Genomic DNA, 53,639 nt, shown 5'->3' on the forward strand with positions numbered 1-53,639 from the left:
ACAGCACAGCCCACTCGGCATCCGAAAGCTCATGACGACGCACCATGGCGGACATGATCCCTCATCACTTGATCAGCTTTGAAGACGACCCCTAGCGCGGCGCGCGAAGGCGGTCGTGGATCCCGCGCAGCCAGGGTTCGCGGACGGCGGGCATTCGGGCCAGGCGGCCGGCCGTGAGCCGGTACTGCGGTTCGAACAGCCCGTACGGCCGCAGCGGCAGCGGGTCGTCCCGTCGGGCCCGGGCCCGGGGCGAGACCCGGGCCGGCCAGTGCGAGCCTGCGAGCCGACGGCCCGGTGGGCGGCAAACGTCGACCGCGGCGGGGATCAGGGCCGTGTTGCGGGTGTCGCCCGGAGCCATCAGCACGGCGCCGGGCGGCCCGGAGGGTACGTACGGCTGGTGGGCGGCGGCCCCCTCCGGGCCCACCGTCTCCCACGGCCAGCCGGAGGGCTCCGGGTCGACGGCGAACGTTCTCGCCTCCATCAGCACCGGCATGAACCGCGCGCCCTCGGCCCCTGGTGGGCGTGCGCCGGCAGGGCCACCTCCCGCAGCGGACCGGTCAGCTCCACTCCGCACCGCGCGCACACGAACACCGCCACCGGCCCCCCGCCCGGGAGTATCGCCGCGGCCACGCGGCCGGTCGACCGGTTTTCCGGGAGCCTCCGCAGGCTGCGCGGTCTAGCCTGGAAGGGCGCGTACCGGTGGGGGCCTTTCGAGCGGGAGAGGTGGCCATGACGGTGGTCTCGGCGGTGGTGTTCGGAACCGGCTGGCGGCCCGGGCTGCCGGGTGGGGCCGAGCTGCTGCGCGAGTGTGCCGCCCGGGGCTGGACGGTGGTGCTGACCGGGCCCGGGATGGCCGGGGTGCCCGCCCTGACCGTGGCCGAGCCGGGGGCAGAGCCGGTGCGTGCGGCGCTGGCGCTGGTGGACGGCGCGCCCTCGCACGCCGTGGCCGTCGCCGGGAGTGTGCGCGAGGTGCTGGCGGCGAGGCGGGCGGGGGTGCCCTGCCTGGCCCTGGAGGCCGGCGGGGAGGCCGGTCCCGAGCTGCGGGCGGCGGGTGCGGCCGAGGTCCACCACGACGCCGTCGCCCTGCTGCGAGTCCTGGACGACAGCCTGCTCGCCCGCCCCCGGGCCTTCGGCCCCGAGGGCGCCGCAACAGGCGCGGCCCGGAACGGTTAGCCCCGGCCCGTACCGGGCAACCGCCGGGTACGAGCACGTCACCGGAAGTGTCGGAGGTGGCCGAGATGGACGGACCCGCGTTGAGCGGATGGGAACGGCGGCTGCTCGAGGAGATCGAGTCCGATCTGCGCCAGGACACGCGCCTGGACCGGAAGTTGAGCACCATGGGGGCCAAGCGGCCGAGCCGTGTGCGCAAGGCGCTGCGCGGCGTCGGGCGCCGGCTGACCGCCGGCGTGGTCCTGACGGCCCTGGTGACGACCGCGATCTGCCTCAGCATCGGCGTACGCACGCCGACCACCGCCGTGCTGACCGCCCTGGGCGTGGTCTGGGCGGCCTCCGTGACGGCCGCGGTGGTCGCCTCGGAGCTGCTGCGCCGCCGCCGCAGGGCCGAGGCTACGGACCCGAGGGACTGGCCGCAGCCCCGCGAGAACCGTGAACGGCGTGAGAACCGAGAACACCGCGAGAACCGTGAACGCCGGGACCGCCGCGAGCGCCGGCCGTGGGACCGACCGGAGGCGTGAGGCCATGAGCACCGACCTGTGGGAGCACCGCCCCGGTGCCCACCCCGCCGCCGACCCGAGCCTGGTCGGCTACGAGGTCCTGGCGATCGACGGCCCCCTGGGCCGCGTCGAGCAGGACACCGGCGACCATCTGCTGGTCGACGCCGCCCCCTGGGTGCCCGGCGCCCGGGTGCCGGTGCCGTTCGGCCTGGTCGCCCGCGTCGACCACCTGGAGCGCTCCGTCCGCCTGGACTGCACGCGCGCCCACCTGAGCGCCGTCCCGCCCCCCGCCGTCGACCTCACCACCCCGCACCCGCGCTGAGCCGTCATGCCCTGGCCGGCCACCACCCTCACGGGCCGTACGATCGCGTTCCTGGTCGCGCCGTACGGGGCCGAACAGGCCGAACTCACCTCCCCCTGGCAGGCCGTCGCCGAAGCCGGCGGCACCCCGCGCCTGCTCTCCACCGCACCCGGCCGCGCGCTCGCCGTCCGCCACCGCGAGCCGGGCGACACCTTCGCCGTCGACGCGACCGTCGCCGAGGCGGACCCGGCCGACTACGACGGCCTGGTCCTGCCCGGCGGCGTGGCAAGCCCCGACCACCTGCGCCTGGACGACCGGGCCGTCGCCTTCGTCCACGCCTTCTGCGCCTCCGGTCGCCCGGTCGCCGCGATCTGCCACGCCGCCTGGACCCTCATCGAGGCCGAAGCCGTCCGCGGCCGCACCCTCACCTCCTGGCCCAGCCTGCGCACCGACCTGCTCAACGCGGGCGCCCACTGGGTCGACGAGGAGGTCCACGTGTGCCGCGACGGCCCGGGTGTGCTGGTCACCAGCCGCAAGCCCGGCGACCTGCCGGTCTTCGAGGACGCCTTCGTGACGGAGTTCTCCCACGCGGCGTCGAAGCGCCGCTGACCGTCAGTCCCCGCGTGCTCGGTCCCCGCGCAGGCTCAGTCTCCACGCAGGCGGAGGAAGGTGGCGGTGGGCGGGCGGCCGGTGAGGAGGAGTTCGGCGCGCAGGGGGGTGGTGAGGGGGTGGAGGGTGCCGTGGTCGGGGTCGGGGGTGGGCGGGCCGAGGTGGGGGCGGGCGGCTTCGGCGACCTCGCGGGACTGGACGGGGGTGAGGCGGGGGGTGCTCAACAGGACGCGGCCGTCGTCGAGTTCGAGGAGGAGGGCGTGCGGACGGCGCCCCGGGCCGGTGAGGGCGCGCACCGTCGCGTCCACGGTGTCGGTGCGGCGGTACTTGACCCAGGCGTGGCCGCCGCCGCGCGGGCGGTAGGGGGAGCCGGAGGCCTTGCAGACCAGGCCCTCCACGCCGGTGGGGGCGAGCCGTTCCATCCACTCCAGGGCCTCCGCCCGGTCGGTGGTGGCCAGGACGGGCTGGATGGGCGGCGGCACGTCCGCGAGGGCGGCGAGCAGCAGGCGGCGCCGGTCGGTGAGCGGCAGGCGCCGTACGTCGCGGCCGGGCAGGGCGAGCAGGTCGAAGGCGATCAGGCCGAGGGCGACCTCGGGGGAGGCGGTGCGGGCCCGGCGGGTGTGCAGCAGCTCGCCGAAGGCGAAGCGGCCGCCGCGCCAGGCGACCAGTTCGGCGTCCAGGACGAGGCCCTCGGGCAGGCGGGCCACGGCGGCGGCGATCGGCGGGAACTCGGCGGCGAGGTCGCGGCCGCTGCGGGACTGGAGGACGGCGGGCTGCTCGCCCCGGGCGAAGGCGACGCAGCGGAACCCGTCGAGCTTGAGCTCGTACTGCACGCCGCCCCCGCCCAGCCCGTCCGCCGGGGGCACGGCGGGTACGGCGGCGGGCCGCATCACCTCGACGGGCGGGCGCAGCACCTGGGCCACGACGGGCGCGGGTGTGGGCGCGGGCGTGGATGTGGCCGCGGGCGAGCCCGGCAGGGGCCGGGCCTGCTCCGGGTCGAGCAGCGGCGCCAGAAGGTCGCCGAGCGTCGCCAGCCGGCCCGGCACCTCCGCCAGGGTGAACACCAGCTCGGCCGCGCTCACCGCCGACTCCAGCTCCTCCCAGGACAGCGGGGTGGAGACCGTCGGCAGCGGCCGGGCCCGCAGGGTGTACGGGGCGGCGGTGGTCTTCTTGGCGTTGTTCTGCGACCAGTCCACCAGCACCCGCCCCCGGCGCTGCGCCTTCGCCATCGTGTGCACCACCAGCTCCGGGCGCTCGGCCTCCAGCGCGGCGGCCAGCGCCTTGGCGTAGGCGGAGACCCGGGCGCTGGGCGTGGGCACCAGCGGGGCGAGCAGGTGCAGGCCCTTGGAGCCGGAGGTCTTCACCCGCGCCGCCAGGCCGTCCGCCGCCAGCCGCTCGCGCAGCAGCAGCGCCACCTCACGGCAGGCGAGCACGTCCGCGCCCTCGCCCGGGTCGAGGTCGAGGACCAGCCGGTCGGCGAGGCCCGGCGCGTCGGCGTGCCACTGCGGCACGTGCAGCTCCAGGCAGCCCAGGTTGGCCGCCCACAGCAGCGCCGCGCCGCCGTCCAGCACCACCTGGCGCAGCTCGCCGCCGCTGCTGGGCACCTCGACGGTGCGCACCCAGTCCGGGGTGCCGGCGGGCGGGTTCTTGGCGATGAACACCTCCGCCTCGACCCCGTCCGGGCACCGCAGGAAGGAGACGGGGCGGTCCCGCAGGTGCGGCAGCAGGGCGGAGTGCACGGCGGCGTAGTAGCGCAGCACGTCGCCCTTCAGGGTGCCGGTGCGCGGGTAGTACACCTTGTCGAGGTGGGAGAGGGCGAGGGTGTGCCCGTCCACGCTGAGCTGGGGCATCGGAAGCCTCCCTGCCGCCAAGTCTCCCGCCAGCACCCCGGGCCGACCAGCGCGGTACGGGCCGGGCCGGCACCCCCGTGACCGGCCCGGCCCGGCCGTCGTGTGCCCTCAGGCCGTGGGCCGGGGTGCGCCCGGGTAGGTGCCGAAGGACCAGCGGTTGCCCTCCGGGTCCTCGGCGGCGAAATCCCGCGAGCCGTAGTCCGTCTCGGTGAGGCCCATGGTGATCGTGGCCCCGGCGGCCACGGCCCGGTCGTGGACGGCGTCGGGCCGCGCCGTGACCACGTAGGCGGTGAACCCGCCCGGACGGCCCGGCCACGCGGGGGCGCCCTCGGGCGCCTCGCGCTCCGAGCCGAGCATCACGCCGCCGCCCTCGGGCCAGGCGAGTTCGGCGTGGACGACGAGCTCGCCCTCGGTGTAGCAGACGACCTCCTCGAATCCGAAGGCGTCCACGAGGAAGCGGATCAGCCCCTTGGCGTCGCGGGCACGCAGGGCGGGCCACACCTGCGGGGCGGGGGTCTTCGGTTCGGTGCTCATGGCGGTCTCCTCACGGTGTCGGGTGCTCTACGCCTCCCACTGTGGGCCCGCCCCGCCCTCCCCGCCTTGGACGTTTCGGAACTCCCCGCTCCCGTGCGTTTCCGCCGCCAGCCAGGCGCTCGGCGCCGCCCCGGCCAGCGAGCGGAACTCCCGCGCCAGGTGCGCCTGGTCGAAGTACCCGCAGTCGGCGGCCAGTTCGGCCAGCAGCGGCGGCGGGGAGCCGGACGCCAGCAGCCGCCGGGCCCGGTCGAAGCGGATGACCCGCGCGGCGGCCTTCGGCGTCAGCCCGGTCTCCCGCCGGAAGCGCTCCAGCAGGTGCCGGGCACTCCACCCCGTCTCCCGCGCCAGCTCCGACACCGGCACCGACCCCCCACTGCGCCGCAGCTCACCCCAGGCCCACACCACCTCCGCCGGCACCCGCCCCGACGGCCGGGCGGCACGCAGCAGCGCCCCGTCCAGCAACGCGAACCGTTCCGCCCACCCGGACGCCTCCCGCAGCCCCTCCTGCAACCGCGCCGCGAGCCGCCCCAGCACCTCCTCCGCCGGCACGTCGATCCCCGCCAACTCCCCGGCAGGCACCCCGAACAGCGCCCGCGCGGCCAACGGATGCACCGCGATCTGCACCCCGGACTGCGCCCCCTGATGCGTGATCGTCGCCGGCGCGGTGTGCAGCCCCCCGACCAGCGTCTCGTACGCACCACCCACCTGCGCCGGATCGGGGTGCCCCGCGACCACCAACGGCTCGTCGAGCGTGAGGATGAACGTCATGTACGGCGAAGGCAGCCCCGCATGCACAGCCGGAGCCACCCCCCGCTGCCGATACCCGCTGTACCACGCCACATACGGCCGCACCCCACCCCCCGGCCGCCCCCGAACCCCCTCGTCGACAACCGCAGTCTCTACGCCCACCCCACCAGTATCCGCCGCCCCGGTCTCACCCTCGCCGCCGCCGGCCCGTCGTCCACCACGCGAAACTGCATGTCAACGCCGAGAAGGCGGCTTCCCTCGCTGTCGTTCATCAGCTGAATCCTTTCCTCTTAGGGGTGATGTGACGGCTGTCTCGAAAAGTGGATGATCCTTTTCCGGGGGGTGGGACGAGGAGCAGAATCGGGGGTATGGGAAAGCAGTACGAACGGATCGAAGGCAGGCTGCGGGAGTTCATCGAGCGGCAGCCCGTGTACTTCGTGGCGACGGCGCCGCTGGCGGCGGACGGGCATGTGAACGTCTCGCCGAAGGGGCGGTCGGGGACGCTGGTGGTGATCGATGAACTCACGCTGGCGTACCTGGACTTCGGTGGGTCGACGGCTGAGACGATCGCCCATCTGCGGGAGAACGGGCGGATCACGCTGATGTGGTGTGCGTTCGAGGGGCCGCCGACCGTGGTGCGGGTGCACGGGCGGGGGGAGCCGGTGTTTCGGGACGATCCGCGGTTCGCGGGGTTGTTGGGGCGGTTCGATCCGGCCGTGGACGGGTCGGGGTTGCGGGCGATCGTGCTGGTCGAGGCCCAGCGGGTCAGTGACTCCTGCGGGTTCGCGGTGCCGCTGATGGATTACCAGGGGGACCGGGACCTGCACGCGCAGTACTTCGACCGCAAGGACGAGGCGGAGTTCAACGCCTACTGCGAGGGCAAGCCGTACATCGGGGCCAGCATCGACGGGCTGCCGGCGATCCCGTTGCCGTTGCCGCCCCGTCCGTAAGCTGATGGTGTGCCTATCGACCAACATCTGTTCATAGCCTTCCTGTTGACCACCTCGGTCGCGATGATCAGCCCTGGTCCCGACATGCTGTTCGTGCTCGGCTGCGGGATGCGCGGCGGCCCGAAGGCCGGGCTGCTGGCCACCGCGGGCGTCGCCACCAGTGAGGCGGTGCACGTGGCGGTGGCGGCGGGCGGGCTGGCGGCGTTCTTCACCGCCGTGCCGGTCGCCTTCACGGCCATGCGCATCGTCGGCGGCGCCTATCTGGTGTACCTGGGGGTGCAGTTGATCCGGCACCGCAAGGACGCCGCCGCCGAGGAACCGCCCACGCCGGGGGAGGGCGGGCTCTCCGGCCGCCGCGCGTACCTGCGGGGTTTGCTGACGAACCTGCTCAATCCCAAGATGGTGACCTTCACGATTGCTTTCCTGCCGCAGTTCGTCCGGCCCGAACTGGGCAGTGTGGGGCTGCAGTTCGCGGTGCTCGGTGCGGCGCTGATCGTGCTGGAGTTCCTGGTGGACGGCACCGTGGGCGTGCTCGCCGGGCGGATAGGCGCCTGGCTGCGCCGTCGCCGTTCGACCCGCCGGCGGGTGGACGCCGCGACCGGCGGGCTCTTCATCGGCCTGGGGGTGCGGCTCGCCGTGGAGGGGTGAGAGGACTGGTCTGGACCTCTCGGGTGAAACCCCTGGTGCGGGTGGTGCGTGGGCGGCTAGGTTGGGCGCCTGTGACGGATGATGACTGACCGACCCGGGGGCGGGCTCTGGTCGCGCCCGTACCGGGCGGCCACGGTGGGGTTCGCCTCGGTGATGTTCCTGATCGGGTTCGCGGCCTTCGCCGTGGTGCCGACGCTGCCGGTCGCCGCGGGTGAGCTGGACGCCGTGCCGATGTACCCGCTGGTCGCGGGGGCGTTCGTCGCCGCGAGTCTCTTCGGCGGGGTGCTGGGCGGCAGTTGGGCGGACCGGGCGGGTCCGCGCCGGCCGCTGGTGGTGGGGGTGCTGCTCGGGGTGGCGACGCTGGTGGTGTCCGGCACCAGCACCACGGTCTGGCAACTGGCCGCCGGGCGGTTCCTGGACGGCGTGGCCGCGGGGATGACGGCGGTGGCGATCAACACCGCGATCGCGCACACCTATCCGGGGCGGCTGAAGGCACACGCGCTGTCGCTGATGGCCACCTGCTGGATCGTCCCCTCCCTGGCGGGGCCGCCGCTGGCCGGGCTGGTCACGGCCTGGTGGTCCTGGCGGGCGGTGTTCCTGGGCCTGGCCGCCGTCACGGCGGTGCCGATCCTGGCCGTGCTGCCCCTGGTACGCGGAGCCAGCGGAGCCAACGGAGCCAACGGAGCCAACGGAGCCAACGGAGTCACCGGAGTCACCGGAGCCACCGGAGCCAACGGAGTCACCGGCGCCCGGGAGGAGGGCGCGGGCCGCCCGTCCCTGGCGGTCGCGGCGGCGGTCAGCGGCGGTGCGGCCCTCGCCCAGTTCGCCGTCTCCGGCGCCGGCTCGGACCTGGACGCGGCCCACCTGGCCGCCGCGGCGGCGGGCTTCGGACTGCTGCTGGCGTTCGCGCCCCGGCTGCTGCCGCGGGGCACCTGGCGGGCGGCGCGTGGACTGCCCGCGACGGCGCTGCTACGGGTGCTGGCCTCGGGGACGTACTTCACGCTGGAGGTCTTCGTCCCCCTGCTGCTGGACACCGTGCGCGGGGTGCCCGCCGCCGTGACGGGCCTGGCGTTCAGCGGAGCGGCCGTGGCCTGGGCGGGCGCCGGCTGGGTGCAGGGGCATCTGCTGGAGCACCGGCCCCGGCACCGGGTGGCGGCGGGCGGGATGGCGGTGGTCGTCCTGGCGGCCGTTCTCGCCGTGGCGGGCAGCCTGCCCGGGGTGCCGCCGGTGGTGGCGGGGGCCTCGATGGTGGTCGCGGCGGTCGGCATGGGGGTGGCGGCGCCGAGCGTGACCCTGCTGTCGATCGCGCACAGCCCGCCCGAGCGGCAGGGCCGTACCGGCGGGGAGATGCTCACCGCCCAGAACCTGGGGCAGGTGGCGGTGATGGGGGCGGCCTCCGCGCTGTTCGGCCTCTGCCCGCCGGGCGGCGGGACCACCGGCGCCTACGCGGCGGTGTTCGCGCTGCTGGTCGTTCCGGCCGCCCTGGCCGTCGCCCTCGCGGGACGGGCGCGGGCATAGGGCCCGGAACGACGAAGCCGCCGCACCCCGGGCGGGGTGCGGCGGCTGTCGTGTGCGGGCGGCCTTACTTGCTCAGGCCGGCCTTGACGGAGCAGATCGGCCAGGCGCCGGGGCCCTGGGCGGCGAGGACCTTCTCGCCGATGGAGATCTGCTGGTCCTTGGTGGCCTGGTTGGCCTGCGCGGCGTACGCGGTGCCACCGAAGGCGGCCCAGGTGCTGGAGGTGAACTGCAGGCCGCCGTAGAAGCCGTTGCCGGAGTTGATGGCCCAGTTACCGGTGGCCTCACAGGCCGCGACCTTGTCCCAGACGGTGGCCGGGGCGGCGGAGGCGCTGGTCGCCGTGACGAGGCCGGCCACGGGCAGGGCGGTGAGCGCCCCGGCCATCAGAGCCATCCGGACGCGGTTGCGGCGCTTCGGGGTGGCAGTGGTGGTGGCAGCGGCGGTCTCGTTACGGAAAGTCATGAAGTTCCTCTCGAAGGGGGGCGGCGAGCGTACGGAACCAGGCCCTCGGAAGGCCGTCGGTTTCGGGGGACGTCGCTCGGTGCAACGGGTTCGAAGGTACGGGGGCTCTTGTGGCGGTTTCAAGGATTCGGAGGTTTGAGCACGTCAGAGGGGTGTTACCGGGCGTAAGGATCAAGGAAATGAGGTGATTTGGTCCGATTTCCACCCATTTCCAAGATCAAATCGCCCGCCCAAGTGGCGCCCGTCACCGCAGAGCCGCTGTGAGGCCGCCCACACGGTCGACAGTGCGTGACCATCCGCCCGCCCCCGGTGCGGAAAGCGGCACCCCGATCGGCGCCCGGGGTGGCCCGCACCACAGCCCTCACCCGGAGTACCCGCTGCGTGCACCCCTGGTGGCGGGACATAGCCTCGACGCCATGAGCAACGAGAGCAACGAGAGCGACGCGGCCGAGGCGGCCGCCGCCCCAGAAGGCTTCGAACTCGGCACCGACGGCCCCAAGGTGATCGTGGCCGGCCTCGACGGCTCCGAGTCCTCCTGGCGTGCCACCGCCTACGCCGCCGGACTCGCCCGCCGCCAGGGCGCCCTCCTCGCCGTCGTCTACATCCAGCCCGTCCTCGGCGCGGCCACCGCCCTCGCCGGCGCCGTCGTCGAGGAGACCACCCAGGAGATCGCCGACGAGCTCCTCGCCGCACTGCGCGAGGCGGAGGAGCACGTCCGCGAGGTGTGGCGCGTCGAGTGGCAGTTCCTGACCATGCGCGGCGACCCCTATACGGGCCTCGCCAAGCTCGCCGACGAGCTGCGCGCCGACGCCGTGATCGTCGGCGTCTCCGAGCAGGCCGGGCACAAGGTCATCGGTTCGGTGGCCGTGCGCCTGGTGAAGGCCGGCCGCTGGCCCGTCACCGTCGTGCCGTAGGACGCGCAGCGGGCGGGGCGGGGCGGGGCGGGGCGGGGCGGTGAGCGGGGTAGTGGGCGTGGCGGTCAGCGGAGCCGTGACCCAGGCCGTCACCCAGGCCGTCACCCGTGCGGTAGGTCGTGCGGCAAGCAGCCGGGGAGCCCGGTGGTGAAGCGGGGCCCGGGCGGCCGGTAGGGTGCGTGGACATGACGGACACGCCGGGCGCGCCGGGAACGCGTCCCACCGGGCCGGCCCACCCCACCGGCAGCGACCTGCACCTGGACCTCTCCGCCGGCGGAGGCCGCCGCGCAGCCCTCATGACCGCCCTGCGCGAGGCCATCCGCAGCGGCCGCCTCGCCCCCGGCACCCGGCTGCCGCCCTACCGCACCCTCGCCGCCGACCTCGGCCTCGCCCGCAACACCGCCGCCGAGGCGTACGCCGAACTCGTCGCCGAAGGCTGGCTCACCGCCCGCCAGGGCTCCGGCACCACCGTCGCCGAACGCGCCGCCCCCACGCCCGCCGCCCGGCCCCGGCGCCCCACCAAACGCCCCGGCCCCCTCCACGACCTGCGCCAGGGCCGGCCCGACGCCGCCGCCTTCCCCCGCACCGCCTGGCTCGCCGCCGCCCGCCGCGCCCTCACCACGGCGCCCAGCGAAGCCTTCGGCCCCGGCGACCCCCAGGGCCGGCGCGAACTGCGCGCCGTCCTCGCCGACTACCTCGCCCGCTCCCGCGGCGTGCGCACGGACCCCGACCGGATCGTCGTCTGCTCCGGCTTCGCCCACGCCCTGCGCCTGCTCTTCGACGGCGCCGACCCCGTCCTCCCGCCCGGGAGCAACGGCCCGCTGGCCGTCGAGGCGTACGGGCTCGGCTTCCACCGCGGGCTGCTCGCCGCCGCGGGCGTCGCCACCCGGCCGCTGCCCATCGACGAAAACGGCGCCCGCGTCGCGGAGTTGGAACACCAACCGGACGTCCGCACGGCGCTGCTCACCCCCGCCCACCAGTTCCCCACCGGCGGGCCGCTGCACGCCGCCCGCCGCGCCGCCGTCATCGACTGGGCGCGCGGGCGCGGCGGGCTCGTCCTGGAGGACGACTACGACGGTGAGTTCCGCTACGACCGGCAGCCGGTCGGCGCCGTCCAGGGCCTGGACCCCGAGCGGGTCGTCTACCTCGGCAGCGTCAGCAAGAGCCTGAGCCCCGCGCTGCGCCTGGGCTGGATGGTCCTGCCCGACCACCTGGTCGACCGGGCCCTCGCGGCGAAGGGCGAACGGGAGGGCTGGGCCAGCGCGTTGGACCAGCTCACCCTCGCCGACTTCATCGACTCCGGCGGCTACGACCGGCACGTGCGCCGGATGCGCCGCAGCTACCGGGAGCGCCGCGACCGGCTGGTGGCCGCGCTCGAGGTGAACGCACCGCACGTGGAGGTGACCGGCGTAGCGGCCGGGCTGCACGCGGTGCTGCGGCTGGAGGCGGGCACCGAGCGCTCCGTCCTCAAGGCCGCCGCGTACCACGGGCTCGCCGTCGAGGGCCTCGCCGACTACCGGCACCCGGCGGCCGACCCGGCCGCGACCCCGCCGACGGAGGGACTCGTCGTGGGCTACGCCACCCCGCCCGAGCACGCCTACGCCTCGGCGCTGGCCGCCCTCTGCGCGATCCTCCCGCCGCCCGCCTCCTGAGCGTCGTCCCCCGTACACCCGGCGGCAAGGGCACAGGGTAGGGCCCCGGGGCCGTCGGCGGGGGCGGAACGGGGCGACAGGGTACGCCGCGTCCGCTGCGGACTCATCCGTCCGTACGGGATCGGCCCGCGCCCGGCAACGTTCCGGCCACCGAGCCCCTAAGGTCAGTGGTCATGTGCAGGACATCAGGAGCGCCCGCCGCCCGCCTGCACGCCGTGGACTCCCGTCAGGTGCCGGCCACCCCCGTACCGGCGCCTGACGGGACGCGCGGCACCCTCCCCGCCGGTGCGGCGGGTTGACGGACACATCGCGGCCTCGCCGGGGGCATACTTCCCGAGATTCACCCTATCGGGGGGTACTGGGCCGCCGTACGGGCGGTGCCGGGCCCTGGTGATCTAGGGTTCCCGAGGGGTCGCCGGGAGCTGGTGACCGTGCTTCCGAACCTCGCCGAACCCCCCACCATCAGGCGGATCTGACGATCCGTCGCGGCATGTGCCAGGGCGGTCCGCTATGCCCTGTCCATGGCCCGACCTCACGAAATGGAGACCCCTGCGATGTCCGTGGACACGAGCCCGGAGACACAGCAGGACCGGCAGCAGAGCCTTGCGACTGCCGCAGCCCGCAACCTCGCCACCACCACCAAGTCCGCGCCGCAGATGCAGGAGATCACCTCCCGCTGGCTGCTCAAGGTCCTCCCCTGGGTGCAGGCCAACGGTGGTGCCTACCGGGTCAACCGTCGTCTCACCTACTCGGTGGGCAACGGCGTGGTGGAGTTCATCAAGACCGGCTCCCAGGTCCGGGTCATCCCGCAGGAGCTGGGCGAACTCGCCCTCCTGCGCGGCTACGAGGACGACGAGGTGCTCACCGCCCTCGCCGACCGCTGCCAGCAGCGTGACTTCGGCCCCGGCGAGGTGCTCACCACCCAGGGTGAGCCGGCGGACCGCATCTTCCTGATCGCCCACGGCAAGATCAACCAGATCGGCACCGGCAAGTACGGCGACGAGACCGTGGTCGGCGTGGCCGGCGACGGCGACCGCTTCGGCGACGACGCGCTGCTGAACCCGGACGCCACCTGGGAGTTCACGGCCAAGAGCGCCACCGCCGGTGTCGTCCTGACCCTGTCCCGCGCCGACTTCGCCGCGATCCGCGACAACGCTCCGAGTCTCCAGGAGCACCTGCAGACCTTCCTGTCGCTGCCCCTCCAGGCCCAGAACGAGCGTGGCGAGGCCGAGATCGCCATGTCCTCCGGCCACCACGGGGAGTTCGAACTCCCCGGCGCCTTCGTGGACTACGAGCTCAAGCCGCGCGAGTACGAGCTGAGCGTCGCGCAGACCATCCTCAAGATCCACACCCGCGTCGCGGACCTGTACAACCAGCCGATGAACCAGACCGAGCACCAGCTCCGGCTGACCATCGAGGCGCTGCGCGAGCGCCAGGAGCACGAGATCGTCAACAACCCGGAGTTCGGCCTGCTCAACAACGCCGACTTCGACCAGCGCATCCAGACCCACTCCGGCCCGCCCACCCCGGACGACCTGGACGAGCTGCTCAACCGCCGCCGCGACCCCGACTACCTGCTCGCGCACCCCAAGACCATCGCCGCGATCGGCCGCGAGCTCAACGCCCGGGGGCTGTACCCGCACCACGTCGACCTCGGCGGGCAGCAGGTGCCGGCCTGGCGCGGGGTCCCGATCCTGCCGTGCAGCAAGATCCCGATCTCCAAGGAGAACACCAGCTCCATCATGGTGATCCGGGTCGGCGAGGACAACCAGGGCGTCATCGGCCTGCACCAGACCGGCATCCCGGACGAGTACCAGCCCTCGCTGTCGGTCCGCTTCATGGGCATCGACGAGAAGGCGATCATCTCCTACCTCGTCAGCGCCTACTACTCGGCCGCCATCCTGGTGCCGGACGCGGTCGGCGTGCTGGAGAACGTCGAGATCGCGCACCGCCGCCACTGAACCCGGCGGCAGGGCCCCCGACCGTAACCGGTCGGCTGGAAGATCGTTTCACCTGATGACGGACGGCCCGCCCCCGGAGGCGGGCCGTTCGCCTGATCGCACCCGGTCGCGCTCCCTGCCTCCCTCCCTGTCCGGCGGCCCGCGTCCGTTCCGCCCCCCGTACGTGACCCGAGAGGTGTGTGAACCCATGCCGCAGCGCCGGCAGTTGCGACGGATACCGCCCGAGGGCGGTGGAGCGGCTGCCACCGGACGGCGGGTGCGGTGGCTCGGCGCGGCGGTCGGCGTGGTCGCGATGTTCGCACTGGTCGGCGGCGCGACCGCCAACGGCGTCGAGCGGCACGGCGGGAACGGGCACGGCACCTCCGTCGACACCTGTGTGTGCGACGAGACGGACGTGTCGGTCGGCGTCCGGCCCGGCGGGCAGGTGGAGGTCGACGTGGACGTGGACGTCCAGGTCGGCGTGAGCGTCGCACCCGGCGTCGGCGACGAGCACCACGGGCACCACGGCCACCATCACCACCCCTGCCACTCCCCGAAGGCGCACCCGCTCGCCCCCACGCCCTCGGGGACGGCCGGCGGACGGCACCAGCCGACGGGGCGGCCGGAGGAGGACGAGGACGACCCGTACGGGGACCACGGCGAGGGCCACGGGCACCATCACCACCACCACCATCCGTGCCCGAGCCCGAGCCCGACCCCCTCGCCCACGCCGTCCCCGACACCGACGAAGACGCCGACTCCGACGAAGACACCGACCCCGACGTACACACCGACCCCGACGTACACACCCAGCCCCTCGCCCACCCCCACCCCCACCCCCACCCCCATCCCCACCCCCACGCACACGCCGAGTCCTTCCCCGACTCCCACGCCGACGCCGACGAAGACCCCCACTCCCACGGCTTCGCCGACGCCGTCGCCCACGCCGACCAGGACACCGTCGCCGTCGCCCTCGCCGACGCCCGTTCCCACGCCGTCGCCGACCCCGCCGCCGGCGAGTCCCAGTCCGACGCCGGTGCCCACCCCGCAGCCGCCGTCCCCGGCACCCCCGCCGCCGTCCGTACCGGCGCCGGCCCCCGTGTCGCCGGCCCCTGTGTCGTCGGCCCCCGTGTCGTCGGCCCCCGTGTCTCCGGCGCCCGCACCCGCGCCCGCGCTCCCTCCGCCGTCGGCCCCGCCCGCGGCTCCGTCGCCCGTCGTGCCCCCGGCCTCGGCGGCCCCCGCCAGCCCTCCGGCCCCCAGCCCGGTGCGCCCGAGCCCGCTGTGGCCGACCCCGTCCGTGCGGCCCGTGCACCTCGCCCCGGCGGCGAAGCCGCTGGCCGAGGCGCAGCACCACCACAACGCCCCGATGACCACCACGATGCTCGTGGTCACCGTGCCCGCGATCCTCGCGGCGGCGGCCCTGCGCCCCAGCGGTAGGGGCGGTGCCCGAGGCGGCGCCGGCCGTGGCGGCGCGAGCGGCGACGGCGGCGGTACCGGGTCCGGATCCGGTTCCGGCTCCGCGCAGTCCTGACCTCCGGGGGTGGCCCGGGCGGCGTCGGAACGCCGACCCGAGGGCCGCCCCCGGCCCCACCGTCTTCTTCACAAGCCAAGCCAGAGAAGGGAGTTCCCATGTCCGAGTGGGTGGCCTTGGCCATCGCCATGGCGGCGGCCTGTGCCGTCGTGGTGGCGGTGGTCGTGCTGAGGCACCGCAGGATCGGCGCCGGGAAGAACGTCGACGAGACGCCGGACGTCATCGAGTACATCACCATGATGATCGGCGTGGTCTACGCGATCGTCCTCGGGCTCGCCATCGCGGGCGTCTGGGAGGCGCGCGGCGCGGCCCAGGACGACCTGTTCCGCGAGGCGCAGTCGCTGCGCGAGGTGAGCGACCGCGCGGTGGTCTACCCGGCCGAGTTCCGCGACCAGCTCCGCGCGGACGTGGACGGGTACGTGACCTTCGTGGTGAACACCGAGTGGGACTACATGGCCAAGCACGGAGAGATCTCCGAGCAGGGCGACCGGCTGCTGGACAAGATCCAGAACGAGGTCGCCACCCGGGCGCCCGCCTCGGACTTGGAGTCCCAGGCCTACCAGCCGATCATGGACCGGATCAGCCAGACGTCCGACGCCCGCCACCAGCGCGGCCAGGCCGCCGGTCCGACGATGCCGGGGGTCGTGTGGTTCGGCCTGATCGCCGGGGCCGTGATCACCGTCGGCATGCTGTTCGCGCTCCAGATCCGGCGCACACCACGGGAGTTGATCCTGGCGGGCTGTTTCAGCGCGCTGATCGCCTTCCTGCTGTTCATGATCTGGGACTTCGACGATCCGTTCTCCCGGAGCGTCTCGGTGACGACCCAGCCCTTCGTGGACCTCTTCCCCTCGCTCAACCTCAAGAGCTGACCGGGGAGAAGGCACGGACGGCCCGCGCGAGACTCCTCGCGCGGGCCGTCCTACTTCATCTGACGGAACGTCAGCGCAGCGCCGAATCCATCGAGTTGAACATGGTGCCGGCGGCGTCGTCGTTCTCCAGGGAGAAGGCGAACAGACCGCCGAGGCCCTTGCTCCTCGCGTAGGCCCCGCGCGCCTGGACGGCCTGCGGGGTGTCGCCCGTCCAGAAGTTGGTGCCGTCGTACACCCAGCTGCTCTCCGTCACCGGGTCCCAGTGGGTCTGCGCGGCGCTCGGGTTGAGCTCCTTCCAGGCGGCGAGGCCGGCCTCCTGGCTGAGCGGCTTCTTGGCCGTCGGGCCGGTCGCGCTCTGGTACAGGCCGAAGCCGGACCCGGCCGGGACGCCCGTCCAGCCGCGCCAGTAGAACGGGATGCCGAGCACGATCTTGTTCGCCGGGAAGCCGCCGGGGATGCCGTACTCGGGCAGGCCCGTGGTGTACGCGGTGAGCGTGGTGTCGACGTTGTACTTGCGGGTTCCGGGCTTGATCGGCGTGGTCGGGTCGGCCGGGCTGTCGTGCAGCGGGTCCTGGTGGTTGGTCGGGCCGGTGGCGTCCCAGGAGCCGTGCATGTCGTAGGACATGACGTCGGCGTAGTCCAGGTAGGCGCCGATCTTGTCGGTCTCCAGCTGGGCGATCTTGTCCTGGCCGCTGGGCAGCGCGGCGCTCAGCAGGTAGCGCTTGCCCTGGGCGGAGCCGAGGGCGTCCAGCTGGGTGCGGAACTCCTTGAGCAGCAGGGTGAAGTTCTGCTTGTCGGCGGCGGAGTAGTGGTTGCCCGCGTGGCCGCCGGCCGAGCCCGGGTATTCCCAGTCGAGGTCCACGCCGTCGAAGATGCCCGCCGCGGAGGCCTTGCCGCCCGCGGCGTCACCGGCGACGCCGGTCGGCAGGTTCCCCTTGAGGAACATGTCGAGGCAGGAGGAGACGAAGGTCTTGCGGGAGGCGTCGGTGGCGGCCGCGTCCGAGAAGTACTTGGAGTACGTCCAGCCGCCGATCGAGATGGTGAAGCGCAGGTTCGGGTACTTGGCCTTCAGCTGGCGCAGCTGGTTGAAGTTGCCCTTGAGCGGCTGCTCCCAGGTGTCGGAGCTGCCGTCCACGCTGGTGCCGGAGTTGTAGTCGGACTGGTAGTCCGCGTACGCGTCGCCCGCGCCGTCACCGGCGTTGGGGTTGGAGTCGTTGCCGGAGTCGGACGCCTTCACCGCCTGGAAGCAGGTGAACTTCGTCGGGTCGATGTTGGCGAAGGCGTAGTGGACGACGTCCAGCTTGGCCGCGGCGCCGCTGGTGTCGAGGTTCTTCGGGTAGTAGGCGTTCTCGTAGACGCCCCACTGGTCGAAGTACGCCGAGCGGACGGGCTGCGCGGCGGGGGCGGCGGCCGTGGTGGTGCTCACGGGCGCGGACTGCGCGGAGGCGTGGGAGCCCGAGTAGCCCTGGACGCTGAAGGTGTAGGCGCGGCCCGGCAGCAGGGAGCTGACGGCGACGTCGGTGCCCATGGAGGTGGCGACCAGCTGTCCGTTGGACCACACCTTGTAGGCGATCGGCCCGTCCCCGCTGTTCAGGGTGGACGGCTGCCAGTTCAGCACCACGGCGCCGGAGGTCACCTTGCTGACCGTCACCCCGGTGGGCGTGGTGACCTGGCCGTCGCCGGCCGGGCCGGTGGCGGTGGCCGTCGCGGTCGGCGAGGCGGTGGGGCTCCCGGTGGCGGTGGGGCTGCCGGTCGCGGTCGGGCTGGTCGAGGCCGTGGGGCCGGCCGTCGGGCTGGCCGTCGCGGTCGGGCTGGAGGAGGTGGTCGGCGAGGCCGTCGGGGTGGACGTGGCGGTGGGCCCGGCCGGGCCGGTCAGGGTGAGGTCGTCGGCGTAGTAGGCGCCCGTGCCGTACCAGCCGTGGGTGTAGACGGTGACGGAGGTGGTGGTGGCGCCGGTGGTGAAGGTGCTGCTCAGCTGGTTCCAGCCGGTGCCGCCGGGCGTCCAGGAGGAGGCGTTGACGCCGGTGCCGGTGGCGCCGAGGTAGACGTAGCTGCCCTGCACCCAGCCGGAGAGCGTGTAGGTGGTGTTGGGCAGGACGGTGACGGACTGCTGGCACTGCGCGGTGTCGGACCCGGAGGCGGCGCCGCTGAGGGCGTGGGTTCCGCCGTGCACCGGGGTGGTGACGACGGACCCGTTGGAGCAGGTCCAGCCGGCCAGGGTGCCGGTCTCGAAGTCGCCGTTGGCCAGCAGGTTGACGGGCGCGGCCGAGGCCGGGCCGAGGGTCAGGGCGAGGGCGGCGCCACTGGTGGTCAGCGTGGCGGCCAGGGCCAGGGCGGTCGCTCTGCGGCGCCGGGTGGCGGCCGGGCGGCCGGGCCGTGGAGCGGATGCGGGCAGGACGCGGTCGTGCATGCGGGATGTCCTCCGGAGATGTGGGGGGTTCCGGCGGTGCGTGGCCCGGGTGGGCCGAGGGGAGCCTGCCCTCGCGTGGTGGGGACGCGCGGGCGGGTGACGCGTGCTGACGGGCGGTTCGCGGGCGTGCCGGGGCCTGTCCGGGGAGGCCGACCCGTTCACGTCACGACTGAACAGATTGGACTGGACCAATATTCGCCGTCAAGGGCACCGGCACGCCCGGCCCGGTAGGTTGACCCCGTACCGAGCAGGCCGCCGGACGGAGGACGCGCCATGGACAGCCAGGACTGGGACGACCGCTACGCCGCGAGCGAGCTGGTGTGGGGCGCCGAGCCCAACCGGTGGGTGGTGCGCGAACTGGGCGACGTGAAGCCCGGAACCGCCCTCGACCTGGCCGCCGGAGAGGGCCGCAACGCCATCTGGCTCGCCGGCCGCGGCTGGGACGTCACCGGTCTGGACTACTCCGCCGTCGCCCTCGAACGCGCCGAGCGCCTCACCGCCGACCTGCCCGACGAAGTCGCCGACCGCCTCACCTGGCGCCACGGCGACGCCCGCACCTTCGAGAGCCCCGAGGCCGGCTACGACCTCGTCCTCGTCGCCTACCTCCAGGTGCCCGCCGCGGACCGCCGCACCGCGCTGCGCCGCGCCGCCGACGCCCTGGCCCCCGGCGCCACCCTGCTGGTGGTCGGCCACGACCTCACCAACCTCACCGAGGGCGTCGGCGGCCCGCAGGACCCGGCCGTCCTCTTCACCCCCGAGGACGTCCTCGCCGACCTCGAGGGCCTGGGCCTGCGCACCGTCCGCGCCGAACGCGTGCACCGCACGGTCGGCGCCGACTCCGCGCACGGCGGCGGCGAGGGTGTGGCCGTGGACGCGCTGGTGCGCCTGGAGCGGGGCGCCGCATGACCCTGGCCCTCACCCGGCGCACCCTGCTCACGGGCCTGGCCGCCGCCACCCCGCTGGTGCTCGCGGGCTGCTCCTCCACCAAGAGCAAGAAGAAGGACGCCCCGGTCGCCAAGGCCAGTGACCCGGGCGGTGAAGCCTTCGTGATGATCATCCGCCACGGGGAGAAGCCCACCGGCGACCAGGACGGCCACGACGAGAACGGTAAGAAGGACGGCAAGTCCCTGACGGAACGCGGCTGGGCCCGCGCCAACGCCCTGCCCGGCCTGTTCGCCCCGCCCGCCGCCGGGCTGCGCACCCCCGCCCGGATCCTCGCCGCCGCCGACCAGGGCCCGCTGGCCGGCGCCCACCGGATGCGCCAGACCGTCACCCCGCTCGCCGCCAAGCTCGGCCTCACCGTCGACACCACCCACGCCGAGTCCCAGGAGGGCGAGTTGGCCGCCGCGGCCCTCGCCGGGGCGCAGCCCGTGCTGATCTGCTGGGAGCACTCGCGCATCGGCAGGATCGTCGAGGCCCTCGGTGCGGCCGGCAGCGGCGCGCCCGCGAACTGGCCGGACCGCTTCGACCTCGTCTGGGTGTTCTCCCGCCCGGCCGCAGGCGCCTGGACGTTCCAGGAGGTACGCCAGCACCTCCTGGACGGCGACGCCTGATCACTTCCGGGGTAGGGTCCGAACAGGGCGTCGTCCGATGATCGTGAAGTCGCCACATCAGTGTGGAGGCGTGGCGGACGGCGGCAGGAGCGAGGAGGACACGATGAGCGTTTCGCTGGCCAAAGGGCAGAAGATCAGCCTGGAGAAGCCGGGCGGCGGGCAGCTGAGCGTGGTTCGCATGGGCCTGGGCTGGAAGGCCGCGCAGCGCAAGGGGTTCTTCGCCAAGATGCTGGCCGGCGGGCAGGAGATCGACCTGGACGCCTCCGCGGTGCTGTTCTCCCAGGGCAAGCCGGTGGACGTGGTGTTCTTCCAGCACCTCACCAGCAACGACGGTTCCGTCCGCCACAGCGGGGACAACCTGGTCGGCGGCGCCGGGCAGCAGACCGACGACGAGTCGATCGCGGTCGACCTGCTGAAGGTCTCGCCCGCGGTCGACCAGATCCTGTTCACCGTCAACTCCTTCACCGGGCAGACCTTCCAGGAGGTCGAGGCCGCCTTCTGCCGGCTCGTCGACGAGACCACCGGCACCGAGCTGGCCCGCTACACCCTCACCGGCGGCGGCCCGTACACGGCGCAGATCATGGCCAAGGTGCAGCGCACCCCGAACGGCTGGCAGATGGCGGCGATCGGGCAGCCGGCCAGCGGGCGGACGTTCCAGGACCTGATGCCGGAGATCGCCAAGCACCTCTGAGCACGCCCCCGGGCCCGCTCCGCCGGCGGAGCGGGCCCGAAGGCGTCCTTCAGTCGATGTCCCGGCGTCCGAACCCGGCCAGGCCCAGCGCCAGCAGCGCGGCCGCGACCAGGGTGAGCACCGCGAGCGGCGTCCAGTCCATCGCCGCCGCCGGAAGCCGGGGCACCTGACCGAACGGCGAGAGCCGGTTCAGGGCCGAGGGCAGCTTCAGCAGCGGGCCCAGGTAGCCCACCACCAGCGCGTAGGCGGGGACGATCCAGGCCAGCGGCATCGCCCGGGGCAGCCAGCCGTACACCACCGCCGCCACGCCGACCGTCACCCACTGCGCGGGGGCGAAGGCCAGGGCCGCGCCGACCAGCGCCGGGAACCGCCCCGCGTCGCCGGTGGACAGCGCCCCGGCCAGCCCGAAGCCCGCCCCGGCCGCCAGCAGCACGGCCGTCGAGCCCAGCAGCGCGGCCACCAGGTGGCCGCCCAGCCAGCCCGCGCGGGACACGCCCGTGGCCAGCACCGGATCGGCCCGCCCCGCCGTCTCCTCGGCGCGCGGGCGCTGGGCGGCCAGCACCGCGTACACCGCCCCGACCACGGCCACCACCAGCAGGGTGTACGCGGCGTAGGCGTCGGTCAGCGAGTGCCCGCCGACGCGGGTCAGCGCCTCGCGGATCCGGCCCACGTCCTTGAGCATCGAGTCCGCCTGGCCCAGCACCGAGCCGTACATCGTGCCGAGGAGCAGCAGTGCCGCGGCGAAGCCGCCGATCAGGCCCCGGTGCAGCCGCAGCGCCAGGCCCAGCGCCAGGCCCGGTGCCGTGCCGAGGGCCGCCCCGGCGGCGGCCGGGCCCGGGCGGGCGGCGCGCAGCCCCGCGCCGACGTCCCGGCGGGCGCTCAGCAGGAAGGCGGCCGCGCCGACGGCGGCGGTCAGCGCCAGCAGGGGCAGCAGCGGCCACCAGCGCCCGCCCGCGAACGGGTAGGTGCGCTGCACCCAGCCGATCGGGGAGGCCCAGGCCAGGCCGCTCTCGGCGGAGTCCCCGGCGGCCCGGACGGCGTACGCCGCGCCGATCACCGCCATCGCCAGTCCGGAGGCCGTCCGGGTGTGCGCCGAGACCTGTGCGGTGACGGCGGCCACCGCCGCGAACAGCAGCCCGCCGCCGGCGGTGGCCGCCGCGAACAGCGCCGCGCCGGAGGGGGTGATCCCCGGCACGCCCAGGCCCGGCAGGCCGAGGGCCAGCAGCAGGGCGAGCGCCAGGTTCGCCACGGCGGCCGTGCCCAGGGCGGCGGCCAGCTGGGCGTGGCGGCCGACGGCGGCGGAGCGGATCAGCTCGGCGCGGCCGCCCTCCTCCTCGGCCCGGGTGTGCCGGGTGACGATCAGGACGCTCATCACCCCGGCCAGTACGGCGAGCAGGCCCAGCATCCGGTGGCTCAGCATCGAGCCCCAGGTGTAGTCGGCCAGGTAGTGGCGGGGGCCGGTCATCGCCAGCAGCGCCGGGCTGGTCGAGGAGTTCGCGATGGAGGCCCGGTCGGCGGCCGTCGCGTAGAGGGTGTGCAGGCTGTTCGCGGTGGAGATCGTCAGCAGTCCCAGGCCCAGCACCCAGACGCCGAGCCGGACGCGGTCGCGGCGCAGCGCGAAGCGCAGCAGGGCGGCGGTGCCGGTGAGCGTGCCGAGCGTGCCCCTGGGGGAGCGGCGGGGCGCGGACTGCGGGCGGGCGGGCGCCTTGGCGGTGGTGGTCATCGCGCGGCCTCGTCCGCGACGGGGTGCCCGTTGGCGGCCAGCTCGTCCCCGTAGTGGCGCAGCATCAGCTCCTCCAGCGTGGGCGGGTGGCTGACCAGGCTGCGCACCCCGGCCTCGCTCAACAGCCGGACGGCGGCGTCGAGCTGCGCGCCGTCCACGGCGAAGCGGACGTGGGCGCCCTGGGTGCGGACGGCGTGCACGCCGGGCAGCGCGTCGAGGCCCGCGACGGGGCGCAGGGTCTCGGCCTCGACGGTGGTGCGGGTGAGGTGGCGCAGCTCGCCGAGGGTGCCGGTCTGCACGACCTTTCCGCGCCGGATGATGCTGACGCGGTCCCCCAGCTTCTCGACCTCGTCGAGGATGTGGCTGGAGAGCAGGACGGTGCGGCCCTGCTCCTTCGCCTGGCGCACGACGTCCTGGAAGACCACCTCCATCAGCGGGTCCAGGCCGGAGGTCGGCTCGTCGAGGAGCAGCAGCTCGGCGTCGGAGGCGAGTGCGGCGACGATGGCGACCTTCTGGCGGTTGCCCTTGGAGTAGCTGCGGCCCTTCTTGGTGGGGTCGAGGTCGAAGCGGTCGATCAGCTCCGTGCGGCGGCGGGCGTCGGGGCGCCCGCGCAGGCGGGAGAGCAGGTCGATGGCCTCGCCGCCGGTGAGGTTGGGCCACAGCTCGACGTCCCCGGGGACGTAGGCGAGGCGGCGGTGCAGCTCGACGGCGTCGTGCCACGGGTCCAGGCCGAGCAGGCGGGCGGTGCCGCCGTCCGCGCGCAGCAGGCCGAGCAGAACCCGGATGGTGGTGGACTTCCCGGCTCCGTTGGGGCCGAGGAAGCCGTGCACCTCACCGGTCTCGACGGTGAGGTCGAGGCCGTCCAGGGCGGTGGTCCGGCCGAAGTCCTTGCGGAGGCCGGACAAGGTGATTGCCGTGGTCATGCTTCCGAAGCTACCGTAGTTTCAGAAGAACGTGAATATTGGGAAGGCATTAAAGTTCGAGGCGCAGTGATCAGCAGTGATCAGCAGCGATCAGCAGTGATCAACCGGATCGACCGGATCAACGGGAAAGGACGACGGGCAGTGGCGGAGCAGGAGGCGGTGCGGGAGCCCGGCGACCAGGCGGTGTCGGACTTCGTCGAGCGGTTCGCCGGCGAGCTGGTGGTGGCGGGCATGCAGCGGATGCCGTCCCGCATCTTCGCCTGCCTGATGGCGGAGGAGAGCGGGGTGCTGACCTCCGCCGAGCTGTCCGAGCGGTTGAAGATCAGCCCGGCGGCGGTCTCCGGCGCGGTGCGCTACCTCATCCAGGTCGGGCTGGTCGCCAAGGAGCGCGAGCCGGGCTCGCGGCGCGACCGGTTCCGGGTGCTCAACGACGTCTGGTACGAGTCGCTGACCAGGCGGGACGAGATCATGATGCGCTGGATCCGGGTGCTCAGGGAGGGCGAGAACACCGTCGGCACCGGGACGGCCGCGGCGGCGCGGATGGCGGAGACGGCGGAGTTCTTCGAGTTCATGACCAAGGAGCTGCACGGCATGCTGGAGCGCTGGCGCACCCGGCACGAGCAGCCCTCTGATGGGTGGCACGGGGCGTAGCGGACATGCGGAAGGGCCCGGCGCGAGTTCTGCGCGGGCCCTTCCCCATGGGTCACTTCGTCGGGGCCGCCGAGGGGGAGAGCGCGGCGCTCGGCGTGGTGGCGGCTGCTGCGGCCGGGGTGGTCGCGGCGGTGGTCGCCGTCGCCGTGGCCGTCGTGGTCGGGGAGGGGAGCGGGCAGCCGTCGGGGCCGGTGGGCGTGGCGGTCGGGGAGGGGCTGCCGGACGGCGTGGCCGTGGCGCTCGGGGACGGCGTGCCGGAGGGCGTGCCACTGGGAGTGGCGGTCGCGCTCGGGGTCGGGCAGCTGGTGGGCGTGCCCGACGGGGTGCCGGTGGGCGTCGCGCTCGGGGAGGCGCTGCCGGACGGGGTTCCGCTGGGGGTCCCGCTGGGCGTGGCCGAGGGGCTCGCGGACGGCGAGGGCGAGCCGCCGGGTGTGGGCGTGCCGGTGGTGGGCTCGCCGGTCGGCGTCGTGGCGGGGGTGGTGGGCGTGGTGCTCGGCTGCGGCGCGGGCGACGGGGTGGTGCCGCCGGTGGACCCGCCCGTGGGCGGGACGTACGGGGAGGGCAGCGGGGCCGGGGTGCCGGCGCGGTCCGGGACGGTGGCGACCGAGCCGCTGCCGAAGTGGACCATCCAGTTGCGGACCGTCCGCAGGTACTCGGTGGAGTTGTTGTAGCTCAGGACCGCCCGGTCCAGCTGGGCCGGGTCGGCCAGGTCGCGGCCGCCCGCGCAGAGGTAGCGCCCGGCGGCCTCGGCGGCGTCGAAGATGTTGTTCGGGTCGGCCTTGCCGTCCCCGTTGGCGTCCACGCCCCAGGAGGCCCAGGTGGAGGGGATGAACTGCATCGGCCCGACGGCGCGGTCCCAGCGGGAGTCCCCGTCGTAGAGGCCGCCGTCGGTGTCGGGTATCGCGGCGAAGCCGCCGCCGTTGAGCACCGGGCCGAGGATGGGCGTCAGCGTGGTGCCCGCGGCGTCCACCTGGCCGCCGTTGGCCTGGCCGGACTCGACCTGGCCGATCGCGGCCAGCAGCTGCCAGGGAAGGTGGCAGCCGGGGGAGCGCTGGGCGAGGCGGGCCTCGGCCTGGCGGTAGGCGGCGAACACCGTGGCGGGCAGCGCGGGTCCGTTGGCGGTGAACGGCCCGGCCGCGGGCTGGCCGGGAAGCCCGGGCAGACCGGGAACGCCCGGTATGCCGGGAGGCTGCGGCAGCTGGACCGTCCCGCCGCCGTCGGCGGGGCCGCCGGGGGTGGTGCCGCCCGGCGTCGGGAACAGGCTGCCGCCGCCCGGCGCGGAGGCTCCGGCGGGAACGGCGGCGGCCTCGGCCGCCGCGGTCGGCGCCATGCCGAGGCCCGTCACCTGGGAGCCGGTCAGCGCGGCGAGCGCGGTGAACACCGCCGCCGTCCCCGCGATCCGCTTGCCGATGCGGAGCCTGCGCCCGCCCCCGTTGCCGCCTGCCGTCGCCGCCATGCTCTTGCTGCCCCTCCCGTAGCCGCCCCGGACGCTCCCGGAACGGTTGAGACCTCGTCATCGTGCCCGCCTGCCGCGGGCAAGCCCCCGCCGCCGGACGATTAGTATCACGACGATCCGACGGCGGAGGGTCGCCCGAGGTGAACGCCCCGAGCGCAGTGCGGGCCTGAACGACCGGCTCCCGGCCGGGGCGGTGCGCCGCCGGAACCGGTACGAACCACTCCACCCGCACCCACCCTCCGGGCGGGGAACGCGAGTTGGCCGAGGCCACAACGGGGCATGTCGCGCGGGCTGCGGAGCCGTCCCCGTGCCGTCGGGGGCGCTTCGGGGCACGGCGGTGGTGCGTGCGCGTATCGGCGGGCTCCGGGCGCCGCCCGCCGCCCGTACGGCTGACCTGGCGCGATGGGCGCCGGCGCTGCGCCCGTCCTGAGCGGGCCCTCTAGCAGGACGGCGGCCCCGGCACCAGGAAGTGGCCCCAACTCCCGCCTGGACGGGTGACGTTCTGGTGAATGTGGGCATGCCAGGGCCGGGGGAGCGCCATGCTGTGCCGCGTGACGACGTGGATGGAGGACCGGACCGTGAGCGCGAACCTGCCGGAGACCGTCGCCGAGGGGGCGGTCGTCCTGCCGGCGCCCCCTCGGGTGGTCGACGACCTCGCCCGAGACCTGACCCATGCCGCGGCCGCCGTCCGGGCCGTCTCGCGGGTGTGCCGCGGCGGTGGGGACGTCTCGGTGGCCGCGTACACCGCCGTGGTGTGCACCGGCCGTTCGGCCGCCCGCGCGCTGGAGGAGGCGGCCGCCTGGTGCCGCCAGGCCCCGGAGGCGGAGGTGCACTCCCTCGCCTGGGCCCGGGTGCCGGGCCACCGCGAGGACGTGGACGAGTACCGCGTCACCCTCGCCGTCAGCTTCCCCGACGAGGAGACCGGGGAGCATCTCGGCGACACCCACCGGGCCCGCCGCTGACGCCGTACCATCAACCCATGAACACTGGGGGTACGAACGACGTGGCGGGTGGCATGGAGCAGACGGAACCGGGCGGCGGCGACGGCCCGCGGGAGCTGTCGCGGGCCGCCGCCGTGGGCGCCACCGTGCTGGCGGTGCTCTGCGGATGCGCGGTGATGCTGGCCTTCCTGAACTGGCTGGGGTGGAGCATCCCGCTGATCGGCGTGCTGGTCGCCAAGGCCGGGATCAAGCTGGCGTTCGCGGGCTTCGTGGGCCTGGCGGCGGGCTTCGCGTGGCTGCGCACCCGGTTCAGGCGGTAGGCCGTGGCTTTCGGCTCAACCGGCCTGCGGGGTCGGGCAGGTGAGGTCGTGCTCGGGTGCCCGGTCGTCCAGCAGGTACCGCTCGACGACGTCGGTGACGCAGGTGTTCGCCGTGGGGTACTGGCCGTGGTCGCCGCTGCCGGTGACGGTGACCAGCCGGGAGCCGCGTAGGGCGCGGTGCGCGCCGACGGCGGCCTCGTAGTAGGTGGCCGGGTCGTGCACCGAGTTGAGCATCAGGGTCGGCGGCAGGTGGGCGCCGGTGACCTTCACCCGGGGCGCCGGGTCGGTCGGCCAGGCGGCGCAGACGGCGCTGAACGCGAGGGTGCGGGGGCCGACGAGCGGGTAGCGGGCGGTCAGTTCGGCGCTGCGCTCGACCCAGGTGTCCAGGTCCCGGTTCCACGGGGTGTCGGAGCAGGTCACGGAGAAGTACTCGGCGGTGAACTCCGGTCCGAGGTAGTGGCCGAAGGCCTTGTGGGCCAGGTCCTTGGCGTCCGGCCCGGCCGCCTGCCAGTCGTCGAGGGCGGTCAGGGCCTGGGCGAAGGAGGGGAAGTTGGAGGCCAGGTAGACCGTGCCGATCGCGCCGTTGTCCAGCTGGTTCGGGCCGATCGTCAACGAGCCGTCGACGATGGGCTTGTCGTGCAGTCCGGCGCGCACCCGCTCCCAGTGCGCCGTGACCTCCTCGGGCGTCGAACCCCAGTGGTAGGTGGCGTCCCGGGCGGCGAGCCAGGGCACGAAGTCCTCGTCGAAGCGGCGCTGGAAGCTCATCGGCTGGCCGAGTTCGAACCTCTCCCAGGTGCTCTCCCAGCCGATGTTGCTGTCGAGGATCAGATGGTCGACCCGGTGCGGGAAGAGCGTGCCGTAGTAGGCGCCGATCATCGAGGCGTAGGAGGGGCCGAGGTAGCTGAGCTTGCGCTCGCCGAGCAGGCCCCGGAACAGGTCGACGTCGTGGGCGGTCTGCACGGTGTTGATGTAGGGCAGCAGGTCGCCGCTGTTCCGTTGACAACTCTCGGCGAACTTGCGGGAGTTGTCGATGACCTTGGCGATCGCCTCGGGGGACCGGTCACGGTAGTCGCCCGCCAGGAACCCCTGCCACTCCTCCTGGGTCTCGCACACCACGTGGGTGCTCCGGCCGACCCCGCGCTGGTCGAGGCCGACGATGTCGTACACGGCGGCGACCTTGGGCGCGGCCTTGACCAGCCCGGCCGGCCGGACCAGCCCGTTCTGCGCGCCCGGTCCGCCGGCGCCCAGCATCAGCGTGCCCTTGCGCCCGGCGGCGTCGGTGGCCTTGTGCCGGGAGACGGCGATGCTCAGGTCGGCCAGCCCGGAGTCCGGGTCGGTCCAGTCGCGGGGCACGGCCATGGTGGCGCATTCCAGGGCCGGCTGCCCGTCGCAGGGCTGCCAGTCGAGGATCTGGTGGCTGTAGCGGGCGGGCACCGCGACGGCGTCGCCCGGGTCGCGGCCCTCGGGAGCCGAGGTGGCCGAGGTGGCCGCGGAGGCGGCGGTGGCGGGCAGGGCGAGCCCGGCGACGGTCGCGGCGGCGAGCGCCAGGGCGGCCCGGCGGGAGCGGGAGGAGGTCGTGTTCACGGGAACGATCCTTCCGGGCGCGGCCCTGACGCTCGATCATGCGGGCATCAGTCTTGGGGGTGGTGCTGGATACACCCTGAGACCGACCCCTAAGGGGGCAGGGTGTGTCGTTCGGCTCACGTCGGATGGGCGGGCGGCGTTGGGGTGCGTGCATCGGCGGTGCCGAGGAGGGAGCCACTGCGGTGGGGGCACCTCCCGGCCGAAGGCTGGGGGCCATTGGCGACTGACGAGAAGCCGTCGAGGTGCGTGCCCCGGCGGCGGCCGCCCGGCGTGAGCCGAACGACACACCCTAGTAGGCCGCCGTGAAGCGGGTGCGGCGGTGGGTCGGGGTCTCGGCCTCGTCGAGGAGGGCGACGGCGAGGTCCTCCATGGAGATGGCGGAGTTGCCGTCGGCGTCGAGGAGCAGATCGTCGCGGCCGAGCCGGTAGCGGCCGGTGCGCTCGCCGGGTTCCAGGAGTGCGGCCGGGCTCAGGTACGTCCAGTCGACGGCGGGGTCGGCGCGGTAGAGGTCGAGCTGCTCGTTGCAGGCCAGGGCTATCGGGCGGATCTCGTCCGGGAAGGAGGGGTCGTCGACGAGGGTCACGCCGTCCGTACCGGGGACGGTGAGGCTGCCCGCGCCGCCGACGGCCAGCAGCCGTACGTCCGTACCGGTGAGGCCGGCCAGCAGGCCCCGGGTGGCGGCGGGCAGTTCGTGCTCGCTGCCGGGGGCCGGGCGGGTCGCGGTGATCACCAGATCCTGGCCGTCGGCGATCCGGGCGACGGCCTCCGGGTCGCGGGCGTCACCGACGGTGATGGCGACGGTCGGTGGGAAACCGTGCGCCCTGGCGGCGTTCCTGACGACGGCGGTGACCTCGTGGCCGCGGGTCAGGGCCTCGGTGACGACCCGGCGGCCGACGTTGCCGGTGGCGCCGAAGACGGTGATGCGCATGGGGTTTCTCCTCGGGAGGTGTTCGGGCGTCGGGAGGTGTTCGGGCGTCGGGAGGTTGTTCGGGCGTCGGGAGGTGTTCGGGTGTCGGGAGGTGCTCAGGCGTTCTCGTGGACGGACCGGGCGCGGGCCGGGTCCGCCTTGTCGGCCGGTGGCGGCGGGGCGGTGGGCCGCTGCCGTTGGGTCTGCGCCGAGACGAGCGCGGCGAGGACGATCAACGCGCCGAGCGCCTGGAACGGCGAGAGGTCCTGCCCGAGCGCCAGCCAGCCGAGCGCGGTGGCGACCACCGGGCTGAGCAGGGAGAGGAAGGAGGCGGAGGTGGGCGGAAGGGCGCGCAGCCCGCGGAACCACAGGGCGTAGGTGAGCGCGCCGCCGATGAGGCTGAGGTAGGCGTAGCCGAGCAGGTTGGTGCCGGTGAGGTCGGAGGGCGGCGGCCCCTCGACGAGCAGGGTGACCGGCGCGAGCATCAGCCCGCCGGCGGCGAGCTGCCAGCCGGTGGTGGCGAGCACCGGCGCGGGGGAGGCCCAGCGCTTGGAGAGGACGACGCCGGTGGCCATGACCAGGGCGCCGCCGAGCGCGGCGGCCACGCCGACCATGTCGAGCTGGGCGTTGGCGCGCAGCACGAGCAGGCTGACCCCGGCGACTCCGGCGATGCCGGACAGCACGGTGCGCAGCCTCAGCCGGTCGCCGAGCAGGGCGGCGGAGAGCCCGGCGGTGACCAGCGGCTGGACGGCGCCGACGGTGGCGGCGACGCCGCCGGGCAGGCGGTAGGCGGCGACGAACAGCAGGGCGAGGAAGACGCCGATGTTGAGCGCGCCGAGGACGAGGGAGCGCCACCACCAGCTGCCGGTGGGCAGTCGGCGGGTGAGCGCGATCAGCAGCAGCCCGGCGGGCAGGGCCCGGAGGGTGGCGGCGAGGAGCGGGCGGTGGGGCGGGAGGAATTCGGTGGTGACGAGGTACGTCGATCCCCAGACGGCGGGGGCGAGTGCGGTCGCCAGCACGATCCCGAGTCGTTGTCTTAGCACTAAGCCAATGTATCTCACTGCTAAGACATATTCCATCCGAGGGTGGGAGTGAGGTGGCTCACGGTTACCTCATCACTAAGGAATCGAGGGGCATCCCCTACCCTGAGAGGCGTGGCAGAGCATGCAGATCACGTGGACCGCGTCGTCGCTCAGTGGGGGGCCGAGCGACCCGACCTGGACGTCTCGCCGATGGAGGTGTTCGGCCGGCTCAAGCGCCTTCACCGCCTGGTGAGCGCCGAACTGGACCGCACCTTCGCCCGGCACGGCCTGGACGCCGCCTCCTTCGACGTCCTCGCCACCCTCAAACGCAGCGGCCCGCCCTACCGCCTCACCCCCAGCGGCCTGATGCAGTCCTCGATGGTCACCTCCGGCGCCGTCACCCAGCGCCTCGACCGGCTGGAGGCCCGGGGCCTGGTCACCCGCACCCGCAGCGACCAGGACGGCCGCAGCCGCGAGGTCGCCCTCACCCCCGAGGGCCACGCCCTGATCGAACGCGCCCTGCCCGACCACCTCGCCACCGAGCACCGCCTGCTGGAGGGCCTCGACGACACCCGCTCCGCCGCCCTGGTCGACGCGATGCGCACGATGCTCACCGCGCTCGGGGACACCGAGGGCCCGCCGGTGCGGGGCTGAGGCTCTACGGCTGGGGCTTCACGGTTGGGACTTCGCGGCTGGGGCTCTATGGCTGGGCCTTCACGGCTGGGGCTTCACCGCGACCGCCTTGAAGAAGGTGTAGAGGAACGTCCCGCCCGGCTCGGCCGCGCGCCGCAGCTCGGTGAGGCCGCGGTCGAACGCCTCGGCGGTCGACAGTCCGGCGGCCAGCGCGTCCGCCCGTACGGACTCGACCATGGCGATGAACGTCCGCCGGGTGAAGCCCTCCACCAGCGCCGGGCGGGCGTCGTCCACGTAGACCACCCGAGGGCGCACCGTCACCTGCGCGAAGCCGGCTTTCGTCAGCAGCGGGTGCAGCCGGCGGCCGATCAGCGCGTCCCCGCCCGCCTCGGCCTGTAGGTGCACCAGGTGGTCGATGGTCCGGCGGGCGGCCGGGCTCTCCGGGTGGAAGAGCGTCGAGCCGTGGTCGCCCTCGATCACCGTGACCGTCCCGCCCGGGCGCAGCACCCGGCGCAGCGCGGCCAGGGCCGCCACCGGATCGGGCAGGTGCTCGAGGACGAAGCACAGGAAGACGTGGTCGAACGAGCCGTCCGGGAAGGGCAGTTCGTGGAGGTCCCCGTGGTGCCAGTGGATGTCGGTGCCCGGCGCCTCGGCCGCCACCCGCTCGCGGGCCCGCGCCAGCGAGTCGGCGGACAGCTCCACCGCCGTCAGCCGTACGCCCGGGCTGGCCGCCAGCAGGTGCACCGTCTGCGCGCCCACCCCGCAGCCCGCCTCCAGCACCCGGCTGCCCGCCGGGAAGGCCGTGCCCGCGTGCAGCAGGTCGGCGAGGGTGTCGGCCTGGTCGCCGAGGCGCTGGGCCTCGTGGGGCGAGTAGCCGTGGACGTAGGCGGTGTCGGGGTTCGGGTTGCGCGTGGTTTCCATGGTTTCCGTGGTCATGGCTCCACCCTCGCGCCAGTATGGACCGGTGAACAGGTCCAAAGAGGAGCCACTCGACGGGTCCAAAGCGGCCGGGTCCAGGGTGGATGAGGCCGGCGCCGACTTCCTCCAGCTCGACCCCGCCCACGCCCCGCGCCGGGGCCTGACCGACTGGCTCGCCGAGCAGCTGCGCGCCGCCGTCGCGGACGGGCGCCTGCCCGCCGGCAGCAGGCTGCCCGCCTCCCGGCTGCTCGCCGGCGAGCTCGGCGTCTCCCGCGGCGTCGTCACCGACGCGTACCGGCGCCTCGCCGAGGAGGGGCGCGTCCTCGGGCGGGGCAGGGGCGGCACCGTCGTCGTCGCGGCCCCCGCCGGGCGCGCGCCCGCAGCCGTACGGCCGGTGGCCGCGCAGGGGCCCGGGCTGTTCGCGGAGGAGCCCGAGCGCGAGGTGTTCGACCGGCTGCGGGCGGCCCCCGCCCGGATCGACCTCACGCCCGGGGTGCCCGACCTGGCCGCCTTCCCCCGCGCGGCCTGGCTGCGCGCCGAACGCGCCGTCCTCGACACCCTCGCCGCCTCCGACCTCGGCTACGGCGACATCCGCGGCACCTCCCAGCTGCGCGGGGCCGTCGCCGACTGGCTCGCCCGCACCCGGGGCATCCGCACCGACCCCGAGGAGGTGCTGATCGTCGCCGGGGCCTCCCAGGCCCTCGCCCTGCTCGGCCGCGCCCTGGGTCGCATCGGCGTCACCGAGGTCGCCGTCGAGGATCCGGGCTCCCTCGGCACGCGCCAGCACCTCGCGCACTGGCTCGGCGCTTCCGTCCCGCCCGTCCCGGTCGACGCCGAGGGCGTGCGGGTGGACGCGCTGCGCGCCCTCGGGGCCCCGGCCGTCCTGCTCACCCCCGCCCACCAGTACCCGACCGGCGTCGTCCTCGGCGGCGAACGGCGGCGCGAGCTGCTGCAGTGGGCGGCGGACGGGGGCCTCGTCCTCGAGGACGACTACGACGCCGAGCACCGCTACGACCGCGCGCCCGTCCCCGCCCTCCACGCCGTCCTGCCCGACCGGGTCTGCTACCTGGGCACCGTCTCCAAGCTGCTCGCCCCCGCGCTGCGCACCGGCTGGCTGCTGGTGCCGCCGAGGCTGCGCGAGGACGTCCTGGAGGCGAAGCGCTTCGCCGATCTCGGCAACCCGATCCTGCCGCAGCTGGTGCTCGCCCGGCTGATGCGTTCCGGTGAACTGGAGCGCCACCTGCGGCTGTTGCGCCGCAGCCACCGCCGCCGCCGGGACGCCATGATCGCCGCGATCCGTGCCCACCTGCCGGAGGCGACCGTCCACGGTGCCGCCGCCGGACTGCACCTGATGCTCACGCTGCCGCTGCAACCCGGCTGTACGGACGCGGAGTTGGCGGCGGCCGCGCTGGAGCGGGGCGTGAAGGTGCAGCCCCTGTCCTGGCACGCGCGGCTGCCCGGCCCGCCCGGGCTGGTGCTCGGCTACGCGGCCGTCCCGGTGGGGGAGATCGCCGAAGGCGTGGCGGTGCTGGGGGAGTTGACGCGACTCAGCCGAGGTCCAGGGCGTGTCTGACAATTGGCGGCGACCGTCCGGCGGGAATTGTCAGACACGCCCCGGGGGCCGCCCGGGCTGGGGGACGATCAGGAACTCGGTGACCAGGGCGACCGGCCGGCCGTCGGCGCCGTAGCCGGCCCAGGTGGGGTAGCGGCCGTCGCCGAAGCCGGTGCGGAAGGCGACCAGGCCGTGTCTTTCGGTTCACGTCGGATAAGCGGGCGTCGTTGGGGTGCGTGCATCGGCGGTGCCGAGGAGGGAGCCACTGCGGTGGGGGCACCTCCCGGCCGAAGGCTGGGGGACATTGGCGACTGACGAGAAGCCGTCGAGGTGCGTGCCCCGGCGGCGACCGCCCGGCGTGAACCGAAAGACACGGCCTAGCCCCCGCCGGTGTCGGGGTCGGTGAAGACGGCCGGGCCCAGGTCGTCCGGGTCGACGTCCGCGCGGGCGTCGAAGCCCGCCTCCAGGGTGTCGCCGTCGCCGAGCAGGTCGTAGAGCTCGTCACCGGCGGCCGCGTCGAAGAAGCAGCCGGTGCCGGTGTCGACGCCGTAGCCGAAGTAGTCCTCCTCCCCGAGGGCCTGGATCTCCTCCTCCTCGCCGTCCGCCATCGCCCACCGGACGACCGGCTCCTCGGCCAGCCGCAGGTGCGCGGCGGCGACCCGGCGGTCCGGGGTGTACTCCTCGTCGCCGGGCCGGGTGAACTCCACGACGGACAGCGTCACCGGGTAGCTGCCGGGCGGCGCGCTCTGCGGGAACGGCTCGCCCGGCTCGCTGAGGCAGACGTGCGGGTCGCAGGCGGACACCGTCCCGCTGGGCAGCGGCAGTTCGGCCGTGGGGAGGGCGACCACGACGGCCGTCGTGCCGTTCGGGCAGTCGTAGCGGGCGCCGAGCGTGAGGAGGCGGTCGACGTCGGGGGTGGGCAGGGGCATGGGCGTGGCCCTTTCGAGGTCCCTATCGATCAGCTGATCAGTCGATCATCGGATGAGCGGGAGGCTATCGGGCGGCGGTGACACGGGAGTTGCCGGGCGGCCGGTGCGCGTGCGAGGGGGCGCGTGGCGTACTGCCGGGCGCGGGCGTGCGGCACTACGCTGGCCTGCCGTAGCTCCGCTGCCCGACTGCTTGGCTGCCCGACTGCTCGACCCAGGAGGTGTCATGGGCCCGTTACGGCGTGCGGTCCGGCTCGGTGTGGTGCTGGCGGCGCTGGCCGCCGTGAGCGGGCCGGTGCCCTCCGGCTCGGCGGCGCTCGCGGGCGGCGCCCCCGAGGAGAGGCGGATGACGATGCCGTTCCACCACGAGGACGCGCGGGTGCTCGCGGGCCGCCGGATCGTGCTCTCCTACCCGGGGCCGACACCGCCGCCCGCCGTGCTGCGCGCGATCCGGGAGGGCCGGGCGGCCGGGGTGATCCTCTTCGGGGAGAACATCACCGGCCCGGAGCAACTCGCCCAGGCCGTCGCCCAGTTGAAGCAGGCTGCGGCCGAGTCCCCGGACGGGCTGCCGTTGCTGCTGATGACCGACCAGGAGGGCGGCAAGGTCCGCCGGCTGCCGGGGGCGCCCGAACTCTCCGCCCGCCGCACCGGGTCGGCGCCGCACCCGCTGGCGGCGGCCGTCTCCTCCGGTACGGGCGCCGCGCGCACGCTCACCGACGCCGGGCTCAACGTCAACCTCGCGCCGGTGCTGGACGTCTACGACACTCCGGGGAACTTCATCGACCGCTACGAGCGCTCCTACGGCCAGGACCCGCGCCGGGTGGCCGAGTCGGGCACCGCCTTCCTCGCCGCCCAGCAGGGCCTGGGCGTCGCGGCCACGGCCAAGCACTTCCCGGGCCTCGGCGCCGCCGCGCGGGAGGAGAACACCGACACCCGCCCCGTCACCCTGCCCGTCACGCTGGAACGCCTGCGGGAGCGCGACGAGGCGCCCTACCGCGCCGCCATCGCGGCGGGCGTGCGGCTGGTGATGACCTCCTGGGCGGTCTATCCGGCCCTCGATCCCGACCACCCCGCCGGGTTCTCGCCCGCCGTCGTCCAGGGCGAGTTGCGCGGGCGCCTCGGCTTCGAGGGCGTGACGGTCACCGACGCCCTGGAGGCCGAGGCCCTCGCCCCCTACGGCGCCACCGGCCCCCGCGCCCTCGCCGCGGCCCGGGCCGGGATGGACCTGATCCTCTGCTCGGCCCGCGACGCCCAGCAGGGCGAGGACGCGGCGCAGGCACTGGCCGCGGCCCTCGACTCGGGCGAGCTCGACCGCGCCGCCTTCACCGCGGCCGTGGCCCGGGTCGACGCCCTGCGCGCCTCCCTGGGCTGAGCCCCTGGGCTGAGCCCCTGGGCTGAGCCCCCTGGACTGGGCCCCCTGGACGGACCGTCTGATGGATCGTCAGCCGGGTTCACCGGGCGTTCAGAGGGGATTGGCCCGAGGGCCGCGTGTGTCGGGCTGGTTCCCGCCATCCAAGGTTAGATTTCGGCCGGGTCAGCACTTCGAAGGCCAAATGCGCCTGGAGGCTATGAATCGCATGGCAAAGTCTTCGTCGTGGCGCGTATGAAATGTCATATGCGACACGTCACCCTGGATATTCCATTGCGATTCCCTCAGAAGGGGAGATCATGAACCGCCTCACCCGTTTCGCTGCCGGCGCCGCCGGTGCCGCCGCCCTGCTGACCGCGCCCACCTCGGCCTTCGCCGCCTCGGCCGGTACCGCCACCACTGCCACCACCGTCACGACCTGCACCTACGGCCTGCAGTCCGGCCTGGCGACGTACGCCTGCACCGATGTCACCGGTGACAGTGTCGTGGTCTACGGCAAGGTCGGCATGGCGGGCCCGCCCTCCCCGGGCACCCCGTGGCCGCCGGCGCCGAAGGAGCTTTTCACCACCCTGTCGGCCGAGATCGCGGGCGGCACCTCCCTCGGGTCCGTGAACGGGCGCGGGATCTTCCAGATCAACACCCTGCGCTTCGACGGCTTCACCTCCACCGTGCCGTGCGGCTCGACGGTGAACGCCACCTTCTCCGTGACCTCCTACGGGTGGGGGCCGCGCCCGGTGACCGTCTCCGTTCCGGTGAACTGCTGACGACACGACCGGTCGACGGCCGGGCCCGGGGGTGTGAAGCCCCTGGGCCCGGTTCGTGTTTTCGCCGGCACGCCCGGTGACGGTCCTGTGCCTGTAAGGTTGCTGACGGCCCGTCATCGTGGCTGCCGGGTCCGGGGGTTGGCAGCGTCCCGGGCCTGGCTCTTGCGTGTCCGGGATCGGGCGGGGTAGTGACGGGCGTCACCTCCGACCGTGACGACTTGAAGAAATCTTCATCTGTCGCGATGATTCCTCTCGGCCGGGCAGGCAGACGCCCGCCGGCCGGACGACCACCGAACCGGACGCGAGGGAGCGAAGCGGACGATGCCGGTCCCGCTGTACCAGGCGAAGGCGGATTTCTTCCGCACCCTCGGGCACCCCGTCCGCATCCGTGTCCTCGAACTGCTCCAGGACGGGCCCCGGCCGGTGCGCGAGCTGCTGGCCGAGATCGAGATCGAGCCGTCCAACCTCTCCCAGCAGCTCGCCGTGCTGCGCCGCACCCAGCTGGTGACGGCCACCCGCGAGGGCAACACCGTGGTGTACGCGCTCAGCACCCCGGACGTCGCCGAACTGCTGCGCGCGGCGCGCCGCATCCTGACCGAGCTGATCGCCGACCAGGGCACGCTGCTGACCGAGCTGCGCGCCACCGGCGGCCGGCCGACCCGCTGAGCCCGACCCGAGGAGAACCCACCATGAGCGACGGTACGGACGAGGAGAAGGCGCGCCGCAAGGCGATGCTCATCCGCGCGGGCATCTACATCTTCGCCACGCACCTGTTCGCCGGCTTCGTGCTGCTGCTCTTCGCGCTGGGCAACCGCAACTGACCGGACCCAGCCGGCCGGACGCTCTCAGCAGCGGTACCGCCTGCTGGTGCTGGACCAGATCCGGGCGCCCTCGACCAGCTCCCGGGTGCCGTCGAGGTACCACCGTTCGTCCGGGTGGCGCCGCAGCAGTTCGGCGCGCAGGGCCTCGCTCTCCTCGCAGAGCCGGGCGACCCGGGCCCGCACCGCGCGCACGGCGCGCCGTCGGGTGCAGCCGAGGGCCCGCTGCACGGTGTGGACGGTGTTGAAGGCGGCCTCGCTCTGCCGCTCCTCCCGCTCCAGGGAGTAGAGGTCGTTGATCAGCGTGGCGGCGTCGGCGGTGGCGGCGCGCAGGCGGTGCAGCGCCGGGTCCGCGTGGAAGGCGGCGGGGGCGTCCGCGCCGTGGACCCGTTCCAGTATGTTCATGAACGGGTAGAGACAACTGCCGTGGCGGCGCAGCCTCATGGTCTCGTCGAGTCCCAGCGAGGGCACGGTACCGCGGGCGCGGTGCTCGGCCTCGGCGGGGAAGGTCTCCAGGCACGCCTGCCACTCGCGGGCGGCGCGGGCGCGCCAGGCGGGGGAGGCGTCGGCGCTCTGCCGCTGCCACAACTCCCGCCAGGCGAAGGCCAGTCGGGGTTCCTCCGGGGCGGCGCGCGAGGTGCCCCGGAGGGTGTCGATCAGCGGGTCGACGAGGGCGCGGGCCTCGGCCGGGCGGCGGCCCGGCGGGCCGTCGAAGCGGTCGTCGAGGATGGTGAACCAGCCGAGCACGTCCACCAGCAGATCGAGGTCGGCGCCCCGGGCGCGGGGGAAGGCGTGCCCGATCAACTCGTGCAGGGCGTAGGCGTGGTAGCCGGGCAGGTCGCCGGGTGCGAGCAGGCCCCGGCGCACCGTCCAGTCGGCGTGCCGGTGGGCGGCGTCGCCCAACTCGGCCCCGGGGCGCGGCCTCCGGGGCCCGGGGGTGGTGGCGGGCGGCGGGCCGAGCGGCGGATCGAGCGTCGTCCGGGCGGCCGGGACGGCTGAGGTCGGGGCCGGGGCTGAGGCCGGGGCCGAGGCCCCCGTGACCGGGCAGCGGGGTGGCGGGGACTCCACGGCGGGCCGACGGGCGGGCCGGAGGGCGGGCTCGACGGCGGCCTGGACAGCGGGCTGGACGGCGGGCGAGCGCGGCGCCAGGCGGACCCGCAGCCCCTGCGCCTGGACGGTGGTCCACACCACCTCCCGGGCCCGCGCCCCCGGCACCGCCTCGGGCCGCCAGCGCCGCAGGATCGCGGCGGCCGCGACGGTCAACTCGGCCCAGGCGAACGCCTCCCCGATGCACTTGTGCTTGCCCGCGCCGAAGGGCAGGAAGGACGTCCGGCCGCCGCCGCCCTCCTGCCAGCGCTCGGGGCGGAAGGCGAGCGGGTCGGGGTAGCGCTGCGGGTCGCGGTGGAGCGCGGTGAGGCTGTACAGCAGCTCGGTGCCGGCCGGGATGCGGTACGGGCCGAGGTCGACGGGCACCTGGGCGGTGCGCATCAGGAACGCGTTGGGCGCGTGCAGCCGCACCACCTCCTGGGTGACGCTGCGGGTGTACGTGAGCCGGGCGAGCGCCTCGGGGGTGGGCGCGGCGCCGGCGGGCAGGTGCTCGTCGAGTTCGGCGAGCATCCGGGCCTCGACCTCGGGGTGGCGCAGGAGTTCGTCGAGCAGCCAGGTGAGGGTGGTGGAGACGGTCTCGGTGCCGGCGCCGAACATGGTGATCGCCTCGGAGCGCACGTCGTCCTCGGTGAGCGGCCGTCCGGTGGCGGCGCGCAGCAGCGCGGGCAGGGTGCCGTGCTCCCTGCCATGTTCCCTTCCGTGCTCCCGGCCGCCGCCGTCGCGGGGTCCGCGCCCGTTGACGGCCTGGTCGACGACGCGGTTGAGCACCCGTACGGCGGCGTCGAAGCGCCGGTTGACGGGCAGCGGCAGCCGGCCGAGCGACGGGTGGGGGTAGAGGGACTGGACGATCTGGCCCTTCACGAGGTCGGGCAGGGCGCGGTGGAAGGCGACGGTGGCGTCCTCGCTGAGCCGGGCGTCGAACAGCGAGCGGGTGACGATCTCCAGGGCGAGGTGGTTCATCTCCTTGGCGACGTCGAGGACCTGGCCGGGCCGCCAGCGCCCCGCGCGCTCCTCGGTGACCTGGTGCATCACCCGCAGGTACTCGGCCATCCGGTCCTGGGCGAAGGCGGGTTGGAGGACGCGCCGCCGGTCGCGGTGCGCCTGGCCCTCGGACATCAGCAGGCCGTCGCCGAAGGCCGTCTTCAGGGTGTCCTGGACGGCTCCGCGCGGGCAGTCGTGGGCGAGGGCGACGAGCAGGGTGTGGACGAGCCGGGCGTCGGTGACCACGCAGACGGTGCGCGGGCCGAGCCGGATGCGCACCACGCCGCCGTACCGGGGCAGGGAGCCGAGGAAGCCGAGCGGGTCGCGCAGCAGGGCGGCGGCGTGCCCGATCCCGGGGAGCGCGCCGGGTGCCAGGGCGGGCAGGGCGGCGCGGACGGCGGGCGGCGTGGGCGGGGCCGGTCTCGGGGGGACGATTCCCAGCCGTTGACAGTGGAGCCGCGTCTCGGTCAGCAGGGACATGTCACTACCTCTCAGTAGAGGGGCCGGTTCGGGCGGTACCGGGGGATTCGCCGGCGGGCGGCCGGCCGGAAGGCGCGGGGCCGACCGGCTCGAACCCCGCGCGCGCCCTGGCTGGAGGGCGCACGCCATGGGAAACGCGCCGGTCCGGCGGGCGTTGCGCCGTACGCGCCGGGATCACCCCAACGGCTGATCGCGACCCCTGTATTCGGTGACTCTCCGTAGTCGGAGCCGCAGGGCCTTCGGGCCCTCGTCGGCCAGTCCCGTCACGGCCGGCATGGTCGTCCGGAGAAGGAGGAAGACTCCGACCGAACCGCCGGCACCATCACCCACACCTCGACCCAGGACAGGGGACCGGGACCCATGGACTGCGACGACGTCATGCTCACCGTCCGGACCGCCGCCGCCGAGCGCGCCCTGCTGCGGGACCTCGCGCGCGGCCACGGCGGCGACGTCTCCGAGGTGGCCGTCGACGGACTGCTGGAGATCGTCCCCGCCCTGCACGACGTCTCCGCCCTGCACGACGCCACCGCCCTGCTGCCGCTGCGGCGCTCCGGCCGCGCCGGAGCGGGCGTCCGCCGTACGGGTGGCCGCCTGAAGCGCCCTTGCTGACAGATCGTCATCCCCCGTACGTGCATGGCATGTCCGGTTTCGGAATTCGCCAGCTCACAGCTCTGGCCACGGCACCTCCGGGAGGTCTAGCATTCCGGTCACGGCCCTCGGAGTCACGGCCCCGGGACTCCGGCCTGGTGGCCGCCGCCACCCCGCCGGGGAGCGCACACCCCCCGATTGCGCTCCCCGGCACCTTTGCGTCCCGGCTCGGGTGGACAGGTCGCCAAGTGCGGTGCTGCGCAAGGGATTCCGCAGCCGGTTTTCGTTATCCGCGGTTCGCGGGCCGGGTCTCCCAAGTACCGGTGGTCGTGTCCGCCGGCTCCCCGCGCACCGCCCCCACCCCCACGAGGACTGCCCGCCATGCGTACCCCTCCGCTGCTAGGCCCCGTCGCCCTCACCCTCGCGGCAGCGGCCGTCCTGCCCTGCGCCGCGCCGGCCCTGGCCCACGGCGACTCCGTCCGGCTGGACGTCGGCGACGCCCCCGGCGGTCACGTCCGCACCGAGGCGAGCTGGGCGGACGACCGCACCCCGGTCGCCGACGGCTTCGACGGCATCCTCGCCGCCACCGCGCCGGACGGGCGCAGCGCCGGGCCCTGGCAGCTGGTCGGCCTGCCCGACCGTCCCGGCACCTACACCACCCGCGAGGCCCTCCCGGCGGGGCACTGGCGCATCAGCGTCGGCTGCGCGCAGCCCGCCTTCGGGCGCGGGGAGCGTGAACTCGACGTCGAGTCGGCCTCGTTCGGCGAGGGATCGGCCCAGCCCTCGAGCGTCCTGCCGCTGGCGGCCGCGGCCCGGCGGCCGGTGCACGAGACCACGGACGAGGCCACCACCTGGGCGGCCGTCGGCACGGCGACGGCGGCCGTGCTGCTGGTGACCACGGGACTGTGGCTGCGCCGCCGCCCGCGGTGGTGACGGGGCCGGGGCGGCGGCGGGCTACTTCACCGCCGGACCGGACTTCTCCCAGTTGTCGTGCAGCCGGTCGAGGTAGGACTGCGCCTGGGAGCCGACCTTCACGCCCCGCGCGAAGGCCAGCATGTTGCCCGCGCCCGCGTTGTAGCCGAGGGCGAGCAGCTCGTCCCCGGTGAGCGGCGCGGCGGGGTGGGCGGGTAGCTGGGCGGCGAGGTCGTGCAGGTGCCAGGCGGCGGCCTGGATCGCCAGGTCGCGGTCGTCCGGCAGCTCCTCCCACTGGCGGGAGGCGAAGGGGCGGCCCGGCTTGGTGTCGTCGAAGGCGGCGCGGTGCATGTTGGCGATGCCGAAGGAGGCGTCGGGCTTGCTGCGCTGCCAGGCCCGCTCGAGGTCGGGGTCGTGCGGCTTGTACGACTCGTTGTAGAGGATCGCCATCACCAGCTGCGGGTTCACCCCGGCCTCGGCGGCGAAGCGGCGCACCGGCTCCGCGTAGTCGGCCGGGTCGTAGCGTCCGGACGCCGCCTTGGTGGGCTTGGCGCCGGGTGCGGAGGCCGCGGGGGAGGATCCGGCGGTGGCCCCGGCCGAGCTCGGGGAGGCGGTGGCGGACGGCTGGTCCGGCAGGTGTCCGCCGCTGCGGATGATGCCCCAGCCGGCCGCGCCCAGCAGCGCGATCGCCACCCAGCGCCCCCAGCGCGGCCCCTTGCGCTCCTCGCTCACCGTCGCCGACCCCTCCCCGATCCCTCGGATTCTCGTTCGACCGTCGTACGGGCGGTCGTGCCCCGCGGCCGGTTACTCGCCCGGCTTGTCGCCGGAATCGTCCTTGCCGTCGAGGTTGTGCAGGAAGTCCTTCGCCTTCTCGACGCCGGTGTCGATGTGGCCGCTGTACTTGCCGTCCGTCCTGTCGTCGATGACGTCGCCGACCTTCTCCAGACCCTGCCCGAGCACGTCGCTGTGCTCCTTGGCGAGGTCGGTGGCCTTGTCCGCGAGGTTCTTCAGACTCTCAAACATGGTGACGCTCTGCTCCTCTGACGCGTTCCTGATGGTGTGCCGACGTGGCGGGGATCATGGTCATCCTAACGAGGACGAATCCGGAGGTTTCGCCGCCGGGTGAGGGCGGATGACTTTGGCGAAACGGGTTTGTATGCTCCGGTCCCGCCTCTACAAGCGTGTAGAGGATGGAACCGTCACCAGGACGGACGGCGTCCGGGCATTCGCGGTGGCGCAAAATGGGCCGCCGTGGCCGAAATCGATCGAGGGAAGTGCGCATGGCCGGTCAGCGGGCGAGAACGCCGTACCAGGATGCGGGTCCGCGAGCCGAGGACCGGGCCCTGCCCGCCCAGCGCAGCCGCACGGGCGGAGCGCCGGGAGGCGAACCGGCCGGAGCGCACCAGGGGCGCGGCCAGCGCGGCGGAGCCTCGCGCCGCAGGCCGCAGACCCGCAGGCCTCGGATCCGCCGCGTCGGCGCGCTGCCGGTGGTCCTCACCGCCGTCGGCCTGCCCCTGCTCGGCGGCCTCGCGGACGAGCTCGGCGGCCCGGGAGTCGGCATCCTCTTCGCCCTCGGAGCCGTGCTGGGCACCGGTACGGCGGCGGGCCTGTGCACCCGGGCCGGGCGGTGGTGGGTGGTCAGCGCCGCGCCGATCGTGGTGCTGGCCGGCGCCTGCGCCGTCGAGTACGCGGCCGACCCCGACAAGTACCGGGGCAAGGCCCTGGGCACCGGCGCGCTGCGCTGGGTGGTCGGCGCGTTCCCGGTGATGGCCGCGGCGGTCACCGTCGCGCTGCTGGTGATCGGCGTCCGCGCGGTGCTGGACCGGCGTCGCCCCGGCCCGTCCGCCGCGCCCACCGGAAGGAGCCGACGTGGCTGAGCGCAACCACCCCCACGGCCGTGCCCCGCGCCGTGGCGCTGCCCCGCTGACCCTCGCCGGGCGCACCCTCGCCTGCACCGTCTCCCTCGCCGTGCTCGGCGCCAGCGGCTTCACCTGGTACGAGTACCGCAGCCTCAACGACGGCATGATCAAGTCCAAGGCCCTGGACGAGGCCAAGCGCAACGCACCGCCGCACCTGGACAAGTCCGTCAACCTGCTGCTCATCGGCCTCGACAGCCGCAAGGACATGGACGGCAACGACCTGCCCAAACAGTTCGTCGAGGACGAACTGCACGCCGGCTCCAGCGAGATCGGCGGCTACAACACCAACGCCCTGATCGTGCTGCACATCCCCGCCAACGGCGGCAAGGTCAGCGCGCTGTCCATCCCGCGCGACGACTACGTCCAGACCGTCGGCGCGGACGGGAAGATGCACAAGATCAAGGAGGCGTACGGCATCGCCAAGGAGGCCGCGGAGGCGAAGCTCGCGGGCAAGGGGCTCTCCAAGGCCGAGATGGAACGGCAGAGCCGCGAGGCGGGCCGCTCGGCGACCATCCAGACCGTGCAGAGCTTCCTGGACGTGCCGATCGACCACTTCGCCGAGGTCAACCTGATCGGGTTCTACGACATCGCCAAGGCCGTCGAACCGATCCAGGTCTGCCTCAACCACCCCGTCGACGACCCGATCGTCTCCCGTACCGCCACCCACGAGGGCGGCGGCACGGGCCTCAAACTCCCCGCCGGGATCAGCTCCCTCGACGCCGCCCAGGCCCTCTCCTTCGTCCGCCAGCGCCACCACCTCACCAACGGCGACCTCGACCGCACCCACCGGCAGCAGGCGTTCATCTCCTCCGTCGAGTACAAGCTCAAGCAGCAGGGCGTCCTCAACGACCTCGGCCAGATGCAGAAGCTGTTCACGGTGATCAAGAAGGACGTGGTCATCGACAACGAGTGGAACATCCTCGACTTCGCCCAGCAGGCGCCCAACCTGACCGGCGGCAACGTGGAGTTCAACACCCTGCCGATCACCGGCTTCAAGACGGTCGGCGGGCAGGAGGTCAACACCGTCAACCCGGAGCTGATCAAGAAGATCACCCGGCAGATCTTCAACCACGAGGCCGCCCCCGTGGTGCCCGCCGAGCCCTCCGGCGAGGCCACCGCCTCCCCGTCCCCCTCACCCACGCCGACGGCGGCCACGAAGGCGGTCGTGGACGTCAACGCGGCCAAGGGCGCGGACGCGGCCTCCACCGAGTCCAAGGCGCTCCTCGAACTCGGCTACCAGCCGGGGAGGATCGGCGACGCCCCGGCCAGGACCAGGACCACCACCGTCACCTACGGCACCGGCGCCAAGGCCGACGCCCAGCAGCTCGCCACCCGCTACGGCGTCACCGCCACCGCCTCCGCCGGCGTGGCCCCCGGCCACATCACCCTCACCCTCGCCGCCCCGCGCCCCACCGGACCCGCCACCCCCACCGCCGCCGCCGACCCGGCGGCCGACCCCGCCGCGGGCCTGCCGATGCAGGGCCCGGCGGTCAAGGCGGGCGGCATCCCCTGCGTCGACTGATGCCGACGGCCACCGGCCGCCGGCCGCCGCGCCTCCGCCGGTTCGTCAGGACCGGCGGAGGCGTGCGTCGTGCAGCGGTGGACGGTCGAGGACCTCCACGTAGACGATCCGGTCGTCGACGGCGTCCAGGACGAGCATGCCCCTGGACGGCAGGAGGGGCACACAGCGGTGGCCCGGGCCGTACGGTTGGCCGTCGGGGTGAGGTGCGGTTCTGAAGCTCTGGCAGAAGTCGTCGCCGCAGCCGCAGGCGGCGACCAGGCGCATGTCGTGGGCGGAGAGTGCGAGGGTCACCTCGCCCTCGGCGACCAGCAGGGCGACCAACTCCTCGACCAGGTCGGGGTAGACCTCCCGGACGAGCGGGTGCTCCGGCTCCGGCGCCGTCACGGGCTTCTCCGTCGTCACGGGCGGGGCGCCTTCTCGCCGTGGACGGTGAGGTATTCGGCGGCGAGCCACGGGCCGAAGTCGTCGATCAGCGTGGTGAGAGTGGCGCGGTCGGGGGTGGGGGTGCGGGTGGCCTCGGCGGCGAGGCGGGCCTGGTCGGCGCGTTCGGGGTAGTAGGCGGCGAACACCTCGGCGGAGGCGGCCAGATCGCTGGTCCAGCCGCCCCAGCGCGGCATCACCAGGGTGAAGGCCGTACGGACCAGGCGGCGGGAGACCGCGCGGTTCAGCGGGCGCAGGTCCGCGTCCGGGGCGGCGGTGTGCAGCCGGGTGCGCCAGCCCGGCAGGGCGAGGGCGAGGTCGCCGTTGGTCTCGCGGGCCAGGAGCGAGGTGGGCCGGTAGCGGGGGAGCCCGTCCGCGAGGTCGGGGCCGAGCAGCGGGGTGCAGAGGCAGGCGAGGAACCAGCCCAGGTCGTGGCGCTCCAGCTCGCTCAGCAACGTACCCGTGCCGAACAGCAGCACGCCGACGCCGTCCACCTGGCCGAACTCGGCGTCCAGCGCGGCCTCGAGGGCGTCGGCCGCCTCCCGGTCGGCGGGAGTGGGCTCCTCGTGCAGGGCGAGCAGCAGGTCGAGGTCCGAGACGCCGGGGGTCGCGGTGCCGCGCGGGATGCTGCCGTAGAGGTAGGCGCTGTGCAGCCGGGAGCCGTCGAAGGAGGCGGCGATCCGCCCCCGGGCGGCGTCGACCACCGGCGCGAACCGCGCCGGCACGCGGGAGAGCGAGCCCTCGCGGGCGATGAATCCGTCGGCGTCCAGTCCCCTGTCGGTCATGGCGTCACTCTGCCGGTCCCGGAGGGGCCTTGACCAGCGAATATCCGCAGGGCCCCGGCGGGGAGCGCCGATTGTCAGTGGGATGTGCAAGCATCCCGTCGTACGCGAACACCAGCGAGGAGGTCGGCATGGGGACTTGGGACATCGGGCACTTCGACAACGACACGGCGGCGGACTTCTCCGGCACGCTCAAGGACACCGCGCCGGGCGAGCGGGCGGGTCTCCTCAGGGCGGTGCTGGAGACGGCGGCCGGGTCGACGGACTACCTCGACGACTACGAGGGCGCGCAGGCCGTCGCGGCGGCGGCGTTGGTCGCTGCGCAGTGCCCGGGTGGCACACCGGTGACGACGGCGTACGGGCCCGGCGAGGCGATACCCGAACTGCCCGCTGAGCTGCGGGCGCTGGCGGTGGCGGCGTTGGACCGGGTGGTGGCCGAGGACTCCGAGCTGGCCGAGCTGTGGGGCGAGGGCGGGGAAGGCGGGGCCTGGGAGCAGGGGATCCGCGCCCTGCGCCAGGTGCTGGCGCAGGCTGGGTGACACCCGGGCGCCCGCCCACCGGGGGTGGACGGGCGCGCGGGTGTCAGGCGGTGGTCAGGGCGTGGCGGCCGTGGTGGTGGTGCACGGAGGGAGGGTGGACGGGGCCGTCGTCGCGCAGGTCGCGGTCGGGGTGTGGGCCGTGGTGGTGGCCGCCGACGTCGTGGTGACGCTCCCCGAGGTGGTCGTGCCGGTCGTCGTTGAGCGGGTGGTCGCGGTGGCGGTGGTCGACGAGGGGCCGCCGGAGGAGGTCGTCGCTCCCGAGGTGGTGGCACCGGAGGTCGTCGCGCCCGAGCTCGTCGAACCCGAGGTCGTGGAACCGGAGGTGGTCGAACCCGAGGTCGTGGAACCGGAGGTGGTGGAGCCGGACGTCGTCGAGCCCGAGGTCGTCGACCCCGACGTGGTGGAGCCGGACGTCGTCGAACCGGAGGTCGTCGAGCCCGAGGTCGTGGCCCCGGACGACGTGCTGCCGGACGAGGTCGTGCTGCCCGAGGCCGAGGTGGGGCCGGAGGCCGTCGGGGTGCCCGGCTTCATCGCGGTCGGCGCCGGGATGCCGGGTGTCAACGGGCCCTTCGGGGCGTCGACGCGGCGGTCGACGATCTCGATCCGCCCGGTCAGCCGGGAGAACCAGTCACCGGTCTGGACGTTCACCAGGATGATCTCCGTCACCGGCTGCGGCGCGGCTACCACCACGATCAGCGTCGTCGGCTGGAACCCCGCCCACGGCTTGCCGGTGTACTTGGCGTCGCTCACCAGCTTCGGCGGCCTCAGCGGATTGCCGCAGGCGCAGCGCACCTGGGGCACGCCCTGGGCGTCCACCAGCACGGCGGTGCCCGCCTGCAGCGCGGACTGGTACTCGACGACCGCGCCGCTCTTGTAGTTGTGGTTGGTCACCCGGGTGTCCACCCGCAGGTACGCCGAGGTCAGCGAGCGCAGGTAGCCCGGGATGTCGGCCTGGGCGATGCCGGCCGCCGAGGCCCAGGCGCGGCCGGTGTCCCCGGCGGAGACCATCGCGCTCAGCCGCTCGGTGTCACAGGCGGGCTTGGACATCGTGCCGGCGTACAGCCCGGCCGAGCCGCCCTCCACGCTGTGCAGCACCGCCGGGCTGGTGGTGCCGCCGCTCTTCGTCGGCTGCTGCGTGGGGGCCGGCGCGGACACCGGCTGGGTTTCGACCGAAGGGGTGAACGGGGCCGGGCCCGAGTCCTGCGGGGACTGCAGCGCGATCTCGTTGGCGGTCGGCACGGCCTCGTGCGAGCCGTTGCTCTGGTTGTTGACGATCAGCACCGTCGCCACCACGGCCGCCGCCACCGTTCCCGCCGCCACCGCCAGGCCGCGCCCGGAGCGCCACCACGGGGTGTGCGGCTTCCCCGGGCCGCCGCTGCCGGTGCCGCCGGAGCTCCCGGCGCCGCCCTGCGGCGGTCCCGGTGGGCCCGGAGGCGGTGGAGGAACGGACGGCGGCCCGGACAGCGGGCCGGACGGGGGACCGGACGGAGGTAGTTGGGAACTCATCGGGGGCTCCGTTTCGCAGGCCGCCGGCCGTTGCGGCCGTACGGCACGGGAGGCTCGTGCCACTGCCTCCCATTGGCCCCCGGCACCCCGCCCGCCGCAACAGCAGGTGGACGGACCGTCGCCGAGCGTGCCCGCCCGTGCTCGGTCAGGCTGGAGACCCCGGACACCGGGCCCGGACGGACGCACGACCGGGACGCACGGCCGGGACGCACGACAAGACGCAGGACCAGGACGCACGAGCAGGAGGCGGTATGCGGCAGCCCACAGGTGCGGCGGGGACCGCCGGCCCGCCCGGCATCCTGCGCGGATGGCTCGACGCGCTCGCCGTGGTCCTCGCCGGGCTCGCCGCGATGGGGGCCGTCGCCGCACTCGGCCTCTGGCTCGCCGGCGCGGACGACCTCCCCGAGGGCGGCTTCCCCTCCGTCCTCGCCGCCACCGTCGCCCTCGCCGTCGGCGGTTCCGTCCAACTCGACGGCGGGGACGGCGACTTCGCCTCCCTCGACGCGGGAATCAGCGCGATGCCGCTGTCCGTGTCCGTGGCCGGCGCGGTCGTGATCGCCGAGGTGTTCCTGCGTCAGCTGCGCCACCGCGCGGTCGCCGGCGGCGCCGAACTCCTCGGCCGGGCCGCCCGTACCGCCCTGCTCTGGCTGCTCGCCCTGGTGCTGCTCGCCCTCGGCGCCAAGCACACCTTCACCGTCCAGATCGGTCCCGACCTCGTCCAGTCCATCGGCAGCGCCCTCGGCCTCACCCCCCGGGTCGGCTTCCACGCCGACACGCCCAGCACCGTCGGCATCGGCTTCGCCTGGCTGCTGCTGGTCCTCGCCGCCACCTTCGCCGTCTCCCGCCGCGCCCCGCTCCCACCCGCCCTCCTGCGCCACCAACTCGCCGTCCGCCCGGTGGCGTTCGCACTCTGGCTCGTCCTGCTCGCCTACCTGGCCATCGGCGCGGCGGCGGGCGTGATCACCGCGATCGTCCACGGCAACGCCCGCCAGACCCTCGCCGTAGTCCTCCTCGCCCTGCCCGACCTCGTCTGGCTCGCCTTCGGCCTCGGCCTCGGAGCCCCCTGGCACGGTCACCTCGTCGGCGGCCTCGGCCTGCCCGTCCCCAAGGCGCTCTCCGACGCCCTCCACGCCCCCGAGGGGCAACAGGCGACGGTCGACCTCGGCACCCTCACCGACCAGGATGCCACCGCCTGGTGGCTCCTCCCCCTGGCCGCCCTGCTGCTCCTCGCCGCCGCGTTCCTCGCCGCCCACCGCTCCCCACCCACCGTCCGCCTCTGGCAGCACGCCGTCCGCTTCGCCCTGGCCACGGCGGTCGCCGTCCTGCTGATCGGCCTGTGGACCCGAATGGACGCCCAGTACGGCCTCTCCGTCCTGGGCGTCGGCCTCGGCCAAGGCGGCCTCGGAGACCTCCTCAGCACCGTCCTGGGCAGCGACAACCCCGCAGCCACCCTCGGCAGCGGCAGCCTCACCCTCCGCCCCTCCCTCCCCGTAGCCGTCCCCCTGGCCGCCGCCTGGGGCCTCACCACCGGCACCCTCGGCGCCCTCCTCGCCACCCGGACCCGCCACAAGGGCGAGGTCCGGCCGGCCGAGCGGTAGCCGCCGCCCGCACCCCTGACGGCTGCCACACCCAGCCCGAGGCGAGCGGCTGAGCCCAGCCCTGGCGGCGCCTCGCAGGCCGTACGGGGAAGGGCCACCCGGTAGGAGGTGCTGCGCCCCGGGCTTCGCCGGGGCGCAGCACTGGCCGCTCGAACCAGCGCCGGACCCCGCCCGCGTGGGTCTGCGGTAGAGCGCCGCTCTGACAGAGCAGTCGTCGGCCGGGCCCCACGTGTGGGGCCCGGCGCTGATCAGTGCGGTGCGGCCAGAAGGCGCGGAAGGGGCCAAGTGGCCACCAGCGGGCAGGCCCCGCCACGGGGTGGCGGCCACGCCCCGCGGCGCATCAAAGCCGGCGACACGCTGACGATGACGATGACGATGACGATGGCGATCCGCTGCGCTGACGCCGCCGTGCGGCCGCTCAGTGGGTGGTGGCCCTGCCCCGCCCCACCGTCGGGGCGGGGCGGGGCGGGGCGGTTGAGGTCAGTCCTCGGACCCACGCGCAGGCCCTGCGCGTGGGTCCGTGCAGCGTGCCCGGTGAGAGGTGTGGCGGCCCCAGGCTTCGCCGGGGCGTGTCACGGGCTGCTGAGGTCAGCGCCCGGCTCTGCCTCGCAGGCCCCGCGCGTGGGGCCGGGCGCCGGTCTGCGCAGTGCGCCCAGAGGATCAGGAAGCGTCAAGCGGCCATCACTGATCATGCCTCCGCCATCAGGCGGTGGCCGCCACTCGGCAGTTGAGACCGCCGTGCGGTCGCTCAGCCGCAGGTAGCCCCGCCTCGCCCCACTGCCGGGGCGAGGTGGGGCGGCTGAGGTCGCTCCTCGGCCCCGCTCCGCGGGCCCCACGCGTCGAGCCCGGGGGATCGGGGATGGCCAAGCGGCGACCAAGGGGCAGCCGCCCCCACGTGGCGGCTGCCCCCGCGCTGGCTCCCGCGGCTAGGGAGGCTACTGCGCCGAGACCGCCCGGTGGCGGCTCGGCGTTGGTGACTCCGTGTGGCCCTGCCATGGGCGGCAGGGGCCGGGAGCAGACTTCCGCGCTCCCAGCCCGCAGTCGCCGCCCGTCGAGCCGGGCGTTGGACGCTGCGCCTGGGATGCCGCGCGGTGGCTCTGCGGTGTCCTGTGCCTTGCCCGGAGTCGGGCTTGGCGGGTGGTTGAGATCTGCTGTGGGCGGGGGCCCGCGTCGGGTGTGGGGTGAGGGGCGGTGGGAGGAGCCGAAGGCGGGGCTCCGCCCTCGGCTCGGGACGTCGCTCGGTGGCTCAGCGCTCTTCCGCGCCTCGCCCGGTGGCGGGCGAGGCGCGGGGAAGCATGTGGGGTGGTCGACTCCATGCCCAGGGGTGGTTCGCCGGGTAGAAGACGCGGCCTGTGGGCTCCGCCTCGCCCGGTGGCGGGCGAGGCGCGGGGTGGGTGAGCCCACCGTGCTGGGGCGGCGGTCAGCTCGGGTGGGGCCCGTGCAGGACGGGGGATGCCCAGGTGGGGGGTTCGGGGGCAGGGGGGATGACTTGGGTGGGGGGTGGGGTGGTGGCGGTGCGGAGGGCGGTGGCGAAGTGGAGGCAGGTGTCGTAGCGCTGGTCGGGGGTTTTGGCGAGGGCGCGGGCGAGGACGGGTTCGATGGTGGCGGGGAGGTCGGGGCGGTGGTGGTGGAGGGTGGGTGGGGGGTCGTTGAGGTGGGCCCAGAGGAGGGCGAGGTCGCTCTCGCGGCGGAAGGGTGGGGCGCCGGCGAGGAGTTCGAAGACGACGCAGGCGAGGGCGTACTGGTCACAGCGGCCGTCGAGGGGTTTGCCGGAGATCTGTTCGGGGGCCGCGTAGTCGAGGGTGCCGACGATCTGGCCGACGCTGGTCAGGCCGCTCAGGGAGAGCGACTTCTTGGTGAGCCCGAAGTCGGCCAGGTACAGGTGTTCGGGGTGTTCGCCGTCTGTTCCGGGGGCGACGAGGAGGTTGCCGGGTTTGACGTCGCGGTGCACCAGGCCGTGGGCGTGGGCGGCGTCGAGCGCGGAGGCGATCTGGAGGGCGAGGTCGGTGACCCGGTCGAGGGGGAGGGGGCCGGTGCGGGTGATGAGGGTGCGCAGGTCCCCGCCTTCGACGTAGCGCATGGCGAGGTACAGGAGGCCGTCCTGCTCGCCCGCGTCGAAGACCGGGACGATGTGGGGGTGGTCGATCGCGGCGGCGGCCTCCGACTCGTGCATGAACCGTTTGCGGAAGACCTCGTTGCGGGCCAGTTCGGGGGCGAGGAGCTTGACGGCGACGCTGCGGCCGAGCCGCAGGTCCTTGGCGCGGTAGACGACGGCCATGCCGCCGCGCCCGATCTCCTCCTCGAGCCGGTAGGCCCCGACCCGCCGCCCGACCAGTCCGGAGGGCAGGGCGGTGGTGGCCGGGACCTCGGCGGCGCTCACGGCCCGCCCGCCTGGGTGGGCGCGTACGGGCCCGGCTCGGCGGGCGGCGTCGGCGTGGCCGCGTACGGCTGGGACTGCAGGCCCTCGCCGTAGCTCCAGCGGTCGTGCGCGGGGTCGAAGACCCACACCTGCGGGCCGTCGAGCACCAGGCCGACCCGCAGCCCGCGCGTCTGCTCCCGGAAGGTGGACTGGTCGAGGCCGCCCGCCGCCAGGGCGTCCAGCAGCGCCCGGTAGCGGGCGAGGGCGTCCTCGGCCTCGGCGAGGGCCGCGCGTGCGTCGGGGGTGGGCGTGGGGGCGGCGCCGGTCGCGGGAGGGGGCTGGGGGAGGAGGACCAGGAGGCGGCCGTCGACCCAGGTGGTCCAGCCGTTGGAGCACAGCACCTGCGCCCAGTCGCCCTGCCGGGCGAGCACCCGTACGGGGAGCAGCTCGTCCAGTCGGGCGGAGGGCCTGGCGGGGTCGGGGGCGGCCCAGCTGGCCATCCCGCCCGGCGGGGCGACATGGCTGGGGCGGAACACGAACTCGTCCATCGCTGGCTGCACTTCCTCGCTGCCCCTCCACTCTACCGGCGGGCCGAAAGCCGGGGCTATCGCCGCATGATGGCGGGCTCGTGCCGCCGCAGCAGGGCCAGGACGAGCAGTCCGTACGCCGCCGAGAGCACGGGGAGCACGGCCATGCTCACCAGCCAGCCGGTGCGCTCGTGGCGGAACATCGGGTCGGCGGTGATCGCGGTCGGGAAGACGGTGTGCAGTTCGACGGTGCGGGCCATCGCCGACAGGCCCCAGCGGGAGGGGATCAGCCAGGCGAACTGCTCGAGGCCGGGCACGCCGTGCAGTTTCAGCATCAGGCCGCTGAAGACGATCTGCACCACGGACAGCAGCACGAGCAGCGGCATGGTGGCCTCCTCCTTGTCCACGAGGGCGGAGACGACCAGGCCGAGCATCATCGCCGAGAAGGCGAGCAGGGCCACCGCGATGATCAGCTCGGGCAGTTGGGGCATCACCACGCCGGTGGGCACCGCGAAGGAGAGGTTCACCCCGGCGAGGCCGACCACCGTCAGTACGGCCGCCTGGGCGACGGTGACGGCGCCCAGCACCACCACCTTGGAGACCAGGTAGGCCGATCTGGAGAGCCCGACCACCCGCTCCCGCCGGTAGATGGCGCGCTCCTTGACCAGCTCGCGCACGGAGTTGGCCGAGCCGGTGAGCAGGCCGCCGATGCAGAGGGTGAGCAGGCAGTTGACGGCGTTGTCGGGGGACAGGCGCGAGCCGGCCATGGCCCGGCACATCAGGCCGATGACGAAGGGCAGCACGACCATGATGGTGAGGAAGAGCCGGTCGGCGGCCAGGACGGAGGTGTAGCGGCGTACCAGGGTGCCGAGTTGGGAGAACCAGCCCTGGGGCTTCTCCCGCCCGATCACCGGCTCGGCCGCCGCGCCCGGAGCGCCCGGCACCACCGGGGGCGCGGCCTCGGCCGCCACGTACCGCCCGTACTGCGGGGAGGCGAGGAAGCGCTGCTGCCAGGCGGCGTGCTCCTCGTTCTCGAACGCCT

Annotated in this window: 54 protein-coding genes and 1 pseudogene (1 of these 55 running past the window's edge); 29 read left to right on the top strand and 26 right to left on the bottom strand. The window is 74.4% G+C overall.

Going from position 1 to position 53,639, the window contains the following annotated elements; all coding sequences use genetic code 11:
• Positions 1 to 91: 91 nt before the first annotated feature.
• On the bottom strand, positions 92 to 481 hold the full coding sequence (locus ACIBCA_RS19430; protein ID WP_396284153.1) for a hypothetical protein: 390 nt from the start codon (positions 479 to 481) through the stop codon (positions 92 to 94).
• Between the two features lie 248 nt (positions 482 to 729).
• Between ACIBCA_RS19430 and ACIBCA_RS19435 the strand changes: the two genes are divergently transcribed.
• The 4 genes from ACIBCA_RS19435 (at position 730) to ACIBCA_RS19450 (ending at position 2,583) form a co-directional block, all read left to right on the top strand.
• The gene (locus tag ACIBCA_RS19435) at positions 730 to 1,173 is read left to right on the top strand and encodes an HAD family hydrolase (protein WP_396284154.1); all 444 of its coding nucleotides are present in this window, start codon (positions 730 to 732) and stop codon (positions 1,171 to 1,173) included.
• 65 nt (positions 1,174 to 1,238) lie between these two features.
• A complete protein-coding gene (locus ACIBCA_RS19440; RefSeq protein ID WP_396284155.1) occupies positions 1,239 to 1,694 on the top strand; it encodes a DUF3040 domain-containing protein in 456 nt (151 codons plus the stop codon).
• Between the two features lie 4 nt (positions 1,695 to 1,698).
• The gene (locus ACIBCA_RS19445; RefSeq protein ID WP_051838708.1) at positions 1,699 to 1,995 is read left to right on the top strand and encodes a hypothetical protein; all 297 of its coding nucleotides are present in this window, start codon (positions 1,699 to 1,701) and stop codon (positions 1,993 to 1,995) included.
• A 6-nt stretch (positions 1,996 to 2,001) separates the two neighbouring features.
• Positions 2,002 to 2,583, top strand: coding sequence for a type 1 glutamine amidotransferase domain-containing protein (locus ACIBCA_RS19450; protein WP_396284156.1), 582 nt, complete (start codon positions 2,002 to 2,004; stop codon positions 2,581 to 2,583).
• Between the two features lie 35 nt (positions 2,584 to 2,618).
• Here ACIBCA_RS19450 and ACIBCA_RS19455 read toward each other — a convergent pair whose 3' ends face one another.
• The 4 genes and pseudogenes from ACIBCA_RS19455 to ACIBCA_RS19470 form a co-directional block, all read right to left on the bottom strand.
• Positions 2,619 to 3,473, bottom strand: coding sequence for a DNA ligase (locus ACIBCA_RS19455; RefSeq protein WP_396284449.1), 855 nt, complete (start codon positions 3,471 to 3,473; stop codon positions 2,619 to 2,621).
• A gap of 81 nt (positions 3,474 to 3,554) precedes the next feature.
• A pseudogene (gene ligD / locus ACIBCA_RS19460) lies at positions 3,555 to 4,433 on the bottom strand (non-homologous end-joining DNA ligase); the annotation flags it as partial.
• 108 nt (positions 4,434 to 4,541) lie between these two features.
• Positions 4,542 to 4,967: a VOC family protein gene (locus ACIBCA_RS19465; RefSeq protein WP_396284157.1), complete on the bottom strand. Its 426-nt coding sequence runs from the start codon at positions 4,965 to 4,967 to the stop codon at positions 4,542 to 4,544.
• Positions 4,968 to 4,994: 27 nt separating this feature from the next.
• Positions 4,995 to 5,876: a helix-turn-helix domain-containing protein gene (locus ACIBCA_RS19470; protein WP_396284158.1), complete on the bottom strand. Its 882-nt coding sequence runs from the start codon at positions 5,874 to 5,876 to the stop codon at positions 4,995 to 4,997.
• A gap of 206 nt (positions 5,877 to 6,082) precedes the next feature.
• Between ACIBCA_RS19470 and ACIBCA_RS19475 the strand changes: the two genes are divergently transcribed.
• The 3 genes from ACIBCA_RS19475 (at position 6,083) to ACIBCA_RS19485 (ending at position 8,830) form a co-directional block, all read left to right on the top strand.
• A complete protein-coding gene (locus tag ACIBCA_RS19475; protein ID WP_396284159.1) occupies positions 6,083 to 6,664 on the top strand; it encodes a pyridoxamine 5'-phosphate oxidase family protein in 582 nt (193 codons plus the stop codon).
• Between the two features lie 9 nt (positions 6,665 to 6,673).
• Positions 6,674 to 7,312, top strand: a complete 639-nt coding sequence (locus tag ACIBCA_RS19480; RefSeq protein WP_396284160.1) for a LysE family translocator — start codon at positions 6,674 to 6,676, stop codon at positions 7,310 to 7,312.
• 78 nt (positions 7,313 to 7,390) lie between these two features.
• Positions 7,391 to 8,830: an MFS transporter gene (locus ACIBCA_RS19485; RefSeq protein WP_396284161.1), complete on the top strand. Its 1,440-nt coding sequence runs from the start codon at positions 7,391 to 7,393 to the stop codon at positions 8,828 to 8,830.
• 64 nt (positions 8,831 to 8,894) lie between these two features.
• Here ACIBCA_RS19485 and ACIBCA_RS19490 read toward each other — a convergent pair whose 3' ends face one another.
• Entirely contained in the window at positions 8,895 to 9,290 is a 396-nt protein-coding gene (locus ACIBCA_RS19490) for a transglycosylase family protein (protein ID WP_396284162.1), read from the bottom strand.
• Between the two features lie 416 nt (positions 9,291 to 9,706).
• On the opposite strand from ACIBCA_RS19490, the gene ACIBCA_RS19495 reads away from it, so the two are divergent.
• From ACIBCA_RS19495 to ACIBCA_RS19505, 3 genes are all read left to right on the top strand, one after another.
• Positions 9,707 to 10,204 carry a universal stress protein gene (locus ACIBCA_RS19495; protein WP_396284163.1) on the top strand — a complete coding sequence of 166 codons (498 nt, stop codon included), beginning with the start codon at positions 9,707 to 9,709 and terminating at the stop codon, positions 10,202 to 10,204.
• Positions 10,205 to 10,389: 185 nt separating this feature from the next.
• Positions 10,390 to 11,856, top strand: a complete 1,467-nt coding sequence (locus ACIBCA_RS19500; protein WP_396284164.1) for a PLP-dependent aminotransferase family protein — start codon at positions 10,390 to 10,392, stop codon at positions 11,854 to 11,856.
• Positions 11,857 to 12,410: 554 nt separating this feature from the next.
• On the top strand, positions 12,411 to 13,817 hold the full coding sequence (locus ACIBCA_RS19505) for a family 2B encapsulin nanocompartment shell protein (RefSeq protein WP_396284165.1): 1,407 nt from the start codon (positions 12,411 to 12,413) through the stop codon (positions 13,815 to 13,817).
• A 657-nt stretch (positions 13,818 to 14,474) separates the two neighbouring features.
• Here ACIBCA_RS19505 and ACIBCA_RS19510 read toward each other — a convergent pair.
• Positions 14,475 to 15,188, bottom strand: coding sequence for a hypothetical protein (locus ACIBCA_RS19510; RefSeq protein ID WP_396284166.1), 714 nt, complete (start codon positions 15,186 to 15,188; stop codon positions 14,475 to 14,477).
• Between the two features lie 237 nt (positions 15,189 to 15,425).
• Here ACIBCA_RS19510 and ACIBCA_RS19515 point away from each other — a divergent pair, with 237 nt between their 5' ends.
• A complete protein-coding gene (locus ACIBCA_RS19515) occupies positions 15,426 to 16,196 on the top strand; it encodes a hypothetical protein (protein ID WP_396284167.1) in 771 nt (256 codons plus the stop codon).
• Positions 16,197 to 16,266: 70 nt separating this feature from the next.
• Here ACIBCA_RS19515 and ACIBCA_RS19520 read toward each other — a convergent pair whose 3' ends face one another.
• A complete protein-coding gene (locus ACIBCA_RS19520; protein ID WP_396284168.1) occupies positions 16,267 to 18,606 on the bottom strand; it encodes a glycosyl hydrolase family 18 protein in 2,340 nt (779 codons plus the stop codon).
• 273 nt (positions 18,607 to 18,879) lie between these two features.
• On the opposite strand from ACIBCA_RS19520, the gene ACIBCA_RS19525 reads away from it, so the two are divergent.
• From ACIBCA_RS19525 to ACIBCA_RS19535, 3 genes are all read left to right on the top strand, one after another.
• Entirely contained in the window at positions 18,880 to 19,512 is a 633-nt protein-coding gene (locus ACIBCA_RS19525) for a class I SAM-dependent methyltransferase (RefSeq protein ID WP_396284169.1), read from the top strand.
• Positions 19,509 to 20,159 (top strand): hypothetical protein, encoded by a 651-nt coding sequence (locus tag ACIBCA_RS19530; protein ID WP_396284170.1) that lies wholly within the window; start codon positions 19,509 to 19,511, stop codon positions 20,157 to 20,159. Before ACIBCA_RS19525 ends, ACIBCA_RS19530 begins: the two co-directional genes overlap by 4 nt.
• A gap of 103 nt (positions 20,160 to 20,262) precedes the next feature.
• Positions 20,263 to 20,850, top strand: coding sequence for a TerD family protein (locus ACIBCA_RS19535; protein ID WP_396284171.1), 588 nt, complete (start codon positions 20,263 to 20,265; stop codon positions 20,848 to 20,850).
• 49 nt (positions 20,851 to 20,899) lie between these two features.
• On the opposite strand, the gene ACIBCA_RS19540 is transcribed toward ACIBCA_RS19535, so the two are convergent.
• Positions 20,900 to 22,573: an ABC transporter permease gene (locus tag ACIBCA_RS19540; protein WP_396284172.1), complete on the bottom strand. Its 1,674-nt coding sequence runs from the start codon at positions 22,571 to 22,573 to the stop codon at positions 20,900 to 20,902.
• Entirely contained in the window at positions 22,570 to 23,496 is a 927-nt protein-coding gene (locus tag ACIBCA_RS19545; RefSeq protein ID WP_396284173.1) for an ATP-binding cassette domain-containing protein, read from the bottom strand. Before ACIBCA_RS19545 ends, ACIBCA_RS19540 begins: the two co-directional genes overlap by 4 nt.
• A 141-nt stretch (positions 23,497 to 23,637) precedes the next feature.
• On the opposite strand from ACIBCA_RS19545, the gene ACIBCA_RS19550 reads away from it, so the two are divergent.
• Positions 23,638 to 24,147 (top strand): GbsR/MarR family transcriptional regulator, encoded by a 510-nt coding sequence (locus ACIBCA_RS19550; protein WP_396284174.1) that lies wholly within the window; start codon positions 23,638 to 23,640, stop codon positions 24,145 to 24,147.
• A 52-nt stretch (positions 24,148 to 24,199) separates the two neighbouring features.
• On the opposite strand, the gene ACIBCA_RS19555 is transcribed toward ACIBCA_RS19550, so the two are convergent.
• Positions 24,200 to 25,603 (bottom strand): lytic murein transglycosylase, encoded by a 1,404-nt coding sequence (locus tag ACIBCA_RS19555; protein WP_396284175.1) that lies wholly within the window; start codon positions 25,601 to 25,603, stop codon positions 24,200 to 24,202.
• A gap of 578 nt (positions 25,604 to 26,181) precedes the next feature.
• Between ACIBCA_RS19555 and ACIBCA_RS19560 the strand changes: the two genes are divergently transcribed.
• Together ACIBCA_RS19560 and ACIBCA_RS19565 are read left to right on the top strand one after the other, a co-directional pair.
• Complete coding sequence (locus ACIBCA_RS19560) at positions 26,182 to 26,565, top strand: hypothetical protein (protein WP_396284176.1); 384 nt, start codon at positions 26,182 to 26,184, stop codon at positions 26,563 to 26,565.
• Between the two features lie 17 nt (positions 26,566 to 26,582).
• Entirely contained in the window at positions 26,583 to 26,864 is a 282-nt protein-coding gene (locus ACIBCA_RS19565; RefSeq protein WP_396284177.1) for a hypothetical protein, read from the top strand.
• A gap of 15 nt (positions 26,865 to 26,879) precedes the next feature.
• Here ACIBCA_RS19565 and ACIBCA_RS19570 read toward each other — a convergent pair whose 3' ends face one another.
• From ACIBCA_RS19570 to ACIBCA_RS19580, 3 genes are all read right to left on the bottom strand, one after another.
• Entirely contained in the window at positions 26,880 to 28,448 is a 1,569-nt protein-coding gene (locus ACIBCA_RS19570) for an alpha/beta hydrolase (protein WP_396284178.1), read from the bottom strand.
• A 289-nt stretch (positions 28,449 to 28,737) separates the two neighbouring features.
• Entirely contained in the window at positions 28,738 to 29,376 is a 639-nt protein-coding gene (locus tag ACIBCA_RS19575) for an NAD(P)-dependent oxidoreductase (protein ID WP_396284179.1), read from the bottom strand.
• Positions 29,377 to 29,471: 95 nt separating this feature from the next.
• Positions 29,472 to 30,398: an EamA family transporter gene (locus ACIBCA_RS19580; RefSeq protein WP_396284180.1), complete on the bottom strand. Its 927-nt coding sequence runs from the start codon at positions 30,396 to 30,398 to the stop codon at positions 29,472 to 29,474.
• A gap of 111 nt (positions 30,399 to 30,509) precedes the next feature.
• On the opposite strand from ACIBCA_RS19580, the gene ACIBCA_RS19585 reads away from it, so the two are divergent.
• On the top strand, positions 30,510 to 31,031 hold the full coding sequence (locus ACIBCA_RS19585; RefSeq protein ID WP_396284181.1) for a MarR family winged helix-turn-helix transcriptional regulator: 522 nt from the start codon (positions 30,510 to 30,512) through the stop codon (positions 31,029 to 31,031).
• A 60-nt stretch (positions 31,032 to 31,091) separates the two neighbouring features.
• Here ACIBCA_RS19585 and ACIBCA_RS19590 read toward each other — a convergent pair whose 3' ends face one another.
• Positions 31,092 to 31,946, bottom strand: coding sequence for a methyltransferase domain-containing protein (locus ACIBCA_RS19590; protein ID WP_396284182.1), 855 nt, complete (start codon positions 31,944 to 31,946; stop codon positions 31,092 to 31,094).
• On the opposite strand from ACIBCA_RS19590, the gene ACIBCA_RS19595 reads away from it, so the two are divergent.
• Positions 31,945 to 33,501 (top strand): PLP-dependent aminotransferase family protein, encoded by a 1,557-nt coding sequence (locus tag ACIBCA_RS19595; RefSeq protein ID WP_396284183.1) that lies wholly within the window; start codon positions 31,945 to 31,947, stop codon positions 33,499 to 33,501. The two genes, ACIBCA_RS19590 and ACIBCA_RS19595, sit on opposite strands and share 2 nt — an antisense overlap.
• A 30-nt stretch (positions 33,502 to 33,531) precedes the next feature.
• On the opposite strand, the gene ACIBCA_RS19600 is transcribed toward ACIBCA_RS19595, so the two are convergent.
• Positions 33,532 to 33,669 carry a DUF4241 domain-containing protein gene (locus tag ACIBCA_RS19600; RefSeq protein WP_396284450.1) on the bottom strand — a complete coding sequence of 46 codons (138 nt, stop codon included), beginning with the start codon at positions 33,667 to 33,669 and terminating at the stop codon, positions 33,532 to 33,534.
• Between the two features lie 188 nt (positions 33,670 to 33,857).
• Complete coding sequence (locus ACIBCA_RS19605; protein ID WP_396284184.1) at positions 33,858 to 34,409, bottom strand: DUF4241 domain-containing protein; 552 nt, start codon at positions 34,407 to 34,409, stop codon at positions 33,858 to 33,860.
• A gap of 223 nt (positions 34,410 to 34,632) precedes the next feature.
• On the opposite strand from ACIBCA_RS19605, the gene ACIBCA_RS19610 reads away from it, so the two are divergent.
• The 4 genes from ACIBCA_RS19610 to ACIBCA_RS19625 all read left to right on the top strand — a co-directional run bounded on the left by ACIBCA_RS19610 (position 34,633) and on the right by ACIBCA_RS19625 (position 37,360).
• On the top strand, positions 34,633 to 35,778 hold the full coding sequence (locus ACIBCA_RS19610; RefSeq protein ID WP_396284185.1) for a glycoside hydrolase family 3 N-terminal domain-containing protein: 1,146 nt from the start codon (positions 34,633 to 34,635) through the stop codon (positions 35,776 to 35,778).
• A 296-nt stretch (positions 35,779 to 36,074) separates the two neighbouring features.
• A complete protein-coding gene (locus tag ACIBCA_RS19615; protein WP_396284186.1) occupies positions 36,075 to 36,539 on the top strand; it encodes a hypothetical protein in 465 nt (154 codons plus the stop codon).
• 321 nt (positions 36,540 to 36,860) lie between these two features.
• Positions 36,861 to 37,205 (top strand): ArsR/SmtB family transcription factor, encoded by a 345-nt coding sequence (locus ACIBCA_RS19620; protein WP_396284187.1) that lies wholly within the window; start codon positions 36,861 to 36,863, stop codon positions 37,203 to 37,205.
• Positions 37,206 to 37,228: 23 nt separating this feature from the next.
• A complete protein-coding gene (locus ACIBCA_RS19625; RefSeq protein ID WP_396284188.1) occupies positions 37,229 to 37,360 on the top strand; it encodes a DUF6126 family protein in 132 nt (43 codons plus the stop codon).
• Between the two features lie 24 nt (positions 37,361 to 37,384).
• Here the strand turns inward: ACIBCA_RS19625 and ACIBCA_RS19630 are convergent, their stop codons facing one another.
• A complete protein-coding gene (locus ACIBCA_RS19630; RefSeq protein ID WP_396284189.1) occupies positions 37,385 to 39,925 on the bottom strand; it encodes a cytochrome P450 in 2,541 nt (846 codons plus the stop codon).
• Positions 39,926 to 40,285: 360 nt separating this feature from the next.
• Here ACIBCA_RS19630 and ACIBCA_RS19635 point away from each other — a divergent pair, with 360 nt between their 5' ends.
• Positions 40,286 to 40,534, top strand: coding sequence for a hypothetical protein (locus tag ACIBCA_RS19635; RefSeq protein ID WP_396284190.1), 249 nt, complete (start codon positions 40,286 to 40,288; stop codon positions 40,532 to 40,534).
• A gap of 360 nt (positions 40,535 to 40,894) precedes the next feature.
• Positions 40,895 to 41,446, top strand: coding sequence for a hypothetical protein (locus ACIBCA_RS19640; protein ID WP_396284191.1), 552 nt, complete (start codon positions 40,895 to 40,897; stop codon positions 41,444 to 41,446).
• A 21-nt stretch (positions 41,447 to 41,467) separates the two neighbouring features.
• Here the strand turns inward: ACIBCA_RS19640 and ACIBCA_RS19645 are convergent, their stop codons facing one another.
• Together ACIBCA_RS19645 and ACIBCA_RS19650 are read right to left on the bottom strand one after the other, a co-directional pair.
• Positions 41,468 to 42,157 carry a lytic transglycosylase domain-containing protein gene (locus tag ACIBCA_RS19645; RefSeq protein ID WP_396284192.1) on the bottom strand — a complete coding sequence of 230 codons (690 nt, stop codon included), beginning with the start codon at positions 42,155 to 42,157 and terminating at the stop codon, positions 41,468 to 41,470.
• 72 nt (positions 42,158 to 42,229) lie between these two features.
• On the bottom strand, positions 42,230 to 42,448 hold the full coding sequence (locus ACIBCA_RS19650) for an antitoxin (protein ID WP_396284193.1): 219 nt from the start codon (positions 42,446 to 42,448) through the stop codon (positions 42,230 to 42,232).
• Positions 42,449 to 42,705: 257 nt separating this feature from the next.
• On the opposite strand from ACIBCA_RS19650, the gene ACIBCA_RS19655 reads away from it, so the two are divergent.
• Together ACIBCA_RS19655 and ACIBCA_RS19660 are read left to right on the top strand one after the other, a co-directional pair.
• Positions 42,706 to 43,302: a DUF6542 domain-containing protein gene (locus tag ACIBCA_RS19655; protein WP_396284194.1), complete on the top strand. Its 597-nt coding sequence runs from the start codon at positions 42,706 to 42,708 to the stop codon at positions 43,300 to 43,302.
• The gene (locus ACIBCA_RS19660) at positions 43,295 to 44,866 is read left to right on the top strand and encodes an LCP family protein (protein WP_396284195.1); all 1,572 of its coding nucleotides are present in this window, start codon (positions 43,295 to 43,297) and stop codon (positions 44,864 to 44,866) included. The genes ACIBCA_RS19655 and ACIBCA_RS19660 overlap by 8 nt, the downstream gene beginning before the upstream one ends.
• A 45-nt stretch (positions 44,867 to 44,911) precedes the next feature.
• Here the strand turns inward: ACIBCA_RS19660 and ACIBCA_RS19665 are convergent, their stop codons facing one another.
• Both ACIBCA_RS19665 and ACIBCA_RS19670 read right to left on the bottom strand, forming a co-directional pair.
• Positions 44,912 to 45,268, bottom strand: coding sequence for a hypothetical protein (locus ACIBCA_RS19665; RefSeq protein WP_396284196.1), 357 nt, complete (start codon positions 45,266 to 45,268; stop codon positions 44,912 to 44,914).
• Complete coding sequence (locus ACIBCA_RS19670; RefSeq protein ID WP_396284197.1) at positions 45,265 to 46,071, bottom strand: nucleotidyltransferase domain-containing protein; 807 nt, start codon at positions 46,069 to 46,071, stop codon at positions 45,265 to 45,267. The genes ACIBCA_RS19665 and ACIBCA_RS19670 overlap by 4 nt, the downstream gene beginning before the upstream one ends.
• Before the next feature lie 128 nt (positions 46,072 to 46,199).
• Here ACIBCA_RS19670 and ACIBCA_RS19675 point away from each other — a divergent pair, with 128 nt between their 5' ends.
• Entirely contained in the window at positions 46,200 to 46,607 is a 408-nt protein-coding gene (locus tag ACIBCA_RS19675; RefSeq protein WP_396284198.1) for a DUF4259 domain-containing protein, read from the top strand.
• Positions 46,608 to 46,661: 54 nt separating this feature from the next.
• Here the strand turns inward: ACIBCA_RS19675 and ACIBCA_RS19680 are convergent, their stop codons facing one another.
• The gene (locus ACIBCA_RS19680; RefSeq protein WP_396284199.1) at positions 46,662 to 47,927 is read right to left on the bottom strand and encodes a DUF6777 domain-containing protein; all 1,266 of its coding nucleotides are present in this window, start codon (positions 47,925 to 47,927) and stop codon (positions 46,662 to 46,664) included.
• 437 nt (positions 47,928 to 48,364) lie between these two features.
• Here ACIBCA_RS19680 and ACIBCA_RS19685 point away from each other — a divergent pair, with 437 nt between their 5' ends.
• Positions 48,365 to 49,711: a streptophobe family protein gene (locus ACIBCA_RS19685; RefSeq protein ID WP_396284200.1), complete on the top strand. Its 1,347-nt coding sequence runs from the start codon at positions 48,365 to 48,367 to the stop codon at positions 49,709 to 49,711.
• 1,420 nt (positions 49,712 to 51,131) lie between these two features.
• Here the strand turns inward: ACIBCA_RS19685 and ACIBCA_RS19690 are convergent.
• The 3 genes in view from ACIBCA_RS19690 to ACIBCA_RS19700 are tightly spaced (at most 56 nt apart) and all read right to left on the bottom strand, a layout consistent with a single transcriptional unit that may run on beyond the window.
• Positions 51,132 to 52,091: a serine/threonine-protein kinase gene (locus tag ACIBCA_RS19690; RefSeq protein WP_396284201.1), complete on the bottom strand. Its 960-nt coding sequence runs from the start codon at positions 52,089 to 52,091 to the stop codon at positions 51,132 to 51,134.
• Positions 52,088 to 52,618 carry a hypothetical protein gene (locus tag ACIBCA_RS19695; protein WP_396284202.1) on the bottom strand — a complete coding sequence of 177 codons (531 nt, stop codon included), beginning with the start codon at positions 52,616 to 52,618 and terminating at the stop codon, positions 52,088 to 52,090. The genes ACIBCA_RS19690 and ACIBCA_RS19695 overlap by 4 nt, the downstream gene beginning before the upstream one ends.
• 56 nt (positions 52,619 to 52,674) lie before the next feature.
• Positions 52,675 to 53,639 carry the 3' portion of an FHA domain-containing protein gene (locus ACIBCA_RS19700; RefSeq protein WP_396284203.1) on the bottom strand. 1,384 nt of this gene lie beyond the right edge of the window, so only the last 965 of its 2,349 coding nucleotides appear in the window; the start codon falls outside the window, past its right edge — the gene reads right to left on this strand; it ends in the stop codon at positions 52,675 to 52,677.

Source organism: Kitasatospora sp. NPDC051170, assembly GCF_044455705.1.
Classification (GTDB): Bacteria; Actinomycetota; Actinomycetes; order Streptomycetales; family Streptomycetaceae; genus Kitasatospora.

What these genes read in the sequence shown, in the direction of transcription:
- ACIBCA_RS19430 (WP_396284153.1), bottom strand. Translation starts at nt 481, where the DNA reads ATGGAGGCGAGAACGTTCGCCGTCGACCCGGAGCCCTCCGGCTGGCCG.
- ACIBCA_RS19435 (WP_396284154.1), top strand. Translation starts at nt 730, where the DNA reads ATGACGGTGGTCTCGGCGGTGGTGTTCGGAACCGGCTGGCGGCCCGGG.
- ACIBCA_RS19440 (WP_396284155.1), top strand. Translation starts at nt 1,239, where the DNA reads ATGGACGGACCCGCGTTGAGCGGATGGGAACGGCGGCTGCTCGAGGAG.
- ACIBCA_RS19445 (WP_051838708.1), top strand. Translation starts at nt 1,699, where the DNA reads ATGAGCACCGACCTGTGGGAGCACCGCCCCGGTGCCCACCCCGCCGCC.
- ACIBCA_RS19450 (WP_396284156.1), top strand. Translation starts at nt 2,002, where the DNA reads ATGCCCTGGCCGGCCACCACCCTCACGGGCCGTACGATCGCGTTCCTG.
- ACIBCA_RS19455 (WP_396284449.1), bottom strand. Translation starts at nt 3,473, where the DNA reads ATGCGGCCCGCCGCCGTACCCGCCGTGCCCCCGGCGGACGGGCTGGGC.
- ACIBCA_RS19465 (WP_396284157.1), bottom strand. Translation starts at nt 4,967, where the DNA reads ATGAGCACCGAACCGAAGACCCCCGCCCCGCAGGTGTGGCCCGCCCTG.
- ACIBCA_RS19475 (WP_396284159.1), top strand. Translation starts at nt 6,083, where the DNA reads ATGGGAAAGCAGTACGAACGGATCGAAGGCAGGCTGCGGGAGTTCATC.
- ACIBCA_RS19485 (WP_396284161.1), top strand. Translation starts at nt 7,391, where the DNA reads ATGATGACTGACCGACCCGGGGGCGGGCTCTGGTCGCGCCCGTACCGG.
- ACIBCA_RS19490 (WP_396284162.1), bottom strand. Translation starts at nt 9,290, where the DNA reads ATGACTTTCCGTAACGAGACCGCCGCTGCCACCACCACTGCCACCCCG.
- ACIBCA_RS19495 (WP_396284163.1), top strand. Translation starts at nt 9,707, where the DNA reads ATGAGCAACGAGAGCAACGAGAGCGACGCGGCCGAGGCGGCCGCCGCC.
- ACIBCA_RS19500 (WP_396284164.1), top strand. Translation starts at nt 10,390, where the DNA reads ATGACGGACACGCCGGGCGCGCCGGGAACGCGTCCCACCGGGCCGGCC.
- ACIBCA_RS19505 (WP_396284165.1), top strand. Translation starts at nt 12,411, where the DNA reads ATGTCCGTGGACACGAGCCCGGAGACACAGCAGGACCGGCAGCAGAGC.
- ACIBCA_RS19515 (WP_396284167.1), top strand. Translation starts at nt 15,426, where the DNA reads ATGTCCGAGTGGGTGGCCTTGGCCATCGCCATGGCGGCGGCCTGTGCC.
- ACIBCA_RS19520 (WP_396284168.1), bottom strand. Translation starts at nt 18,606, where the DNA reads ATGCACGACCGCGTCCTGCCCGCATCCGCTCCACGGCCCGGCCGCCCG.
- ACIBCA_RS19525 (WP_396284169.1), top strand. Translation starts at nt 18,880, where the DNA reads ATGGACAGCCAGGACTGGGACGACCGCTACGCCGCGAGCGAGCTGGTG.
- ACIBCA_RS19530 (WP_396284170.1), top strand. Translation starts at nt 19,509, where the DNA reads ATGACCCTGGCCCTCACCCGGCGCACCCTGCTCACGGGCCTGGCCGCC.
- ACIBCA_RS19535 (WP_396284171.1), top strand. Translation starts at nt 20,263, where the DNA reads ATGAGCGTTTCGCTGGCCAAAGGGCAGAAGATCAGCCTGGAGAAGCCG.
- ACIBCA_RS19540 (WP_396284172.1), bottom strand. Translation starts at nt 22,573, where the DNA reads ATGACCACCACCGCCAAGGCGCCCGCCCGCCCGCAGTCCGCGCCCCGC.
- ACIBCA_RS19545 (WP_396284173.1), bottom strand. Translation starts at nt 23,496, where the DNA reads ATGACCACGGCAATCACCTTGTCCGGCCTCCGCAAGGACTTCGGCCGG.
- ACIBCA_RS19555 (WP_396284175.1), bottom strand. Translation starts at nt 25,603, where the DNA reads ATGGCGGCGACGGCAGGCGGCAACGGGGGCGGGCGCAGGCTCCGCATC.
- ACIBCA_RS19565 (WP_396284177.1), top strand. Translation starts at nt 26,583, where the DNA reads ATGAACACTGGGGGTACGAACGACGTGGCGGGTGGCATGGAGCAGACG.
- ACIBCA_RS19575 (WP_396284179.1), bottom strand. Translation starts at nt 29,376, where the DNA reads ATGCGCATCACCGTCTTCGGCGCCACCGGCAACGTCGGCCGCCGGGTC.
- ACIBCA_RS19595 (WP_396284183.1), top strand. Translation starts at nt 31,945, where the DNA reads ATGGCTCCACCCTCGCGCCAGTATGGACCGGTGAACAGGTCCAAAGAG.
- ACIBCA_RS19590 (WP_396284182.1), bottom strand. Translation starts at nt 31,946, where the DNA reads ATGACCACGGAAACCATGGAAACCACGCGCAACCCGAACCCCGACACC.
- ACIBCA_RS19605 (WP_396284184.1), bottom strand. Translation starts at nt 34,409, where the DNA reads ATGCCCCTGCCCACCCCCGACGTCGACCGCCTCCTCACGCTCGGCGCC.
- ACIBCA_RS19610 (WP_396284185.1), top strand. Translation starts at nt 34,633, where the DNA reads ATGGGCCCGTTACGGCGTGCGGTCCGGCTCGGTGTGGTGCTGGCGGCG.
- ACIBCA_RS19615 (WP_396284186.1), top strand. Translation starts at nt 36,075, where the DNA reads ATGAACCGCCTCACCCGTTTCGCTGCCGGCGCCGCCGGTGCCGCCGCC.
- ACIBCA_RS19620 (WP_396284187.1), top strand. Translation starts at nt 36,861, where the DNA reads ATGCCGGTCCCGCTGTACCAGGCGAAGGCGGATTTCTTCCGCACCCTC.
- ACIBCA_RS19625 (WP_396284188.1), top strand. Translation starts at nt 37,229, where the DNA reads ATGAGCGACGGTACGGACGAGGAGAAGGCGCGCCGCAAGGCGATGCTC.
- ACIBCA_RS19630 (WP_396284189.1), bottom strand. Translation starts at nt 39,925, where the DNA reads ATGTCCCTGCTGACCGAGACGCGGCTCCACTGTCAACGGCTGGGAATC.
- ACIBCA_RS19635 (WP_396284190.1), top strand. Translation starts at nt 40,286, where the DNA reads ATGGACTGCGACGACGTCATGCTCACCGTCCGGACCGCCGCCGCCGAG.
- ACIBCA_RS19640 (WP_396284191.1), top strand. Translation starts at nt 40,895, where the DNA reads ATGCGTACCCCTCCGCTGCTAGGCCCCGTCGCCCTCACCCTCGCGGCA.
- ACIBCA_RS19650 (WP_396284193.1), bottom strand. Translation starts at nt 42,448, where the DNA reads ATGTTTGAGAGTCTGAAGAACCTCGCGGACAAGGCCACCGACCTCGCC.
- ACIBCA_RS19655 (WP_396284194.1), top strand. Translation starts at nt 42,706, where the DNA reads ATGGCCGGTCAGCGGGCGAGAACGCCGTACCAGGATGCGGGTCCGCGA.
- ACIBCA_RS19670 (WP_396284197.1), bottom strand. Translation starts at nt 46,071, where the DNA reads ATGACCGACAGGGGACTGGACGCCGACGGATTCATCGCCCGCGAGGGC.
- ACIBCA_RS19675 (WP_396284198.1), top strand. Translation starts at nt 46,200, where the DNA reads ATGGGGACTTGGGACATCGGGCACTTCGACAACGACACGGCGGCGGAC.
- ACIBCA_RS19685 (WP_396284200.1), top strand. Translation starts at nt 48,365, where the DNA reads ATGCGGCAGCCCACAGGTGCGGCGGGGACCGCCGGCCCGCCCGGCATC.
- ACIBCA_RS19695 (WP_396284202.1), bottom strand. Translation starts at nt 52,618, where the DNA reads ATGGACGAGTTCGTGTTCCGCCCCAGCCATGTCGCCCCGCCGGGCGGG.